This is a genomic window from Shewanella sp. 125m-7 (assembly GCF_052977045.1).
The window spans coordinates 1-57,671 of sequence record NZ_JBRILQ010000030.1 but is presented as its reverse complement, the minus strand read 5'-3'; the positions used below and the strand labels follow the sequence as shown (position 1 = coordinate 57,671).

The following is a 57,671-nucleotide window of genomic DNA, read 5'->3' as shown; positions in this document are numbered from 1 at the left end:
CAAACTGATGGCGATAGCGATGGCACCTACAGTAATTGCATCATCACTCCAAAGCCAAATTGAAACCGCTGCGATAGAGAAAGCAAGCATGTAATTGATTATTTGCACACTTACGTTAATCCAGGTAACTAAACGCATCTGTCTATATACGGTGTGGAGAAAAGTTTTCATGCTGCCTTTAGCATATTCAGCTTCTTTTTGGGTGTGTGCAAAAAGCTTTACTGTGGCGATGTTAGTGTAACTATCGACAATTCTTCCAGTCATTGTCGATCGAGCATCAGCTTGCTCTGTTGATACTTTCTTTAGTTTGGGCAAGAACTTAAATTGCAAAGCGATATAAACGGCAAGCCAGATAAGCATAGGTACCATTAAGCGCAGGTCGGCTTTGGCTATCATCACAACCATCGAGGTGAAATACACTAAGATGTAAACTAAAACGTCTAATAATTTAGTCACCGTCTCTCGAACGGCTAATGATGTCTGCATAACCTTGGTTGCGACCCGGCCTGCAAAATCATTTTGATAAAATGACACACTTTGCTTCAACAAGTATCGGTGGGCTAACCATCTAATAGACATGGGGTAATTACCTAGTAGCCCCTGATAAACAATCAACGCATGTAATAACACTAGAGTTGGAATAACAACTAATACAAGCAGTGTCATGCCAAGTAACTTCATACCTTCTTTTTCGAACAGCGTTTTTGGGTCGTTATTAATCAGTAGATCGACCAAGTCGCCCATAAAGCCAAATAGAGACACTTCTAAAATGGCAAGTAGGGCTGTCAAAATTGACATAATAACCAATGGCACTTCGAATCCGCGGGTGTAATGACGGCAAAAAGCATAGATGCCTTTTGGTGGTTGTTGCGGCTCTTCGCTAGGTAATGGATCAACCCAAGATTCAAATCGTTTGAACATGTTATTACTCAGTCTGTATCTATCGTGTTAGAAAATACTAATAAATAAATAGCATATAGGAATAACGCAACTAAGTATAAGTAAAACCCAGCTTAATATTCAGTTCCGTTTTCCGCTAGTGAAGCCATAACTTGTTGGGTAAGATTAGGATCAAACCTTTAGTTTAGGAACATAAATGCCAGAACATAACTGCCACCTAGAAAAAGAGGCCTGCCGTAACGCTCGGCTGTCTCGTGATGCTAGATTTGATGGTCAGTTTTTTATTGGCGTGCTGACAACAAAAATCTATTGCAGACCTATCTGCCCGGCAGTCAGCCCTAAAGAAGCTAATGTCAGATATTTTGATTCAGCTTTGCAAGCCGCAAATGCTGGCTTAAGGCCTTGCTTACGCTGTCGGCCTGATTCTGCGCCAATGTCATATGCATGGCAGGGGACGCAAACCACATTGGAACGAGCTAAATCTTTAATCGACGCTGGCGCGCTGTCAGGTATCGAAGGGGGGAGCGTTGAAGCGCTTGCTGAGCGCTTGGGTATTAGCAGTCGTTATTTACGTAAACTGTTTAGCGATAAAATGGGGAGTACCGTTAAAGCATATGAGCAGTATCGTCGCTTAATGTTTGCTAAGCAATTACTGCATCAAACAGATCTTAGTATTACTCAAGTTGCTTTTTCTGCTGGTTTTTCGAGTGTTAGACGTTTTAATGAAGCGTTTAAAAGCGGATTGAAACTCACGCCGTCAGCCTTAAGAAAGCAAGGCCTATCAAAGCTGATGCGGGCCAATGTAGACGGCGTGGTTGGCGCGGTTGCGCTGCGTTTACAAATGAGTTTTCGGCCGCCCTATCAATGGCAACCTATGCAAGATTTTTATCGCATTCGGGCGGTAACGGATATGGAGTGGTTTATCGATGAGTCCAGCTATGCTCGCAGCTTTACGCTTAACAATGTAAGTGGTTACTTTAATGCAAAGCTAGATAACAAAGCGAATGTGTTTAATGTTGAGATCCTATTAGAGAGCGAGTCCGGCTTACAGTACCTTGGGAGTGTGATTAGCAATATTCGCCGAGTACTGGATCTTAATGCCAATATTGACCAAGTGGATGAAGTGTTATCTTCGATACATCCGTTAGCAGGCAACCTAAGCCAAGGCCTTAGGTTGCCTGGCGTTTGGTCGGCATTTGAAGCGGGGTGTCGCGCTGTACTTGGTCAACAAGTGAGTATTGTGCAGGCATCTAAGCTGTTAAATCAGTTAGTACTCGCGTATGGCGAAAGGCGTGTAATTGCAGGCCAACAAGTCATGCTTTTTCCGGCGCCAGAGGCAATATCAAACGCAGAGTTGGACGAATTAAAAATGCCAGTGGCAAGAAAAAAAGCTCTGAATGCTTTGGCACAGTTTGTTTGCCTGCACCCAGAGGCAGAACTGGATTTATGGCTGGCAATTAAAGGCATTGGGCCGTGGACAGTGGCTTATGCAAAAATGCGCGGGCTGAGCGATCCCAACATATTATTGTGCGGTGATTTAGTGGTTAAAAAGCGCCTATTAAGATTATATGCTGAGCAGTCTTCGCCGCCATTAACAGATTACGGCCAAATCACTCAGCAGCTTATACAACAAAGTGCTCCTTGGGGCAGCTATTTAACTTTTCAGCTTTGGAACCTCTCATGACTAAAATAGGCTCAGCGATAGCGAAACTTAATTTTGACTGCAGCTTTGGTACTATTTCAATGTGTGCTAATGCAAAAGGCATTACGCATCTGAATTTTATTCCACAAATGGGCGATGACTGGCAATCACGAGAAATCACAGGACTCACGATTGCAAATAATCAGGCCAAGCTTAATGATCAATCAGAGCTGCAGTTGGCCAAGGAACATCTTATTCAGGCACAAAGCGAGTTGAATGCGTATTTTTCCGAAGGTTTACTTAAGTTCACGGTAGCACTTGCGCCACAGGGCACAACTTTCCAGCAGCAAGTTTGGCAAGCGTTAAGTGAACTTGATTATGGCCAAAGTTGTAGTTACGCCGAGATTGCGAATCGCATTAATCGACCTAAAGCGGTGAGGGCGGTAGGGACTGCCAATGGCGCAAACCCGATAGCGATAATAGTACCTTGCCATCGAGTTATTGGTAAAAATGGTACCTTAACGGGTTACGCTTATGGCATCGAACTTAAGAAGAAACTACTTAAACTTGAAGGCTTAGATAAGTTCTGAAGCCATTGGCAAAATAATTGACTGTTCTATGACGGCTTTGTGATTGCTAATTCAGATCAAAAATAAGCTTTTAAGCAGATATTAGCGTAGAATAGGCGCCTTATTTTTGATTAGGCGTTTACCCGTAAATTATGACTCAGCCAGTATCTTCAACCGACAAAGCAGCAACGCAAACTGTGGTTACCGCAAAGACTCACAGCGACTTTACTCAACTAGGGTTAATCCCTGAGTTGCTCGAAACGCTTAAACTGCTGAGTTATACAACGCCTACTGCAATTCAATCGCATATTATCCCTGCTGTATTGGGCGGCAGAGATGTGTTGGGCGGCGCAAAAACAGGCTCAGGCAAAACAGCGGCTTTTGCGTTACCGATTATTCAAAAGATTGCAAAAGCAGCTCCGCGAAAAGCGGATAGCAATTTCGTTTCTTGTTTAGTCTTAGTGCCAACTCGTGAATTAGCGCAGCAGGTGAGTGACAGCTTTATGCGCTACTCTCAGCTGATTAAACCACACTTAAAGACACTCGCGATTTATGGTGGTGTGTCGACTAATACCCAAATGCAAAGCCTGCGTGGTGGTGCAGATATTGTTGTGGCCACGCCTGGACGCTTGATCGATCTTATTTCCAGCAACGCGTTAAAGCTAGATAAAACGCATACCTTAGTGCTTGATGAAGCCGACCGTATGCTAAGCCTCGGTTTTACAGAAGAGCTTAACGAGCTGTTGGCAAAGCTGCCGAGCAACAAGCAAACCTTGATGTTCTCTGCGACCTTCCCTGAAGAAGTGCAAGAGTTAACGCAATCGTTATTAAACAATCCTGTAGAAATGCAGCTACAAAGTAGCGAAGAAAGCACATTAGTGCAGCGGGTCATCACCGTTAACCGTAATCGTAAAACGGCACTACTCGCTGAGTTGATTAAGCAAAACCAATGGCAGCAAGTATTGATTTTTGCCAGCGCAAAATACAGCTGTAATCGTTTAGCACAAAAGTTGGCGAATGCAGGTATTGTGGCTGAGGTTTTTCACAGTGACAAAGGTCAAGGCGCTCGAAACCGTCTGCTTGAAGAGTTTAAAGCGGGAGAAATCAGTGTGCTGATTGCTACTGATATTGCCGCCCGTGGTATTGATATTGAAAAGTTGCCTATTGTCATTAACTTTGAGCTACCAAGAAGCCCTGCTGATTATATGCATCGTATTGGCCGAAGTGGCCGAGCAGGCGAAGCTGGTCTAGCGATTAGCTTGATTTCACATGATGAATATCAACACTTTAAGTTGATTGAGAAGAAAAACAAGCTGAGATTAGAACGCGAGCAAATTCCAGGTTTTGAAGCCGATTTAGAGGCGCCTATTGACTGTCCTTCACGCGAAGAGAAGCCGATGGCAAAGCCAGCTGGTACAGGCAAGAAAAGTCGCAAGAAGTTACCAAAGGCTAATGCAGACCTTTGGTCAAAGAAGTCTTAAACATAGCAATATAGGTATCAAGTGGTTTCGCTAGCGGGATCATCACTAAAAGGACTCAAATTGAGTCCTTTTTTACGACTGAAAAGTTTGGTTTTGTGGCTTAACGCCATTTTTAAGCATGTATCACCGAGTTCAGCAATAAAGCGGTAGCGTAGCATTTCGGCTTTAGGTATTCTTTTGTCGATTTATGTCGCTTGAAACTCATAATTTATTTAGGAAATACTATGCAGCACCTATTTTGGTTAGTTGAGGGACAAATTGCAGGACGCAGTGGACCGAATAAAGATCCTTGGGAGCTTGCACAATTAAAGGCTTCTGGCGTTGATGCGGTTCTCTCTGTCAACAACGGTGAAGAGTGTGATGAAGCAGAGTTCAGGGCATTAGGCTTGGATTACCTTTGCGTGCCTTTTTCAAGCAATATTCCTCCTAAAGAGGAAGATCTTGCTTATAGTGTTGAGCAGGTGCCAAAAGCACTGGCCTTTATCCGTAAGTGTGAGGCACAAGAAAAAACGGTCCTTATTCATTGCCGTTCGGGTAAAGACAGAACAGGGCTTATTATGGCTTACTACCTTATGGATAATGGCGCTGCACCTTTGCATGCCGTTAGTCAGGTTCGAGCGGTGCGCGATATTGCATTTAGCTCTGAAGGATGGGATCAATTTGCATTTGATGTCCTTTATGCGTTACAAGATTAACTAAGGCCCAGTAATAGAATAACAAAATGAATGCAAATGGATTGCACACACCCACGTTTTTAAAGTTAATGTTACTTTTGGCTGCCATACTTTTCACTGGCTGCCAAACTTCTCCTGCCTACCCAGACAAAATATCAAGTGTAAAAATTAAGCCGAAAAGCGACTGGCCTTTAGTTCAGTATTTACAAAGTGATGTGCTATCTCACCCAGAGCAAACCGGCGTTATACCGCTGACAGACGGCGTTGATGCGTTTATCGCGCGCTTGGCCTTAGTCAGCTCCGCAACGGCGAGCATCGACCTACAATATTACATTTACCGTTCGGACGACAGCGGTCGGCTACTCATTTGGCACTTAATTGAAGCGGCGCAGCGTGGTGTCAGAGTGCGTATTTTACTCGATGATATGGCAATAAAAAATGCTGATGAAGCGTTAGTGATGCTGGCAGAACATGAAAACATCCAAGTACGGTTATATAACCCTTCATTTGAGCGAAGCTTCCGCAAAATTGCATTTGTAGCCGGATTTTCAAGACTCAATCACCGCATGCACAATAAGTCTCTGACGGTTGATAATACTATCAGCGTGGTCGGTGGGCGCAATATTGGTAACGAGTACTTTTCGAATGATACTGATGTTGAGTTTGGTGATTTTGATTTAATGACTATAGGCAGCGCTGTCGAGCAGGTGTCAGATCAATTTGATCTCTATTGGAATGCCCCCTTAACCGTTGAAATTAGTGCTCTTAGTTCTCACCGCGCATCCGAAAAAGAGATTGCTAACGCACTTAAGTTGGTCGAGTCAGAAAAAGCGGCCTATAGCACTAATCCCTATATTTCCCGGTTATTAAATAGTGATTTGATAACTAAGATGCAAAACCGAACACTGCCTTGGTATTGGGGGACGGCAAAGTTGGTTTATGACCAACCAGATAAGAAGTCTCACCAGCTAGATAGTGACAATATTCTCGCGGATTTAGGTGAGTTTTTATCTCAGGCTAAAGCAGAGGTGTTGATTGTTTCTCCCTACTTTGTGCCAACGAGAACAGGTACAAAAAGCATTATCGAATCCACCAAGAAAGGGATTGCTATTACTGTGTTAACTAATAGTTTAGCTGCAACTGATGTGTTAGCTGTTCATGCGGGTTACAGGCAGTACCGGCAACAGTTATTAGAAGCTGGAGTTCGAATATTTGAAGTGAAAGCTAACCCAGAGATAAAAAAAACGAGTAGCTGGAGTGGTAGTTCTAAAAGTAGCTTACATGCCAAAACATTTGTGACAGATAAGAGTTCTATTTTTGTTGGCTCATTTAATTTTGACCCGCGTTCAGCTTGGTTAAATACCGAAATGGGGCTGATTATCGACAATAAGTTGTTAGCGAGTGGCATAGTAGAAGGCATTGAAGCGAGTCTAGTTAAAAATACCTATCGGCTCGAAATAGAAGACCAACAAATTGTTTGGTTTGATGATTTTAATCAACGGAAAATTTATGCAGAACCCGATGCCGGGCTTTGGCGTATGTTTCTAGTGGATTGTATCGCATTATTACCGATTGAATCACAGCTTTAATTGTTTGCTTAGATTGATTGCGTTAGAGTTTATTCATGAGGTTCAATGTCAAAGGCTGTAATTTAGATGGAAGCGATAACTAAGAATATTAAAAACAAGAGTAAAGCGAGCCAATCTCAAGGATTGCTGTTATTTAAACTCTCACTGACTCAGTTATTTGCATTGGGTACCTTGAAAATAAGAGAGCTTGTGCCGTACTGCCCTTTAAGTGCAATCCCTCATTCTCACCCCACGATTTTAGGCGCTGCAACTATACGTGGTGCGACAATTCCGATCGTGGATATGGCTGCGGCTATTGGCTATCGACCAATTACCGAACAAGAGCTTAAAGATAGCTATATTATTATCACTGACTGTCAAAGGATGGTCATTGGTTTCCTCGTACGTTCAATCGATAAAATTATTGAATGTAACTGGCGCGATATTGAAAAGCCGCCAGCAAATTTAGGTAAAAATGCCTATTTAACGGGGGTGACTAAAATCGATGGAAAGCTGGTGCAGCTTTTAGATGTCGAGTTACTGCTATCAAAGGTATTTCCCGCTAGCCCTGAAACCACACGTGCTATCTTAACTGACGTTCAGCGAGAGTGCTTAAAGCCGCTAAATATATTACTTGTTGACGACTCAAAAGTTGCACGAAAGCAACTTAGTGACGCTTTAGATAGCATTAATATCCCCTATCAAGTGACGGCTGATGGTAAAGAGGCGTTACAAATAATGGAGCAGGCCGAGCGTGATAAGCATGCTATCGATATATTAGTTAGCGATATAGAAATGCCGGGATTAGATGGCTACGAATTGGCCTTTGAGGTCAAGAATAATCCTGCGATAGCGCCGGCATACATCATCTTGCATACCTCGCTATCGAGCGAAATCAGTGTTAGCCAAGCACATCAGGTTGGTGCTAATGAGGCATTAACTAAGTTTTGTGCACATGAGCTGATTGATGCAATGCTACGTGGAGCAGAACAAGCAACGGAGAATGCTAATCTTTAGGGGGTTATTAGCAATATGTTAATCGTGAGTAATATACCCGTCTAAATGTCTAGCAAAGGTGGACAATAGTTGCTGCATCCGATACAAACTGTGTAGAAGGAATATTAACTTTATTTTAGGCTTGCTGAAGAGCTAGTCTTAAATCGAATTACTACATACTATAAAAACGACAGGTTAAGTAATGAATCAAAAACCATCTTTGTTTGCCCGATTGGCAGACGGCAGTTTAGTGCTACAAATTCTCGTGGGTATTATAGCGGGTGTTATTTTAGCAACCGTATCAAAAAGTGGTGCTGAGAGTGTGGCTTTTTTAGGTGAGTTGTTTGTTGGCGCCTTAAAAGCAATTGCACCGATCTTAGTGTTTATCTTAGTGGCGGCATCGATTGCTAACCAAAAGAAAAATGCCAAAACCAATATGCGTCCAATTGTGATCTTATATCTATTTGGTACATTTTCGGCTGCCGTCACCGCAGTCTTAATGAGCTTCTTGTTTCCTACGACGCTGGCATTATCGTTAGATGCGGCGCAGGCTTCACCACCTGAAGGCATTGGTGAGGTTATCCATACGTTATTGTTTAAGCTTGTTGATAATCCAGTGAATGCGGTAATGACAGGTAACTATATTGGTATTCTTGCGTGGGGTGTGGGCTTAGGTTTAGCACTGCATCACGCAACAGATTCTACCAAGCAAGTATTTGCTGATGTGAGCCATGGTATATCTCAAATGGTTCGCTTCATCATTCGTTTAGCACCAATTGGTATCTTTGGCCTAGTGTCAGCTACATTTGCAACAACAGGTTTCGGTGCGATTGCAGGTTATATGCACCTACTTCTTGTTTTGCTTGGTGCGATGGCAATTATGGCGTTAATTATTAACCCTGCCATTGTGTACTTTAAAATTCGTCGTAACCCTTACCCATTGGTGTTTACTTGTCTGCGAGAAAGTGGCGTGACCGCATTCTTTACTCGCTCTAGTGCCGCAAATATTCCGGTAAACATGGCGTTGTGTGAAAAGCTTAAGCTGCATGAAGATACTTACTCTGTTTCTATTCCTTTAGGCGCGACCATTAATATGGGCGGCGCAGCGATCACGATTACTATTTTGACGCTTGCTGCTGCAAATACGATGGGAATTCAAGTGGACCTACTTACTGCAATTCTATTAAGTGTTGTGGCTGGCGTTTCAGCTTGTGGCGCATCGGGCGTAGCCGGTGGCTCACTGCTACTTATTCCATTGGCTTGTAGCTTGTTTGGTATTTCAAATGACGTAGCTATGCAAGTCGTTGCGGTCGGCTTTATCATTGGTGTTATTCAAGATTCTGCGGAAACAGGCCTAAACAGCTCGACTGACGTTATCTTTACTGCTGCGGCATGTGAAGCGGCAGAAAGGAAAGAAAACGCTTAGAACTTATTACAGCGCTGATAAAAAGCACTTGTAATACAATAGAAGCCCGCTCATGAATATGAGCGGGCTTCTTGTTAGTAAGCCACTCTTCTGGCTTGCCTCTCTACGCAAAATATTGCTAGGCTGAATAAAGCTTATTCGGAAAACTAGGCGCCGATAATCCCAAGCGGTCTACCCGTTTGCCAGGCGCCACGAGTAAAGTCAGGGAAGTTAACCGAATTACTGCGATTATTGACAGACTCTTCACTTAAAATATTCACCACTGACCAGCTTGCGCCATCATAAACATCTTGATCCAATGGCTCTGCATTTCTTAAGCAATACACCATGCGCCAAAGCATTAAAAAATCCATGCCACCGTGCCCACCATTACGCTCTGCTTCTTCTCCCATACGCAGCCATAATGGATGGTCATACTTGGCGTACCACTTTTGCATATCCATATCCCACTGGTGATAATTGCCTGAGCCACCTTGTTCAATCGCGATACGGTTAGGAAAGCCCGCAAACACCCCATTGGTTCCTTGTATAAGGTTATGGCGGCTATAAGGGCGCGGAGTCGTGGTGTCATGCTGTACCATTATGGTGCGGCCTTTAACCGTTTTGATAAGTGACGTATTGATGTCGCCATTAATGTAGTTAAGCTGGTTGCGCTCATGATCCGCTGGGAATTCACGTTTAGCGTACTGTGCACGACCCAGTGCGGGCGAGCTCATCGATGTCAGGTAATCAAATCTGTCACCGCGATTAATGTTCATATACTGAGAAACAGGCCCTAAGCCGTGAGTAGGGTAGAGGTTGCCATTACGTTTAGTGTGCCAATAGGTGCGCCATGAACCGGTCTTTTGGTCTATCTCTTTCATTTGCCAGCGTAATTCATGGATATAAGCCGCCTCTCCATGTAATAACTTACCAAACACTCCTTGGCGAACCATATTGAGGACCATAAGTTCATCTCTGCCATAGTTGACGTTTTCCATCATCATACAGTTCATTTGAGTACGCTCTGCGGTATCAACTATTTGCCAACATTGTTCTACAGTCAGCGCCAATGGCACCTCTACAAAGGCATGCTTTCCGCTTTCCATTGTGTTGATGGCCATAGGGGCATGCCATTCCCAAGGCGTTGAAATAATGATTATATCGATGTCATCGCGATTCAATAAATCTTGATAAGATTGATTACTACCTGTGTATCTAGCGGGTTTAGGCAAACCTTGAGCACCAACAAACGCAATTGACTCATCTAATACGGTCTCGTCAATGTCGCAAATCGCTTTGATCTCGACACCGTCTAAGTGACAAAAATGTTTTACATGGCCAGAACCCCGTTGACCCACACCAATAAAGCCGACTCTTACGGTATCCATCTGGGGGACAACTAAGCCCATTACTGATTGTGCATTATCGGGTTTCTTTTGTACCGCATACGCAGTTGATAGGGGGAGTTGGGAGGAGATGAGTCCTGCAGCGGTGAAGCCTGCAGTTTTTAAAAATAATCGGCGGTTAAATGTCATCTGAAATCCTGTAGTATTTTTATGCATTATTCAACAAGAGCGTAAAGTTATATCAGATTTGATTAAAAAATGGTTAAAAACAGATGAGAGGTTATCAGCGCTTGTCTTTTTATGCGTATTTACTAAAGTAATGCATAGAAAGTGATTTATATCGCGTTTTTAATTTTTTAGTACGATACACTTTCTGTTAAAAGGTAGCAGTAATCTTGTGATTGCTTTCTTTGTTTACACCTAATTCGGTAAACAAATATATTACAAATGCTTTTTAAGGGAGAAAACTAGCAGATGACTCTTGTACGCAATAAGACAGATGAAGTTATTCAAATTGAGAAAAAAGCAAAACTCAAAGAAATGGAAATGTCAGTAGTTGAAAAGCGTAGACGTTTATCCTGGCGAGAAAACGAGCTAGATTCTCGAGAGGTCGTTGGCCGTTGGATAGATGAAAGGCCTATGCTAGGAGATAATATAACCCTTTATAAGCAATCAGGAAGGTATTACCTAGAGACGTGGTATCTGGATGGCTGCCACAGTTTAGATGAAATGACCTCAGAACAAACTGAAGAGGGCATAAAGCTTGAAGATAAGGGCGGTAATATTTTTGGTGAATACTTCATGTTTACTGAAGGAAAAGATCTCAAGTTTTGCAATTCAAGCAACTGTTATTACACCGCTAAAGTTAATGTAGAAGTGGCATGAAATTGTAATCATTTAGCAGAACTACGATAATATTTGTCATTTACAAAAGAAAAGGGGCTAAAGCCCCTTTTTTATTTTTTATTTCAAACAACGAGAGAAAGGATGCACACTGCTAAACTGCATGGCCTTTCCTGAATATGGGTGGGTAAAGCTTAAGCTTTGAGCGTGTAGCTGTAGTCTTGTTGCTGCTTTGATGACGTGCTCATCGCCATAAAAATCATCCCCAAAAATTGGATGGCCAATTGCGAGCATATGTACCCGCAATTGATGCGTCCTACCTGTGACAGGCTTTAGCTCGACTAAACAACTGTTTGGCTTTTGATTAATCACCTTGTAATGAGTAATAGCCGTTTTACCTGACTCATTAACGATCTGTTTAGGCGGATTTAATCTGTCTGCAGCAATCGCAAGCTCAATAGTGCCATCTTGTTGTTTTAATACGCCATCGACTTCAGCAATATAAGTTTTTTGCGTCTGTCTATTTTGAAATTGGGTTTTCAGACTAGATTCCGCTTTTTTATTGCGAGCAAATACCATAATGCCAGATGTTGCACAGTCTAAACGATGCACCAATATGGGGTCTTTAAAACGCTGTTGCAGCCGTGTGAGTGCACAGTCATGAGTGTATTCAGCGATCCCTGGATTGGATAGTAAGCCTGATGGCTTATTGATAACAATAATATCTCGATCGATATATCGGATATCTAACCAAGGAATACTGGGGGGCTGATAGCTAAAAATTTGCATGAGTTCTCCTATTGCTGCGCAATTCTAACAAATTAGTTCTGTCGAAGCATCGGCTTAATTTATGTAAGCGAGAATAATTGGCCGAGCATATTGGGTAGCATCATAAGTTTGAGACCTAGCTTGAGATATGAGGGGCTGTATTGGGAGTTTTGAACTCGTCAGTAATGAGTTTTGACTAACGTTTTCAGGTTGACAAATAATAGATTATTCCAATGGAATCATTGAAGAGCTAAGAAACATCTTGTGAGCAAGGTTTAGGCATTTTACTCCATGGTTTCATCTTAACGGTGACTAACTAGCAGCTAAATTTACAACGATGTTTACATTCGAGTGCTAATGCACCCGTATGCGATGGTATTTACTTATTGCTCTAAACCGCTATTTTATAAATATTCAGGCGGAGTATTACGAGTCCACAATCGGCTATAAGCCATTAACTGTGGATAGAAAGTGCGAAAAGCTATTTCGATTTCAGTATCGAGTTTTTTAACACAATCTTGCGCGCCGTTAAAAATTTCAGGTTTAGACACTCGTTGCGCCACAGAGCTGATAGTTTGATTTAGGCCGTTACGAGTTTGATAGGCAACAAGCCAGTTTTCGTTACGGATCTTTGGCGCGATAGAAACAAGTTGCTCAGGTAAATCGCTACATTCATCGATAGCGTCGTACGCTTTAGTCGCGAACTCTTCAAGGCTTTGATGATGGTACTCGTCCCAGTATTTAGCCAGCATATGGTCAAAACTGAGGTCTATAAGGATTGGGGCTGCGCGGGTTAGCGATTTAGGAAATAGCGATACCAATTCTTTAGTGATTTCGTGGCTATCGGTTAGCTGATCGATTTGACGGTGTAACCATATTCCTTGTTGGAGGTGTTTAGGGAAATGCTCAATGGCGCCTTTAGCAAAGTCTCCAGCAATATTGGCAGCCAATGAGGTTTGGCTATTGTCTGCTAAGTGCAGGTGTGCAAGAAAGTTCATATTTTATACTTGGTAATACGCATACTTCACGTTATCATGCGAAGTGATGCTAAGGAAATCCTTTCTCGATAACTTTGTATATTAAAGTCGAATTAAGGTGCTCTTTAAGGATGCGCATCAATTTATTGCTATATACCCATCAATTAAACGGTTTGAGGATCAAGGATGATGTGGAACTGGTTAACCCAAAAGCTATCGAAGAATGATCAAGTTAGACGTAAAAAAGTCGAAATTGATATTCCTTATGAACAGCACCGCTATAGAATTGAAGATTTTGACGTAAAACCTTCGGCCGATATTACTAAAGAGCAGCCGAGTAAACTGAAGTCATTCAATTAGAAATCAAACTTTACTTCTGTAAACGCGTATATTGACGGTTTTTTAAGGCCGGATTGTTGATCTTCTCATGCTCTGGCCATAGACTAGCGGCCGATTTAGACACTGTAGAGACTTCCCATGCGCGTTGCAGATTATTCTTTTGAACTCCCTGACGAGTTAATTGCCCGTTATCCCACGGCTGAGCGGACAGCTTCCCGATTATTGTCGCTTGACGGTAATAGTGGCCAACTGGCCGATCTGCAATTTGTCGATATTTTAGAACAAGTCAATTCTGGCGACTTGATGGTCTTTAATAACACCCGCGTGATCCCTGCGCGTATGTTTGGTCAAAAGCAATCCGGTGGAAAACTCGAGATCTTGGTTGAGCGTATGCTTGATGACAAGCGAGTGTTAGCCCATGTTCGTTGCTCGAAGTCACCTAAAGTCGACTCGATTATCTGCCTAGATGGTGGCTACGAGATGGTGATGGTCGCCAGACATGACGCTTTATTTGAACTCGAGTTACAAAGCGACAAAACGATTTTAGAAGTGCTTGAAGAAGTCGGCCATATGCCATTACCGCCTTATATCGATAGACCGGATGAAGATGCTGATAAAGAGCGTTACCAAACAGTTTATAATCAAAATCCAGGCGCGGTAGCAGCCCCCACAGCGGGCTTGCATTTTGATGACGCCATGTTGGCGGCTTTAAAAGATAAAGGCGTTAAGACCGCATTTGTGACCTTGCATGTTGGTGCGGGTACTTTTCAGCCTGTTCGTGTTGATAATATCCTCGACCATAAAATGCATTCTGAGTGGGCTGAAGTATCGCAAGAGGTGGTTGACCTTATCGCAGCAACGAAAGCGCAAGGTCATCGGGTTATTGCGGTTGGCACAACATCGGTACGTTCGCTTGAAAGTGCAGCTAGAGCATCACAGGGGGAATTGCAGGCATTTAGTGGTGATACTGATATCTTTATCTACCCTGGATATCAGTTCCAAGTGGTCGATGCCATGGTGACAAACTTCCATTTGCCAGAATCGACTCTCATTATGTTACTGAGTGCCTTTGCTGGCTTCGATGAGGTAAAAAACGCCTATCAGCACGCGATTGCTCAAAAATACCGCTTCTTTAGCTATGGCGACGCCATGTTTGTGACCAAAAAAGCGAACTAATTATCCAAATTGCTTTAAAATACCCAGTTCATAATATGAAGTGGGTATTTTTTTATCTGCGGATTTAATGCATATTTTGGCATTTAGGGTTGATACTGAATTGTTTGACCTTATGTTTGTCATACTCTTAGACTCAAATACTTGAGTTAACTCAGGTCAGACTGTTTATCTGGCGAGGTGAAAAATGAAATTTGAATTAGATACAACTCAAGGCCGCGCGCGTCGTGGTCGCTTGATTTTTGAACGTGGTACGGTTGAAACGCCTGCATTTATGCCAGTTGGTACTTATGGCACAGTTAAAGGTATGACGCCTGAAGAAGTACGTGAGACGGGTGCCGATATCCTGCTTGGTAATACATTCCATCTTTGGTTGCGTCCAGGCGAAGAGATCATGCGTAAGCATGGTGACTTACACGACTTTATGAACTGGCAACGTCCTATTTTGACTGACTCTGGCGGATTCCAAGTATTTAGCTTGGGTGATATCCGTAAGATCACCGAAGAAGGCGTGCATTTCCGTTCACCAATTAATGGTGAAAAGGTTTTCTTAGATCCAGAAAAGTCGATCCAAATTCAAAATTCATTAGGCAGCGATGTAGTAATGATTTTTGACGAATGTACTCCGTACCCAGCAACAGAGGACGAAGCGCGTAAATCGATGCAGATGTCACTTCGTTGGGCGCAGCGTTCTCGTGATGAGTTCGACAGACTTGAAAACCCGAACTCGTTGTTCGGTATTATTCAAGGCGGCGTTTATGAAGACCTACGTGACGAAAGCTTAAACGGCTTAGTCGATATCGGTTTTGATGGATACGCTGTTGGTGGTTTAGCAGTTGGCGAGCCAAAGGAAGACATGCACCGCATTCTTGAGCATGTTTGTCCAAAAATCCCTGCTGATAAACCTCGCTATTTGATGGGTGTTGGTAAGCCAGAAGATTTAGTTGAAGGCGTACGTCGCGGTGTAGACATGTTTGATTGTGTTATGCCAACGCGAAATGCTCGAAATGGTCATCTATTTACTAGCGAAGGTGTGATTAAGATCCGTAATGCACGTCATCGCGATGACACTGCACCACTCGATGATAAGTGTGATTGTTATACCTGTAAGAATTATTCTCGGGCGTACCTTTACCACTTAGATCGTTGTAATGAAATTTTGGGTGCTCGATTAAACACCATGCATAACCTTCGTTATTACCAAAGATTGATGGAAGGTTTGCGTGGCGCTATCGAGACAGGTACATTAGACGCCTTTGTTACGGAATTCTATACCAGCCAAGGTCGAGAAGTACCTGAAGTTCCTGAATTATCCGATTAATTTTTACTCAGACAATAAGAAGAGAATACTATGTTTATTTCAAACGCACATGCAGCTGATGCACCTATTGGTGGCGCGGGTGGCACGATGGAATTGATTTTCATGTTGGTCATCTTTGGCCTAATTTTTTACTTCATGATTTTCCGTCCACAGTCAAAGCGTGTAAAAGAGCACAAGAATCTAATGGGCTCGTTGAGCAGAGGTGATGAAGTGCTAACCAGCGGTGGTATTTTAGGTAAGATCGCTAAAATCAGTGATGAAAACGACTACGTATTGTTGACTATCAACGAAACCAGCGAAATCACGATTAAGAAGGATTATATTGCGGCCGTATTGCCAAAAGGCTCTATTAAGTCACTTTAAGCCAAGAGGGCAATGGCGTGTTGAATAAATACCCGATGTGGAAAAACCTAATGGTGATAGTCATTATCGCCATAGGTGCATTCTATGCGATACCAAACCTTTTCGGTGAAGACCACGCAGTTCAAGTGGTTGCAACTCGAGGAGCAGAAGTCTCAGCGTCGACTATGTCGACAGTAAATGATGTATTAAAGAGCAAAGGTATCGCTGTTAAGCGTGCTGAGCTTGAAAATGGTCAGTTGTTAGTACGCTTAAATAATGGTGAAGAGCAATTAATTGCTAAAGAAGCCATTAGTGACGCGTTAGGCGACAAGTACACCGTAGCCTTAAACTTAGCTCCAGCTACTCCTGAGTGGTTAGAGGCTATGGGCGGTTCGCCTATGAAACTAGGTTTGGATCTGCGCGGTGGTGTTCACTTCTTAATGGAAGTAGACATGGGTGAAGCGATTCGTAAGATGACCGAAGCCAAAGTCGCAGACTTCAGAACTGATTTACGAGCTGAGAAAATTCGCTACGCGGGTATTCGTAATGGCGCCAAAGGCATCGAGATTAAGTTCCGCGATGCAGAGACTTTAGCTAAAGCAGAAAACTTTCTAAAGTCTCGCAGCAATGACATGGTTTTCCAAGACAAAACTGTCGACGATGACTATGTCCTTGTTGCAAATCCAAGTGAAGCTTATTTAAAGCAAGTTAAAGAAGAAGCACTGCAACAAAACATCACCACACTGCGTAACCGTGTAAACGAGTTAGGTGTAGCTGAGCCTGTTGTACAACGTCAAGGTGCTGAACGAATTATCGTTGAGTTACCCGGTGTTCAAGATACTGCGCGTGCAAAAGAGATTTTAAGCGCGACAGCATCAATTGAATTCCACATGGTTGACCAAAAAGCTGACGTTCAAGCTGCAATGAGTGGCCGAGTACCTGCAGGTTCTGAGCTTTATCAGCGCCGAAGCGGTGGTCCAGTGGTATTGAAGAAAGCGGTTATGTTGACCGGTGATCATATTCAAGGCGCACAGCCAAGTTTTGACGAATATAGCCGTCCACAAGTGGCCATTAACCTTGATGCTAAAGGTGGCTCAATCTTCTCAAACGTGACTAAAGACAACATCGGTAACCCGATGGCAACACTATTTATCGAGTATAAAGATACCGGTGAAAAGAATGCCGACGGTAGCGTTAAGATGAAGAAGATTGAGGAAGTGATTTCGGTTGCTACCATTCAAGCGCGTCTTGGTCGTAACTTTGTTATCACAGGTCTAGAGCATGCAGAAGCACAGAACCTAGCATTATTGCTACGTGCTGGTGCACTTATTGCCCCTGTTTATATTGTTGAAGAACGTACTATTGGTCCGAGCTTAGGTCAGGAAAATATCGAAAACGGTATGCAAGCCATGATCTGGGGTATGGCAGTCGTGCTTATCTTTATGCTGGTTTACTACCGTGGCTTTGGCTTAATTGCTAACTTAGCATTGACTGCTAACTTAGTAATGGTTGTGGGCGTGATGTCAATGATCCCAGGCGCCGTGTTAACCCTACCTGGTATTGCGGGTATGGTATTAACAGTAGGTATGGCGGTTGATGGTAACGTACTTATTTACGAGCGTATTCGTGAAGAATTGCGTAATGGTCGTAGCGTTCAGCAAGCGATCCATGAAGGATACGGTAACGCATTCTCTACCATTGCCGATGCGAACATCACCACCTTTATGACAGCGCTTATCTTATTCGCTGTTGGTACTGGTGCTGTGAAAGGCTTCGCGGTAACGCTAATGATCGGCATCGCCACTTCAATGTTTACTTCTATCGTGGGTACTCGCTCAATCGTTAACGCGATTTGGGGTGGTAAGCGCGTGAAGAAACTGTCTATTTAAGGGGACGTTGATTATGTTACAAATTTTAAATGTTAAAGGCACTGTCAACTTCCTGCGCCATGCACTACCTATCAGCATATTATCAGCTGTGTTAGTACTAGGTTCTCTTGTCACTTTAGCCACTAAAGGTATTAACTGGGGTCTTGATTTTACCGGTGGTACCGTGGTTGAGCTTGAGTTTTCTAAGCCTGCTAATTTAAGTGCAATTCGTACAGGCCTTTCTACTGAAGCCGTTGGTGGCGCTGTGGTACAGAACTTTGGTTCTAGCCGCGACGTACTTATTCGTCTTCCTGTAAAAGATGACTTTAAGAGCGAAGATCAAGTTAATGACGTAATGGACGCCGTGACTCAGCTTGACTCATCTGTAATTCAGAAACGAGTTGAGTTTGTCGGGCCTCAGGTAGGTAAAGAGCTTGCAGAGCAGGGCGGACTAGCCGTTTTAGTGGCGTTAATCTGTATTCTTATCTATGTGTCATTTCGATTTGAATGGCGTTTAGCACTGGGTTCTGTTGCGGCACTTGCGCACGACGTTATTGTAACGCTTGGTGTATTCTCTATACTCCAGTTAGAGTTTGACTTAACAGTATTAGCGGGCTTGCTTACCGTTGTCGGTTACTCACTTAACGATACGATCGTGGTATTTGACCGTATTCGTGAGAACTTCCTCAAGCTGCGTAAAAGTACGCCAGAAGAAGTGGTCAATATCTCCATCACTCAAACAATGAGTCGTACCATTATTACAACCGGTACAACCTTAGTTGTGGTTGTGGCCTTGTTCCTTAAGGGCGGCACTATGATCCACGGCTTTGCGACTGCATTGTTGATGGGTATTTTCGTCGGTACATTCTCGTCAATCTACGTGGCAAGTTTCTTAGCGATTAAGCTTGGGATCAATCGTGAACACATGATGCCTGTCGAAATCGAGAAAGAAGGTGCAGATCAAGAAACATTGATGCCTTAATCTTCAGCTCTGTGAAGAAGCCACCAGTTAGGTGGCTTTTTTTATGTCATATTTATTTTAATATCGATTAGACATTTGTAGCGTAAAAAACCACTCAGTAAGCATTAGCAAAGCATTTCCTACTGTTCGAAAAAGCAGCGCTCGACAGGGTTGATGATTTAGCGTTAGCATGTAAACCTATTTTTAAAATAGCGCTTATAGCGTCTTAACCTTAAATTTGCCAAATAGAGCAATAGTCGTAGGAAATAACATGGAAGAGCAAACACGTTTAGTTGCAGCAGGGAATCTGCTTGAGGCTCATACTTGGAAAGGTATGCTCGAATCGAGTGGTATACAAGTTGAGTTAAAAGGAGAAGCGCTGTTAGGTGGTGTAGGTGAATTACCGACAGGCATTCAAAATGTTGAACTTTGGGTCGCAGAGAGTCAATATGAGCTCGCTAAAACACAAATGGCCTCTCTTAATGCTCAGTGCCCACAATGGAAGTGTGTTAACTGTCATGAAATTAATGAATCAAGTTTCGAGCTCTGTTGGAATTGCAGCGCCGAACGTAGTGAGAAATATAGTTAATGAAACATAACCCCGCCTTCTTAGCGTTAGTTGAAACTGTTTTACCTTTAGTCACTGAAGTCACTGTCGAGCAATATCAAGCCATGAACGACTGGGCGTTACTCGATGTTCGAGAAGACTCTGAGTGGCTAAAAGGGCACTTGCCAAATGCGCAACATCTTGGGCGCGGCATTATAGAAAGAGATATTGAAACGCTATTTCCTAACAAAGATACGCCGTTAGTTTTATATTGCGGTGGTGGTTATCGCTCGGCGTTAGCCGCGAATAACCTTCAAGTTATGGGTTATTCGAAAGTGGTATCGTTAGCAGGTGGTTATAAGGCTTGGCTTGAGCGACAATTGCCGATAGTACAGGACTAACCCCGTCGTTACTTATCGCAAAGGTGCAACCATAAATGCAGTATTTTCCGCTATTTGTAGATACTCAATCACTTAACGTTCTTGTTGTTGGGGCGGGGGATGTTGCCAGTCGCAAGCTCGATCTGCTTGGCAGAACCGAAGCGGTAATTAATGTCATAGCAATCGATGCCTGCCAAGACACGCTGGTTTACGCACAGAATAAGCGAATTACTCTCGAACTGCGAGCAGTGAGTGACACAGACATTAATAGTTACGATCTCGTTTATCTTTGTACTGCCGATAGCCAGCTTAATGAACGACTTGCTGGCGTTGCTAAGAGGAACGGGATCTGGGCTAATGTCGTTGATAACCCTAAGCATTGTCGATTCATTACCCCATCTATTGTTGATAGAGGCCGGTTACAAATTGCCATCAGTACCGCTGGAGCGGCCCCCGTTTATGCCAGAGAACTACGGGCTCGTTTAGAATCTTGGTTACCGTTATCTATTACCCCACTTTTTGATTTTATTGCTGAGCGCCGTCAAGAAGTGCAGCAGCGTTTACCTGTCTTTAAGCAAAGAAGAGTCTTTTGGGAACGGTTTTTTAATCGCAATGCTTCTCGCTTTGACGCCGATACTGAAAGCCACTATCAATCCAGTTTTGAGTTCGAGTCAGCCCGAGGTGATTTATTGTTGATAGATACCAGTACTCTTGCTCACTTACTCCCTATTGGCGCGATGCCCTATTTGCAGAAAATTGAAATGACTTATTCAACGCAGCTTGTACCGTTTGAGCTCAATGAGTTACTGCGGCGTGATGCAAGTTTTAGTTCATCATTTGATGATGACACCATAGAGAAGCATCTGGCCGCTGGTGAGTCATGTTTGGTTTATGGTGACAGCGACGAGATTATGCATCTGACTCGGCATTTTGCAGATGCAAAGCATTTACAACCAGGTAGTTTTTAACTGGGTTGCGATTGCCTATGCCTAAATTGTTTTAAGATGCGGGTTAAAGCGGAGGACATTTCAAGCTCTAAGCTTCGTTGTCGCCACTATGGTCATTGGTTTTAAACTCCAGGGTATCTCTTCTAAGTATTGTCTAAGCAATGGCAGTGATAGAAGTACATCACTGCATGCCGCTTTGGTTTTCTTATCATGTGCTCATGAGTTAAATTGAGGTAAACTTGGCACAAATCCTTTTGTGAAACACTCCCAATGGCTAAAAAAGCTACCGTATATAAAATTGCAATCCAAATCGCTGATATGGATCGTGGCTACTATCAAGATCACCAACTGACAGTTGCCCAACACCCATCAGAAACCGATGAGCGTATGATGGTCAGATTGCTTGCTTTTGCCATGAATGCCAGTGACTCTCTTTCATTCAGTAAAGGTTTATGCGTCGATGATGAGCCAGAGCTTTGGGATAAGTCTTTGTCCGATGAGATTAATCTTTGGGTTGAGTTTGGTCAAAGCGATGAGAAGTGGCTGCGTAAGGCCTGTGGACGCGCGAAACAGGTACAGCTAATCACTTATGGTGGTCGTAGTGTTCCAATTTGGTGGAAGCAGAACGAAGCGGCATTTGAGCGTTACGATAACTTAACGGTGTGGAATATACCTGAAGACGCTGTAAAAGCGATGGGGCAGTTAGTTGGTCGTAATATGTCTTTGCAGTTTAATATTTGTGAAGGCCAAATCTGGATCTCTGATAATGATAATAGCGTCTTAGTTGAACCTGAATTGTTGAAAGGCGATCAATAAATCCAAGAACAACCCGCTAGGATCTTAAATTAAAACAGTAAGTCGGTGAGCTAGCTGCTGCTAATTTGATTAGTTAAGCTTGCCTACGCTGTTCTTGCTTTATCGCACATAAACACGCTTTACCACGAAGCGCAGGGCAGCTCTTACAGGGTTTACTCTTATGAGGGCGATACAAGTAAGCCTGAGCGATGGCATGGTGAGCCTGAGTGATGGCATGGTGAGCCTGAGTGATGGCATGGTGAGTCAATATTGGCGCATAGACCTGCTCATCGTTTGCACTTGTGAGCTTGGTATAAACGGCAAATTGGGTAATATTGGTCTCAACTCGCTTAAGTTTTAGTTGATACTTGATGATTTTGAGTCTGGCTTTACACAGTTTTGCTGCGCGCTTTTTGAGTGAGATGTCGTTATCTTTAAGACTTGAGTAGTCGCTTAGTGTTTGCTGATATTTAGCCAACTTTCGACGATATTTCTGCTGTTTTTTAATTAAATCATCACTCATGACCACCGCCTAAACTATTTGATTTACGCTATTTGCTATATGACGACTTAAACCGACATGGGGAGTGTAAATTAAATTGCACTAAATGCAAATCATTATCGTTACAGTATTCGACTTAGCTTTGGTGTTAACGGTAACGTTGAGGTGATGAACTAGGTTTACTGGCTGATACCACCGAAAGTCATTTTTACCGGTTAATGGGTGTTAGCGCTTAGCAAAGGCTCAACAATGAGCGATTATGCAAAACGCTATTTAGCTTTAGAGGGCGAGGGTTAAGAATAGGGGTTCTGATCTGCGTCAACCAAGGTGAGTAATAATCTTAGCTCAAACTCAAGTTGGTGGTAATCGCCGTCCATGTGGCAGCAAAGCTGATAAAAAGACTTGTTATGGTCTTTTTCTTTTAAATGAGCAAGCTCATGCACCACAACCATCCTCAGCAGTCCTTCAGACACTCTTTTAAGCCGAGAAGAGATACGGATTTCATTCTTAGCTTTGATCTTCGCTCCTTGTTTACGAGCAACGTAGGAGTGTAGGCCTAGCGCTTGATGGCTAAGGGAGATCTTATCATCGAAGATCACTTTAGACAGTGGCTGTGATTTTCTAAGATATTGGTTTTTGATCGCAATAGTATAGTCGTACAGTGCTTTATCAGTGCGGACTGAATGGATTTGTGGATGACGCTTAAGAAGGAATTGTTCAAGTTTACCTTGGTCTAGTAAGGTTTGAACTTGTTCTTGGATTTGGTCTGAGTAACCTGTTAGGTAAGTTAGTTTTTGCATATTTTATCAGTATAATGATATAAAAAGGGCGCACTGAGTGCGCCCGATAGCCGTTATTCTTCGTCTGTCTTGTAAATTGTCATGTTGTGGAATGCATAAGCAGCTTCAAATGCATTCTTTTGGAAACGTTTAAGACCTAGACCGTCGAAATCCACCTGAGGAGGATTACGCTTTAACTGCTCTTTGATCGCAACAGGCGATACCAAAGATACATTTACAGGTACGATTTGAATCAGCGCTTCTAATTTAAAGCTGGTAACGCTACCAGCGCCTTTGCCTTTTTGTTCACGTTCGATAATCACGATTTCGTCGACTCTGTAGTCTTCAATCAGCTTGCTAAAGGCAAAGTGAAAATCACGCATGGTTTCGGCGTTTTCTGAGTTTGAAATCACGAATGACTTTTGACGGCAATCCGGAACGTTATACGTTTCGCCTTCAGAACTTAATAAACTAATGATGGCTTCGCCACCTTTTAACTCTACGCCACAAATTCTCATGATAAACCTTAAAAAAACAATATTGCAGATATTGTAGCGCTATTTCTCGAAACGGTCAGCGTTTTAATGTGGTTTATGGTGTTATTCAAATAACTTTTGTTCACTGTAGTAAGTTAAATAATCCTGTAGCAATAATTTCATGAGTATGGGGCCGTATTTGGCCTGCTTCTAACGGATAGCTGAAGGGAAAAGATCAGGGGAAACACTATGGGATGTACAACAAAAAGGCCGCAATGAGAGAACTCATTGCGGCCTTTAGTGTTAGAGGGGGGAATGATTAACAGTCCTAACCCTAGACATGCACTTTTTAAGATTAATCTTCAGGTGTGTCTTGTAGTTTAGCCTTAGGCTTTCTAAGCATTGGCGCATCGCCAACATCAACGCCGGTCGCAAAACGTTTATCGCGATTGGCTGCAGCTTTTGCAGCGGTTCTTTTCTTAGCGGTAACCGCTTTCTTTTTAGCAGCAACAGCAGGCTTAACTTTGCGCGGTGTTTGCGCTTGGGCTTTAACGCCGCTGAATTTTGCTTTAAGGCCCTCAAGCTCGCTAAAGCTGAACGTCTTATTTAAGAACGTCTGTACTTGAGTAAAGTTAATCCAGTCTTTAGGGCCCACAAGTGAAATGGCATCGCCTTTGGCACCCGCACGACCTGTACGGCCAATACGGTGAACATACTCTTCGGCAAATTTTGGCATATCAAAGTTGATCACCAAAGATACGTTAAGTAAGTCGAGGCCACGAGAGGCTACGTCAGTTGTCACCAAAATTTGCTGCAAACCACGACTAAACTCGTCCATGATTTGGTTACGCGCATTTTGCTTAAGCTCACCGCTTAATGATGCCGTTTTAAAACCATCACCCGCCAGCTTTTTAGCCAAACGATCAGTATCTTGTCGTGTTGCAGTAAAGATGATGATCTGCTTTTGCTGTTCTTCTTTTAGAATACGCGTTAACAGCGCTTCTTTATGATCTAAGTGATCACACAAGAAGATGCGTTGAGTAATATCTTTGTGTTCTAAATTACCCGCACCAATTGCTACATGTTCAGGGAACTTTAATAGCTCGTTGGCTATATCATTAACATCGCCGTGATCTAAGGTTGCAGAAAACATTAAGGTTTGACGGCGTTTATGATCTGCTGCGCTGTTAATCTGCTTTAGCTGCTCGGCAAAGCCAAGGTCCAGCATACGGTCAGCTTCATCTAAAATAAGTAATTCTAGACCATTAAGGTGTAAATGATGCTGTTTAAGGTGGTCAGCTAGACGGCCTGGTGTTGCCACAACAAAATGTGGATCTCGGGCTAAGGCTTTAGCTTGATCATTAAAGTTCTCACCGCCCAAAATTTTAGTTGCCTTAAACTGAGTATTGGCAACTAACAATCTAAGTTGGCTGTACACTTGAGTCGCAAGTTCACGGGTCGGTAACAAGATAACCACGCGAGGATCGCGTTTACTCAATGCTTTACACGAAATCAGTCTTTGCATCGCCGGCAATAAAAAGGCTAATGTTTTACCTGAGCCTGTTTTAGAAGACGCCATTAGGTCTTTGCCCGCAAGGGCTACAGGAATGGCTTGCTCCTGGATCTCTGTTGGGGTGTCAATGCCCATGTGCTTAAGACTCTGTAACAGACGTTGATCCAGTGCGAAATCGGTAAATTGCAAAGGTGTACTCCATAAATGATACGACCGCGTATTATAACCTACAGATTTACTAATGCGCTACGAATACCCATCAACTTTGTTCTTCAAATAAAGATATATCTGCTAAAATGCTTAGCTTTGTAGGGAGAAGTGTCTTTTTGCTTGACTAATTAAGCTTGGAACTGACGTTCTCTATACGATTTGATTTATACCTGCCGGTTGAATAGATGCTTAACTGGGGGGATTGAAAAATTGAGAAAAGATACTTTGGCACAGAGTGTAAAAGTGTCTATTTTAACGCTGACCTATGGAGTTATTTTACGTGTCAACAAACAAACAATCGGTACGAATAGGTCTAGCGCTCGGCAGCGGTGCTGCGAAAGGTTGGGCACATATTGGTGTGTTAAATGGCTTGGCAAAAATGGGGATCTATCCAGACAAAATTGCGGGTTGCTCCATTGGTGCATTAGTCGGTGCCGCCTACGCCAATGACCACTTAGAAGAGCTTGAGAGTTGGGTGCGAAGTTTTAGCAGTTGGGACGTACTCGGGCTGATGGATATCAGTTGGGGACGAGGCGGTCTTATTGGTGGTGAGCGCGTGTTTGATGTGCTGCAACAGCATATTGGTGATCTACAGATTGAAGATTTAAAAAAGCCATTTGCCGCGGTTGCGACCGACCTTTACTCTGGTCAAGAAATTTGGTTTAAAGAGGGAGACTTACGGCATGCCGTACGAGCATCTTGTTCTATGCCGGGGATTTTGCCTCCAGTTAAAGTCGGTGAACGTTGGTTAGTCGATGGTGCGGTGGTTAACCCTGTTCCTGTATCTGTTAGCCGTGCTATGGGCGTAGATATTGTGATTGCGGTCGATCTGCATGGGCTTCGCCGTAGCCGAATGCAAGTTTTGCCGGTTAAGATGAAAAGTAATAAGCCAACTGTGGAAGAAGCACAAGCGGCCGAAATACACCAAGATAAAGGTTTTACCGATCTGTTAGCACGAGGGCGTGGCTACATTTCAGGTTTAACGGATAAGTTTTCGCTCGGTGGTAAAGGGGGCGCGCCGCATAATCCTAATCCCGGTATGCTAGCGGTTATGCAGCAATCGATGGAAATTTTAGAAGGACGTCATAAGCGAGCGCGCTTGATGGGCGATCCGCCTGATATCTGTATCGTGCCTGATATGGGGGATATAGGAACAATGGAGTTTCATCGTGCTGAAGAAGCGATTGCGGCAGGTGAAGCGGCAGTTGAGAAAGTGGCGCACTTGATTGAAGCCGCTTTGATACAGCATAAAGCCTAGTCTAGTTTAGGCTAAGTGATACTGATGAGTTGTGCCCTCCTTAAATTGTCACAATAAAAAAGGCGCTGTTAGCGCCTTTTTTCTGCTGCAATTACGCTCTATTTTGTAACAGAGCGCCTATACGGTTGTTACTTATACTGATTGCTACTCAGCGAGTTTTACCACCATCTTACCGCGGTTTTTGCCTTCAAACAGGCCGATAAAGGCATCCGGTGCGTTATTTAGCCCTTCATATATAGTCTGCTCTGCATGTACTTTCCCCTCAGCTAGCCATTGACCCATTTGCGTAGCAAATTCACCATAGTGGTCCCAGTGCTCAAATACGATAAAACCTTCAATTTTAAGTTTCTTGATGATGATTTGCGCTAGGTTACTTGGCCCTGGAGTCGGCGCGGTATCATTGTATTGGGCAATCATACCGCATACCGCAATACGGCCATGGTCTTTCATATGGTTAAGTGCTGCAAATAGGTGCTCACCGCCCACATTTTCAAAATAGACGTCAATTCCTTCAGGTGCAGCCAGACCAAGAGCGGCATTTAAATCAGCACACGTTTTGTAGTTTATAACGGCGTCAACACCTAAGCTTTTTAGGTAGTCGGCTTTTTCATCTGAGCCGACAGAGGCAACAACGCGAGCGCCCATTAGCTTACCGATTTGAACAACAACACTACCAACTGCACCCGATGCGGCTGATACAAACAAGGTTTCACCTTTTTTTAGTGCTGCAATGCGATTAAGGCCTGTCCAAGCCGTCATGCCTGGCATGCCGAGCACGCCAAGAAAGTGAGATTCACAAATCGGTGTATTAGGTAAGCGAGTGATCTCGGTGCCATCGGTAACAAAGTGACTGCGCCAGCCAAACATACTATTTACTTTGCAACCAACAGGGAAGTCAGGGTGTAATGATTCAATCACTTCGCCAATGGCACCTCCTTCGAGCGCTTTACCTAACTCGAACGGAGCAATATAGCTTTTTCTATCCATCATGCGGCCACGCATATAAGGATCGACAGACATCCAAAGGTTTTTTACCAGGAACTCACCTTGCTTGATGTCGGGGAGTGAGGTTTGTGTAAGACTAAAGTTGTCTGCGGTTGGCATACCTTCAGGGCGTGAGTTCAATTGAATTTCTTGGATATTCATATTCTTCCTTAACTTGTTTTGCGCGCAAAGTAATTGTGTGCATCATAGTAAAGCTAATTTTATATTGCAAATACTTTGCGCGCAAAATAATTGCTCGCAAATAAAAGTTGTGTAAACTAGTTTTGGCACTAGATGTGAGTTAACATTATTGTAATTTCGACTTATCTAAGCTTAGCAACTGTGACTAATAACGACTTAAACGACACACCTAATGTTTGCCTCTCTGACAATGTTTGCTTTGCGCTTTATACCGCAGCAAATGCCTTGATGAGGGCTTATCGACCGTTATTGGATCAGTATGAGCTTACGTATCCACAGTATCTTGTGATGCAGTCTTTGTGGCTGCAAGATAGAGTTAGCTTGACGCTACTTTCACAGTCGACTCGACTCGATATGGGCACGTTGACGCCGATAGTTAAGCGACTCGAAGCGAAAGGTTTTTTACAGCGACTGGCAGATGAAACCGATGAACGTAAAAAGATGATTGTGCTAACAGGTGCTGGCTACAGCCTCAAGCTTGAAGCGGTAGCACTCAAACAAACCTTGCTCGAAAAGGTCAATATGAATGCCGAGCAAGTAGAGCAACTTAGGACATTATGTTTATCGTTAACCCAAGAGTTGACTGAAAAGTAATCAATCGATTTTCTAGTTAAAAAGTCGGCACGTTAAATGCTTTGAAGAGGGTTATATTTAATTAATGCCGGCTTTTTGACGATGAATCCACTGAGTAGTATCAGCAATACCATCAACAGTAATGCGCTTGTATCAGACGCTTATGGCGTCAATAGTGGCCAGTCAAATGTTGGCGGTGCAGGGGCGGTTGCTGAGTTAGGGGCAAAAACGCCTCAAGCTGAAACGACTCAGCTGTCAAAAAATGATAATACCTTGGTACTATCAGGCCGGGCTGAGCGAGCACAAAAAATTGAAGCTATGGCCAATGACTTCTTTAAAGGAGGTCAGTTTAGCTCGGCGCAATTACCTTCGCTTATTCAACGTCTATATCAAGATGGCATCCTGTCTGAAGGTCAACTCAATCGATTATCTAATAGCGGCTTCGATATCCCGCCTGCAGAAGCGCAGCCTTTATCTGACTTTATCGATGAGCAGCGCAGTACATTAACCAATAGCGAACAAGATAAAGAGCTTGCCGAGCTGCTGGATAATGCCAAGTGGGTCATGGCAGCGATGGACATATCTCAGTCCCCGGTGGTGGCTCAAAAAGCGAATCAAGTCTCTAGTCAAATTACCGAGTTGCTGCAATCTGAAAGAGCGCTAACTGAAGCACAGCAAAACCAGTATCAAGGACTTAAATCATTAATGCAGTTAGCGTCAATGACGGGCGAGCATCAACAAGAAAATGGTCAACTTAATAGTTATCTTGCTTTAGCTAAAAAGCATTAAGAGTGATTCTCTTTTGTAGTTGAATTTGTTCACTTGAAAAGCCTCAATTTTTGGTCAAAATTGACTGCGATAAACTCGCCTTCTAGTGCTTATCACTGCGCCTTTATTAACGAAGCCAATAAGTTGCCTTTATTCCAATTAGACAAGATTATTCATCGATAATTTTTATCCACAATTTATACCTCAATTATCCTGCTTCTAGCCCTCTTCTACGCCTCCGTCAAGGGCATAATTTGAGATCAGTGGCTTTGTAGACAGAACTGTTTTCTTATTGTCTTCCTCCTTTAAAAGTATGATCTGGATCAATGTGCTTGTTCTTATTTTATAGCTTAATGCGCCACATATTGTGATGTATTGAAAAAGTGCCACTATATATAGTGTTACTTAGTTGAGCGAGCTGAAGAGGATTTATACAATGCCAGTGGTTATTAAACGGGATGGTTACCGTACGCCTTTTGACGAAACAAGGATTAAAGACGCCGTGATAGCAGCTGCTAACTCGGCAGGTATTGAGTGCGCTGAATACGCACAACAGATTGCGGAAAATGTGAGAGAAAGTGTTTCGCAGTTAGCAGAAGTTAATATCCATGATCTGCAAGACACCGTTGAAAACTTGCTCATGGAAGGGCCGTATAAATCTTTGGCGCGAGTGTACATCGAATACCGTCACGATAGAGACATTAATCGTGAAGTTAGCAGCCGTTTGAACAAAGAGATCCGTGGTTTGGTTGAGCAAAGCAATGCGGCTTTGTTGAATGAAAACGCCAATAAAGACTCTAAAGTGATCCCAACTCAGCGCGACTTGCTTGCGGGTATTGTGGCTAAGCATTATGCCAAATGCCACATTTTACCTAAAGACGTCGTCGCGGCACATGAATCTGGTGAGATCCATTATCATGATTTAGATTATGCGCCATTCTTCCCGATGTTTAACTGTATGCTTATTGATTTGAGCGGCATGTTAACTCATGGCTTTAAGATGGGTAACGCTGAAATTGAAACACCTAAGTCAATTTCTACTGCGACGGCAGTAACGGCACAAATTATTGCGCAAGTGGCAAGCCACATCTATGGCGGTACAACGATTAACCGTATCGATGAAGTATTGGCACCCTTTGTCGCTAAGAGTTACGACAAGCACTACCAAGTTGCACTTAATTGGGGCATTACTGACGCAAAAGCGTTTGCAACAGCGCAAACTGAAAAAGAGTGTCACGATGCATTCCAGTCACTCGAGTATGAAGTGAACACACTACATACTGCCAATGGGCAAACCCCATTTGTGACTTTCGGTTTTGGTTTAGGCACTTCTTGGGAATCACGCTTAATTCAGCAGTCGATGATGACAGTGCGTATTGCAGGTTTAGGTAAGAATCGTAAAACAGCGGTATTCCCGAAGCTTGTTTTCGCTATTCGCGATGGTATCAACCATAAAACGGGCGATTGTAACTACGACATCAAGCAGTTGGCATTAAAATGCGCTACCACGCGTATGTATCCAGATATTCTTAACTACGAACAAGTTGAGAAAGTGACGGGTTCATTTAAAACGCCAATGGGCTGCCGTAGCTTCTTAGGTACTTTCGAGCAAGATGGCGAGCTTGTGCATGAAGGTCGCAACAACTTAGGTGTTGTGAGCTTGAACCTGCCACGTATTGCGCTGGAAGCAAAAGGTGACGAAGCTGAGTTTTATCGTATTCTTGACGCACGTTTAATCATGGCTCGTAAGGCCTTGGATACTCGTATCTCTCGTCTTGAAGGTGTTAAGGCGCGTGTTGCTCCTATCCTCTATATGGAAGGCGCATGTGGCGTACGTTTACGTGCAGATGATGATGTTTCAGAGATCTTTAAGAATGGTCGCGCTTCAATCTCGCTAGGCTACATTGGTCTGCATGAAACCATAAATGCACTTTATGGCACTGCTGAGCATGTTTACGACAGTGAAATGCTACGTGAAAAAGCCATTGCCGTTATTAAGTATATGAAACAAGCAACAGACAGCTGGAAAGCTGAGTCTGGTTACGCATTTAGCCTGTACAGCACACCAAGTGAGAACTTGTGCAGTCGTTTCTGTGCCCTCGATACTAAAGTATTTGGTGTGGTTGATGGCGTTACCGCTAAGGGTTATTACACTAACAGCTTCCATTTGGACGTTGAAAAGCAAGTTAACCCATATGACAAGATAGATTTTGAACAGCCATACCCAGAGATAGCTAATGGTGGTTTCATCTGTTACGGCGAATTCCCGAACATGCAAAATAACGTCGAAGCGTTAGAGAACGTGTGGGATTACAGTTATAGCAGAGTGCCATATTACGGTACTAACACCCCTATTGATGAGTGTTACGACTGTGGCTATACCGGTGAGTTTAGCTGCACTAGTAAAGGTTTCACTTGCCCTAAGTGTGGCAATCATGAGCCAAGCCGTGTGTCAGTGACGCGCCGTGTATGTGGTTATTTAGGTAGCCCAGATGCAAGACCGTTTAACTATGGTAAGCAAGAAGAAGTTAAGCGCCGCGTGAAGCATCTGTAGTAAAAATACTAGGGGCTTAGCATGCAAATGGCTAAGCCTGTAGATATTGGGTTTTTATACATAAAAGGTGCTGTGTTCAGCACCTTTTTGTTTTCTAGTTAAAGCAAAATTCTAACTGAAACGAGTTTAATATGAATTATCATCAATACTATCAAACCGATGTGATTAATGGGCCCGGCACTCGCGCTACACTTTTCGTATCGGGGTGTGAGCATCAATGTCGTGGCTGTTATAATCAGTCCACTTGGAATCCTTGTTCAGGTTATCTATTTGATGAACAGATGCAACAGCGCATTATTGATGACTTAAATGATCAACGTATTAAACGCCGAGGCTTGTCATTATCCGGTGGTGACCCGCTATATCCTGCCAACCTCACTGCAATTTTGTCGCTAGTTAAACAGGTGAGGGGGCAATGTCCTGGTAAAGATATTTGGTTGTGGACTGGCTACACCTTAGCTGACTTATCGGCTCAGCAGCAGGAAATTGTCGACTTAGTGAATGTCGTGGTTGATGGTAAGTTTGAGCAATCACTTGCCGACCCAAGCTTAGTTTTCAAGGGCAGTAGCAACCAAGAGATCCATTACCTCAGGTAGAATGAGCATATTACTAACGTAACTTGTCACTTGTTTAGCTATAAACCTAGGTAAAATTGACTTATATACTGTTATAATGTGGCAATAACGACAAAACAACGTCAGTTGACTGAGGTTGTTTTTGTTTCTAAACGTGTTATTTAGATTTGAATTTAAGGTTTGTAAATGAATTTAAAGCAGGAGCTGCAAACGCTCAACGATAAGTTAGACAAATTTCGTCGTAAGCTAGCAGCAGCTGAAAAGCGTACCGATCCGACGGTAATTATTCAGTTTAAGAAAGAAATTGCCGCAATCACCAAACGGATTAGCAGTGTTAAAGGCCAACAGACACGTGAACTAAGCAAAGAAGGCGGCACCGTTGTAGGCCTTAAGTTTAGCCGCGTATTGACTAAAGCCGAGCAAGCAGACATGGGTAAGTTGAAAAAGTCTGTTAAAGGGTTAGTTGTCGTTCACCCAATGACGGCTTTAGGTCGTGAAATGGGTATTAAGCAAGTTACAGGCTTTGCACCAAAAGAGTTTTAACTGCTTTTAGTTATTGATTTAGTGAGCCGCTTCAAGGTTATCTTTAAGCACTGGGCTTATGCTTGCTCAAATTAGGTCTATGGCAAATTAGAGACCACTTTAAGCCATAGACTGACTGAACCAGCAAGAGTATCGTCTCAAGCATTTATTTTCTTTATCAGGACGTTTGCAGTCTCATGGAATGAGAGTTGTCGTTAAGGTTTTTTCATGTCGATTAAATACATCGCGTCTTCAAAATTACCCACCCCTTGGGGTGTTTTCGAAATGCATGGTTTTGAAGATAGTGAGACAGGTAAAGAGCACGTCGCGCTTACCTTTGGTACATTTTCTCCAGACGCAGCAATCCTCGGGCGTATTCATTCAGAATGTTTAACCGGTGATGCGCTATTTAGCTTGCGTTGCGATTGTGGTTTTCAGCTACAAACGGCAATGCAAAACGTGGCTGAAGAAGGTCAAGGTTTTATTCTTTATCTACGTCAAGAAGGTCGTGGTATCGGTTTACTGAATAAAATTCGAGCTTATGAGCTACAAGATCAAGGTGCGAATACGGTCGAAGCAAACGAGCGTCTAGGGTTTGAAGCCGATATGCGTAAATACGACATGATCATTCCTATGATGGAAAAGATTGGTGTCGCAAAAGTACGTTTAATGACCAACAACCCTCGTAAAGTGAAAGCAATGCAAAGCTTTGGCTTAGAGGTTGTTGAGCGAGTGCCACTGCAAGTGGGTAAAAATCGCTATAATGAAGGTTATCTCAAGACAAAGTCGACCGAGTTGGGGCACATGATGTCTGAGTATCACTTCACTGAAACGGATACTGAAGCTAAAGAAGATTAATCCCTTTCAGTAAAAGCCTTAATTTCCTTGGCTTTTACTCTGTTATACCGCTATATTCGGGCTATCAATTAGAGTTTAAGTAAGTTTAAAATCAATTTATGGCCCGTTTGCGTTACCTATCAACTTTACCTCTTTTGATTATAGTGCCTGCTCAGGCAGAGACCGATTACAGCCATTACGCATTCGCTAATTATCTGGGAAGTGGTCTTTACCGAACGTCGGGCCAAAATGCTACTGTCGCTAACATTCCACTTAGTTTTGATCTACAGCGCTCAGAGACTGAGTCCTTAGTTCTTAGAACGCCAATCTCCATGGGTTTTTTTAACTTTACTTGGACTGATTTGCCTGATGGAGACTTGCCATCAAGTGTGGGGACACTGACCGTGACTCCAGGTCTAGAGTACCGGGCTAAGACGTCTGAAACTCATGAATTCCAGACCTATGGCGATCTCGGTTTTGGCACTAACTTTACCAATGGTAATGATGTGGTAATCTATTCGGCTGGGATGTCGAGTCTGCTTGATTTTGAGCTGGGCAATACCCATCCACAATGGGTTAATCGCATATTCTTCGCCGGTTATAACACCTTGCATGATGGCGCGAGTGAGTCATACTCTGCGGTGCAGTCAGGCATTGATATTGGCACTAACTACTACTTTCAAGTCAAAGGTGTTGAGGTTGAACCGCGGTTCTTTGTTGCTGGCTATTGGTACTTTGATAAATTGAAGTTTACCACCCCGTTTGAAGAAGACGTGCTGGTGGCGAATAGTTTTGAAGTTGGAGCTACTCTGGCTTTTTCAAAACCGATAGGTTGGGATCTGATTAATATTAAACGCTTTGGCTTGAGTTATCGTAAGGGCGATGGTGTAGAGGTTTGGCGCTTAATCTTTGAGTTCCCCATCTAGAAATGAGCTAGAGGTGGCAGGTTCCTAAGGTGATTATAATAGATTGGCTTAACGAGTGTATTAAACCAACCTATTATCTCGAAACGGATAATCCCGAGACAAATTATCCCGAAACGGATTATTTACCCCAGATTTTAGCGTTAGCAGCGGGTAGCGACTCTCTAGGTTTAGCTGGCTTTGCAGCTGCGCGTTCACCGTCGTAATCTCTAGGTGCTGGCAATGGCAGTTTATTCATCTTTAGATAAAGGTATTCTACTTTATCTCGTGCCCATTGCGTTTTACGTAAAAACTTTAAACTCGACTTGATGCTCGGGTCATGGTTAAAGCTGCGGATATCAATACGGCTACCTAGCTCTTCCCAACCATAATGATCGACAAGATCGGTTAATATATCTTCGAGTTTAATACCGTGTAGTGGATTGTTTACTTGAGTCATAGTCTTGTTGCTGTCGTCTTGTTCGTGCTACTAGAATAGCTTAATTATATCAGCTTATTTGTGGTAGATCTTTAGGGATTGAATTGACAATATCCTTAAGCAATAAAAAGAGAGCCATAAGGCTCTCTTTAACGGTTATGTTCGATTTATTAGAAACTAATGCTGTTTGCTCATAAGCATCTGGTAACCGCCGCCATTGTAGACGTTAGTGTACCCTTCACTTATAAGCATCTTGTTGGCGATGCCACTACGATTTCCGCTACGGCAATAGACAACCACTGAGCGATCCTTTGCGATCTGTTGTTTTGCAAATGTGCTATCGATTTGCTGATAAGGAATATTGATGGCGTTTGGTAGGTGGCCTTGAGCAAACTCTTCAGGGGTACGAACGTCCACCACTAAGGCACCGGCTTCAATTTTTTGCCAAGTGGCCTTAGGGTCTTGATCTGCGGCCATAGTTAACGTGCTAAACATGATTAGCAGTAAGCTTAGGCCTAGCAACCATGTTATTGTTTTTGGCTGTTTGTGCTGTAAATTAAAAGCGTTACTCATCAATATACCTTTATTTATCATTATTTAATCTTGATTGGCAGTCGCTAGCTCTGCTTCTGATTTGAAGCCAAACTTACGCAATATCATCGCTGCCGGACAAAATCCAGTATAGGCGCTTTGAAATAAATTAGCTCCTACAAAAACCGTGAGCCAGATAAAATTATCGTTAATCCAAACAGTTAGGGCAATAGATACTAAAACCATAAACCCTGCAAATGCCATGATGGCGCGTTCAATAGACATAGAAACTCCTTGTTAAATCCAGCTAAGTTGTTATCGGTTTTGTACCTGTACTAGCGCTATTTTAGCGTTAGTACAGGAAGTAGAATTACAGATATCGTTTTTTCATTACCGCGTAATAGAGCACAGGGATCACAACCAATGTTAATAGGGTTGAGATTAAAATGCCGAAGATAAGACTGATTGCAAGGCCATTAAATATAGGATCATCGATAATAAACAGTGCACCTATCATGGCCGCTAGTGCCGTTAGCATGATGGGTTTTGCTCTAACAGCACCAGAATGGATCACTGCTTGCTGGAACGGTACGCCAGCAGCGGTTTCTTGATGAATGAAATCAACCAGTAATATCGAGTTACGTACAATAATTCCTGCCAGAGCAATCATGCCTATCATTGACGTTGCGGTAAATTGTGCACCTAACAGTGCATGACCAGGCATGACTCCGATAATGGTCAATGGAATAGGCGCCATTATAATTAACGGCACAATGTATGATTTAAATTGGGCGACCACCAAGAAATAGATAGCGATCATTCCAACGGCATAGGCGATCCCCATGTCTCTGAATGTTTCATAAGTCACTTTCCACTCTCCATCCCAAAGAATCGCTACGCTATCGAGTCCATTTGGCTGGGTTACGTAGTGCTGATCAAACCCTAGACCTTGCTTATCGTTGATTTGGCCCACCATATCAAACATACCGTACAAAGGACTGTCGAGTGGCCCCGCCATATCAGCGACGACCATGATCATTGGGATCATATTTTTATGGATAATGGGGCTATCAATATTACCTTTGTCGATGTGGACCAGTTCTGATAACGCGATGGCTTGATTGTTATGGCCGCGCAACGTTAAATTAAGGACTTGGTCTAAATCAACTTTGGTACCTTCTTGTAGCTGGATGTTGATTGGGACGGGGCGTTTTTGATTCGCTTTATGCAAATAGCTAATATCTTTACCACCAACAGCTGTCGCAACTAAATCAACAATGTGGCTATAAGGTACGCCGAGTAAACTCGCTTTTGTTCTGTCGATGATAACTTGCCATTTAGCGGCGGATTCTGGTAAATAAATATCGATATCGACCACATCTTTGGTCTGTTTAAATACGCCGAGCAGCTCGTTTGCAGCTTGCTCACGTATCGCTTCACTAGGACCATAAACTTCAGCAAGAATAGGCGACCATACCGGTGGCCCGGGTGGCACTTCAACCACTTTAATATTGGCGTTATATTTTTTGCCAATGGCTTGCAGTGGCTCACGCACCGATAAGGCAATGCTGTGGCTATCACGGTCGCGGTGTTTCTTATCGACCAAATTCACCTGGATATCGCCTAACTCTTGGGTTTGACGCAGGAAGTAGTGACGTACAAGTCCGTTAAAGTTCATGGGTGCACTTGTACCTGCATAGAGCTGATAACTATCTACCTCTTCAACTTGATTGAGATAGCGGCCGAATTCCTTCAAGGCTTTTTGGGTTTGTTCAACGGGGGTGCCCTCCGGTAGGTCGACCATGACTTGAAATTCTGACTTATTGTCAAACGGTAGCATTTTTAACACCACGAGTTTGCCAATGGGGAGCGCAATAGCCGCCCCGATAAGCACAAATATGGCCGCGGCTAAGCCAAAGCGGGCTTTGCGGGCATTGTTACCTAGCACAAATGGGCCAATAAGGCGGTTAAACAGGGTAAACATCGCACCGCTGTTTTCACTTGGCTGTGGCATATTGGGGTCGGTATGCTTGTGTTTAAGCAGTTTTTTACTGAGCCAAGGGGTGATCATGAATGCGACGGCAAGAGAGATAAGCATGCCCATACTGGCATTGATGGGGATAGGGCTCATATAGGGCCCCATTAATCCAGATACAAAAGCCATTGGCAGTAGCGCTGCAATAACAGTAAATGTGGCCAAGATGGTGGGGCCTCCGACCTCATCAACGGCAACAGGGATAAGCTCAGCAAAAGAACGTTTACCCATTGCCATATGCCGATGAATATTTTCAACCACCACGATAGCGTCATCGACTAAAATCCCGATAGAGAAAATCAACGCGAATAGCGATATGCGATTGAGGGTAAACCCCCAGGCCCAAGAAGCAAACAAGGTCAGTGCTAGCGTGATGATAATGGCAATGCCGACCACCATCGCTTCTCTGACGCCCATGGTTATCAACACTAGGATGACGACAGCCGCTGTGGCAAAAAGTAGCTTTAAAATGAGGGTATTAGCTTTGTCGCCTGCGGTTTCACCATAATTGCGCGATACGCTGATCTCTACGCCATCAGGGATCAGGACATTTTCAACTTGATTGACGCGATCTAAAACTGCGTTGGCAACATCTACGGCATTTTTACCCGGCTGTTTACCTATGGCGATGGTCACCGCGGGGTAAATATCTTGCTTATCGCCATGCCAGGCACTTTTTAGCGGAATGTTTGATTTAAGGGTGATATCCGCCAGATCGGCAAGATAAACAGGAGCCGCTTGACTGTCGGTATCTTGTTTTACCGCAATGACTAGCTGTTTTACATCTTCAATATTTTGTAAGAATTGGCCTGCCTGTACCTTAATTTCTTGGTTACCTTGTACAAGAGAGGCGGGCATCGAAATGTGGTTGTTGCTACTCAGGCTTTGGCTTATTTCATCAAAAGAGACACCGTAATAGTTCATCTTCACTGGGTCGATTCTGACGTTTAGTGTCAGCTGATGCTCGCCTACCGAGTTAATCTCTCTGGTGCCTGCAATGCGTTTAATTTCAGTTTCTAAACCGTTGGCAACCTGAGTGAGTTGCTCTGCAGAGACTTGAGGCTGTTTGGACCATAGGGTGAGGCTGACAATGGGCACATCATCAATTCCACGAGGCTTAATTTGTGGCTCGCCGACACCCGCCTTTAGGGGGAATTTGTCGAGGTTAGAGTGGAGTTGATTGTACAGTTTCACAATGGCGTCATTACGCTCAATTCCGACTTCAAATACCACAATAAACAGTGCGCCGTCGGGCTGTGAAAACGAATAGAGGGTATCGATACCTTTAATTTCTGAGATCACCTGCTCGATTGGTAAAGTGACCAGGCTCTCGACTTCGCGCGGTGTTGCGCCGGGGAAAGGCACAAACACATCAGCAAAGGTCACATCGATTTGGGGTTCTTCCTCTTTGGGCGTGACTAAGACTGCAAAAAGTCCGAACAATAAGCCCAGCAGCGCTAATAATGGCGTGATAGCACTGGATTGAAAAGCGCTAGCAATGCGTCCAGAAATACCTAATTTAGTTTGAGTTTGCATGACAGGTCTTCCTTAAAGCTCTACGGCTAGATTCGATTAGGTTTTATGGTTTATGACTTTGCTTAAGCATTAGCAGTGCCTGATAGGCATCTTTTGCGACAATATCGCCATCGGATAAGCCCGCAAGGATCTCAACCATTGCATTATCGGTCTGGCCCAATCTCACTTGATTGAGTACCCAGGTGTCATTTTGCTGAATATAAACGGCACTGAGCTCATTCATGGTCAGTAATGCCGATTGAGGGATAAAAATAGCCTGTCGACTGCCACTAATAAACTGCGCTTTGATAAGGCTTCCTGGGAATGCGCCCCGAGTGTTTTGAGGCAGTGGTATACGCACTTTGTAACTGCGACTTTGAGGGTCAACAAAACTGAACAGAGTTGGGGTATCTACGTCGAACTGTTGGCCGTTATCTAAGGTTAACTTGAACACGGGCTGCAGTTTTAGTGCTTCGATATAACGTTGAGGAACTTGGGTGACGGCGCGCATTTGTTTGACTGAGTAGCCAGAGTAGAGTGGCTGCCCAGGACTGACGGTTTCACCTTGCTCTACATGTCTTTGGGTTACAACGCCTGAAAAAGGTGCGCTAACAACCGTGTATTTTAACGACTCTGTTGCTTGAGTTATTTGTGCATTAGCCGCGCTAACCGCCTGTTTGGTTGATTTGGCATTGGCTTCTGCTTCATCCATTTCCCCTTTTGAAATTGCGCCTTTGGGAAATAGCTGTTGATAGCGTTCAAGTTGAAGTTGAGCTTCGGTGTTAAGTGCATTGGCTTTGGCGTAATCAGCTTCGGCAGCAGCAAGTTGTGCACCTTGCTCTTTATTGGTGATTTCGAGTAAAGCAGCGCCTTCAGGAACGATATCGTTAATATCATAATTAAGGTTGATAATTCGACCAGAAGTTTGGGCTGAGACCGTCGCGGATTGAGTTGGCTCCACAATTGCGTCAAGAGATACCCAATTAGCATAGCTCTTTGCAGCCACCGTTATAGACTCGAGCTGCTTACCTTCTGCTGCAGCAGCAGGGATGCTGATGAAGGGGATAGAGCCTAATAAGAGATAACCCAATAGTGTTTTTTTCATAATTATTATACGTCAAAATCAATCCATGCAATAATTCTAATGGAAGAGATGGCTAACTGCAATCACTATTCATTAGAAAAATGCGATGGATGTTTTTCAGCTTGCTAACTTAATCGTTAAGGTAGTAGGTCAATGTAGAAACGATACGGATTTTTTTGATGTAGGGAGTGTTGCTGTCTCTGTCGTTAATACTAAATTGTCCTTGCGTCGCTTTTTTAATTTTACCTAGCTTGGAATCAGAGTCCTTGGCAAATTTTTCTGCGACTTGGCGTGCATTTTGAGTGGCAGATTGAATCATTTCTGGTTTGACTCTGTTTAGCTCTGTAAACAAAAACTGCGCTTTACTATTGTAGTCTTGATCGGAAATGGCAATGCCGTCTTTAACTAGGCTTAACATATTAGTGCGGGTTTTAAGCAGTAAATCGACTCTGTCAGTATATAAAGAAATAGAGATTTTTGCGGCGTAACGGTATTTAACATTTGGATCGACATAACCTTGGGCTTGTCTGTCTTCAATTGCAGGTAGCGCAACGGTTATTTCACTGTCACTAAAGCCTTGCTGCTGTAAAAATTCGACGACCTTGTTCGTTTTGCTCTGCACTGTCTGGTAAAGGTTATTGAGATTGTTATCGACCTCACTGAATCGAATTGGCCAAATAGCAATGTTTGCTCGCACCTCTTTTTCGGCTAAGCCTTTTACGGTGACCGTTCGATCCATCGCTTTCATCTTAATCAGTTTATCGCCAACGGTACTCGCTGACATTATCAGGCCAAAGCAGAGTAAACCACCAAGAATAAGGGCGGGTAGGGCATTGTGCTTAGACATAAAGTACTCAGAGTTACTGCAAGTACTGTTAAGTTAGCAGGGAATAGCAGATTAAGACAATGAATAAGCTTTCATCAGTATATCGGATTTATTAGAACTCAGGGCGATAGACTAAAGGCAATAAAAAAGCCGCATTAATATGCGGCTTTTAAAACACAAACAGTTTTACTGTTAAGCGCTTAGCTTAGAACTTGTAGTTGTATTGAATAGAGTAGTACGTAGCATTTGACGTAGTAGTCGCATGTACAGTACCTAAATCAGGGCCAAGCTCAGGGTTTAACATGCCAACCATACCTAAGACTGAGCTTTGTTCTGTAAGATGTGTTTCTTCGCCGCGAACAAATGCGATACCAAAATCTAAACTAGTGTTTTTAGATAGGTTGTAAGTCGCACCCATGGTATACCACTGACGGTCTGAATCTGGAATAGAGATAGAGCTGACTTCGCCCACTACGCCTTGGTCAAACATGTAACCTGCACGCAGTGTCCATGTGTCAGTTAGGGTATATGTTCCACCAACACTGAATAACCAAGAGTCATCCCAAGCGTATTTCTTTAGTTGAGCTTCAGAAGGATCGGTAACCGTGATCTCGTGGAAATCTCCCCAAGTAGTCAACTGGGCAGTGTAATGCAATGCAAACTTTTCTGTTAGCTGGTGGAAACCGGCAACTTGGAAGATATCTGGAAGAGGAATGTTGATCTCTTCGTAGTGCTTGCCTGTGAAAATTACTGTACCGTCGGCGCTGAACTCTGGGCTGAAGCGGTAGCTGATACCAAAACGGTTGTCTGCATTGATTTCATATACAGCGCCGACAATACCACCAAAAGCGATACCTTCAGCATCTACATCAACGAGCTCTACATGTTGTGGTCCTTCAGGTGTTGGCATTGCACCACCACGTGTTAACGTGCCAGAGCCATAGATCACATCAAGACCTGCACCCACACTGAAGTTATCGTTGATGCGGTATGATGCACTTAGATTGAAGTTGATAGTTGTCACTTCAGTCTTACCAAGCAGATCAATAGGAGCGGGTATTGCACCTGCAACGATGTTGTTTGATAAATCGGTAGTATCGGTACCTGTGCCGAAATTACTGAACATAGCAACACCGTAAGCGAACTTGTCGTTTACTGGGCTCACATAATAAAAGTTAGGGATAATTTTGGCTTCAGCGCCATCATCAACACTACCGTAATGGAGTTCACCTAGGTTTGAGTTAACAAATACATCTTGAACTTCAACTTGTACGTCAGCATAAGTTAAGCCCATTGAAAGTTGTTTCTCATCAAACAACGCCATAGCTGCTGGGTTACGTGAAAGTACTGATGCATTATCAGCAATCACTGCGTCACCGGCGAATGCACGGCCAACACCTGTTGCCGATTGGCTGTTTATTTGAAAGCCAGCAGCCATTGTTTGAGTGCTTGCTAGAGCTACTGATACAGCAATAAGAGTCTTGTTGAAATTCTTCATTATTATCATCTCTATTATATTTTGGTCTTGCTTATATGGGCTAATTCATGATTAGCGGCAAGATCCACTTGTTAGACCAGTGCATAGTAGGGAGATGTGAGCTAGCTAACAACTCCGACCAGAATCGTTTTGTTGTTAGTTATTGGTTAATTGTTGTTTGGTTTTGTGGTTATAAATGCAGCAAGTAATTGAAATGTGTAAAAGAAACTATAGCCAGCATGGACTTGCAAGCGTGTACAGGTTTGATTCTTGGTTAATGGGATGTAACTTCAAGAAAAATAAAGAAGTTATCTTTAAAAGCAAAAAAGCGTACAAGTGTACGCTTTTTACCTGTTTTCGCTCGCTATTGCAGCTATAGCTTAGCTTCGAAGCTATCGAACTGCTGTTTGATTGCCTCAGGAGGACTTTGCAGTTTACTGACGAGCACACCAGCAAGTGTTGCTAAAATAAATCCGGGTAGAATTTCATAGATGTCGAAAATGCTGCCAGTGAGTTGTTTCCAAATCACAACGGTAAGCGCGCCAACAATGATGGTAGCGATAGCGCCATTGCGGCTATAGTTACGCCAAAATAGTGAAAGCAACACCACAGGACCAAATGCGGCACCAAAACCGGCCCATGCATAACTCACAAGACCAAGCACGCTACTGTCTGGATTAAGGGCAACAATACCCGCAATAACAGCAATGGCCAATACACCAATACGACCGACTAATATAAGCTCTTTGCTTTGCGCTTGAGGGCGTAACCATTTCTTATAGAAATCTTCGGTGACAACACTTGAGCACACTAGAAGCTGCGAGTCGATAGTACTCATAATCGCTGACAAGATAGCGGCAATAAGTAAACCACCAATCCATGGGTTAAAGGCGGCGTGCGCAAGGTGAATGAATACCGTTTCAGGGTTTGATAACGGCTCTGCCGCAAAATAAAGACTACCAGCAATACCTGTTGCTAATGCACCTAATAAGGCTAGTAGCATCCAGCTCATTGCGATGCGGCGTGATACAGGAATATCATCAGGCGACGCGATAGCCATAAAGCGCGAAAGAATATGTGGTTGACCAAAATAGCCAAGTCCCCATGCTATTAGCGATATAAAGCCAATAAAAGTGGTATTTTCATTAAACAAAGACAACATCGCGGGATCAATGTTCTCTAGACCAACTTGTGTTTCAGGAAGGCTGAAAATGGCCACCGGAACGATTAGGAGTGCAACCAGCATTAAGCAGCCCTGGGCAAAGTCAGTCCAGCTAACGGCTAAAAAGCCACCAATGAAGGTGTAACTTACGATAATGGTAGAGCCGATCAGTAGGGCTAAGGTGTAATCTAGGCCAAATACTTTCTCAAATAAAATGGCGCCGCCAACCATGCCTGATGAAGCATAGAAGGTGAAAAAGACTAAGATAGTAACCGCAGAAACCAGCTTTAAGGTGCCTTGTTTATCTTCGAAACGTTTTTCAAAAAAGTCAGGTAGCGTGAGTGCGTTATCAGTAAATTGCGTATAAACACGCAAACGTCTCGCGACAAATAGCCAATTGAGCCAAGCACCAAAAACTAAGCCGATGCCAATCCAGGCCTCTCCTAATCCCCCTAGGTAGACGGCGCCAGGTAAGCCAAGAAGTAGCCATCCAGACATATCGGATGCACCCACGCTGAGTGCTGTTACAGCAGGGCCCATTCCGCGGCCACCTAAAATATAATCGTCTACAGAATCTGTTGCTTTATAAGCCCATAAACCTATGCCCATCATCAAGGCGAGATAGGCGATAAAAGTAATTAAAACGGGTAATTCAATTGTCATGTGTGGTTCACGCTTCTTTTCTTTTCTATTTATGTGAGCGCTATGCTAGCAGATTTATGAGCAAAGGCTCAATAAAGGAGGGAGATGTGATGAAGATCTAATCAATGATGCTCTTTGAACATCATTGATTGTGAAATATTTTAGATAAATGTGTGCTTAATTTCGTTTTTAACGTAATTAAGGTCTTGGCTTTGTTCACTGACGAGTAACATATAGGCGTTATCAGTTGTAAAGCCCATCCCTTGGTATTTATTATCAGCAAAAGCGTCTTCAAGTACCATACGATCTTCTAGCGGTACGATAAATAAGGTCACTTTCCCCTGTTCGCCTTGCATAACTAAATGTAGGCTTTGCACACCTTGAAAGTCACAGTAAGTACTGTAAAAGACTTTACCCGGTTGCTGGGTAAACCTCATATCACCTTGGCCACCAAGAGAGGCAAGTTGAAAGTTTACCTCTTGAAATGGTACATCTTGATCGATGCGCAGGGCTTTATCTTCATGGTGCACATGCGCTAAGGCGTGTTGACTAAGATCTACGGGTCCCATTCTCATTAATGTAAACGTCATACCCGCTAAAAATGCGACCGAAGCCACCAGTGCAAAGGCAAAACCTGTCTTGCGGCGCTGTGAGTGATGATGTTGTAGCTGTTGTCTTAACAGTAACTTTGCTGCTAGATCATCGGGAACATCGATGCTCAATGCCCGCTCGATTTTATTGTCTAACCCTTTTAAATCGTTTAAAAAGGCCTCCCTTTCTACTGACTCCATCGCAGCATCGAGAAAGTCTGGATCTTGGTTATTGGGTTCACTGTAGGCCTGGCGGCGAAACGTAAGCTCATCCATTGGATTGACCCCTGTGTTTTGGTTGTTCAAGTACATCTTTAAGCTGATTTCTCGCTCTAAATAAACGTGTCATAACGGTATTTCGATTCAAATCGAGGATTTTTGCGATCTCCTCACCACTAAAGCCACCAATAACTTGCAGTAGTAGTGGCTCTCGGTATTCAAGTTCTAACTTGGAAATTTGTCGCTGTATTAAATGTTGTTCCACATGTTCTTCGGTACTGCCCGAAAAAGTATCTTCAATAAACTCTTGCTCTACATCGGAGTAATTAAGTTGCTTACGCTCAAATCTGCGAGCGTTTTCTCGGCGTAAAATAGTGATTAACCAAGCTTTAGCCGCTTTCTCATCTTTTAAAGAGTCGAGTGAGCGCCAAGCACGGAGAAAGGTTTCTTGAGTGATATCTTCTGCAATATGTTTGTCGCCGCATAGCCAATAGGCGAAACGGTAAATATCGGCATGAAGTGCCCTGACAAGGCTATCGTATCGTCGTTGTTTGCTAACCATGTCTGAAGAGACCGTGGAGTTCGACTTTTTATTTCGCCAACTTTCAAACATTTAATTTTTTCTAACTGGATGTGTAAAATACAGCTTAACCTCGTTGAAGTTGGAATACCAATTGTGAACTTTGACGGTGTAAAAGTAGCCAAGCTGGGCTACGTAAGCAATTTATCGTTTAGCTTTGGGCTTTGAGCTGAAAACAAAAAGACGCTTACATAGAAGCGTCTTTGCTTGAGTCTGTATGTTAATCGATTCAAAAGGCGTTAAGCTTGCCTTCGTCTAACTCTACTTTTTTTGGGCTGGAGTTTGGCCGGAGCTTAGCTGGGGTTGAGCCTTACAAGAGCCGACGCTTTAGCTTGAGCGTTACCCGCTTTTGCTGTTTTTACAGCGGATAAAAGCTGGGCATAATCGATATCCTCTGCAGCTTGACTTGGGCTGTATGCTACACGCTGTAATTGCTCAATAGCGTTAGCTAACACTTTATCAGTCATTGCAATTTGATTCAGTGACATAGGTTGTTGATAAAGCTCGTTGTAATAACGCGTTAGACTATTTAGCGTTCGAGTAGCATCTTTTGCACTACAGGCAGCTTTTAGCGCTGACAAAGTATCGCCCGATTTTACTGCAATAGGCATTGAGTCACTCTGGGTGATCGTTGTTGGCTTTTTGCGGGCATTGAGCCAGAGCGCGAGAGTGATTAGCCAAAGCAGTCCAAGGACTAAAGATAACCAAGGCCAAAAGCCTGCAGTCGTCGTTGATGCTGTTTGAGTTATCTGTTGTTGAACAGGTTCTATTGCCGCAGCACCTTTAACAACAATAGTGCGTGCGGGTAGAGTGGCAAACTCTTGTTTATTTAGATGCGGGTTCCACCAAGGCACTTTAATCTCTGGCAGAGTGTAAGTGCCGGCACTGGTTGCAACAATAGCGGTGGTTTGGGTGAGCTGAGATACCATTTGGTTGTCGCGAAGAAATGTATTGCGCTGGGCTTTTTCCGGGTAGCTTTTCAATGATACGGGCGTCGACATGACTATTTCAGGTAAACTCGTCTCATCGGTATTTGAAGCCAATAAAGTGATGGTGCGAGTAATTGGATCGCCTACATCATACTCTGTTGCTGTTGTTGGCCAATCCTCTTTTAATACAACGAGATCAGATACTAGCCATTGACCATGATAGTCTGCTGGTATCGGATTAATCTGTACTGTCATTTTTGGGGCTTGAGTCTGTGTTGGTCGGCTTTCATTAAATGAGAACATGGCACCGTTACGTCTCGATTGCACCACTACATCACCGGAAAAGCTAGCTCCTGTGATAGTCAGCTCGCCAGGTTGGTCGGCGATAATGGCATAATTGCGCTCAATGACACGGTAACGGCGCCCATTGACGATGTCGGTGCTATCTTTATCTTCTCCAAGCTGCTTTATTTGTGCCCCTTCAAGGTCGGGAGCATTAAGTACTCCACGCTGTAGTTCCAAGGCTAAAAAGAGCTTAACTTTATAGGTCAGCATTTGGCCGACGTACGCCTCTTCGCTAGAGAGATTTGCACGCATAAAGATATCTTGCATCTGCTGGGGCTGAGAGCCTGCTTTCAGTACAGATAAGGAGATGGGACTAGAGCTAATACCCTCGATGTTAAATGCGGGAATGACTAGATTGCCGCTGGTTCTCGGTGATAGAAGAACTTGCCATCGCGTTTCGTTGCTGGCATCAAAATTCATGATTTTCTTACTGCGACTGATACTGGTTCGGCCGACAATAAAGTCTTTCAGTAATGAAGATGTATCAAGCTTACCGCTGTTGAGATCGTCATCAGCTGTCACCGTCAGTACCAAGGTTTCACCCTCCATAACCGGGTTACGGTCAACAGAGGCTTGAAGTGTCTGGATCGCGCTCGCTGGAAAAGCGGCTGAAAGGGCGATAGTCGCTAACAGAAAAATATACCGTATTACCACTGTTGGTTTTCCTTAGAATTGATGCCTTGTTGGCGACGTTTCTGGTATTCAAGTTGCATTTTATTACGTAACAAGACTTGGGGGTCATCGGATATAGCCCGCAGAGCCCGCTCCATTTCTGGCGGTAAAGGCTCATCAGTTGGCAATGTGCTTGCGGCGACCTGTTGCGTTCCAGCCCCTGTTTCACTGGTTTGAGCTTCTCTCGGCTCGCGCAGTTTATCAGCTTGAGCTTGCTGCTCTTGTTCTAGTGCTTTGTCTGCAGCACTTTGCGACATAGACTCTTGTGCAGCTAGATCCTCTGGCTTTGCCTGCATCTTCGCGTCATTATTCGGCTCATTTGCTGCTTGCGGATCTGAATCCTGTGGACTTTGTTGCTCGCTATTATCACCACTTTGTTCAGCATCAGTCTTCTGAGGCTGTTGTTCATTAGCCTCTGACTGGCTTTGTTGACTATTTTGCTCAGACTCACCTTGTTGATGGTCTTGTGGTTGTTCGCCTTGTGACTGGCCATCTTTAGATTGCCCATTTTTAGATGGGTTATCTTGGGCCTGCTGTTCTTGAGATTGATCATCCTTATTTTGTTGATTTGATTGTTGATTATCTTGCTGCTTTTGCTGCTCTTGGAGTTGCTTTGCAAGCGCTAAATTATGTTTAGCGGCTTCAAGCTGTGGATCTTGCTCCAGTGCTGATTGATAACGCTTTTGTGCCTGTTGGTATTCACCTTGCTGCATTAAGGTATTAGCTTGGTTATACAGGCCATTTGCAGATTTATCTTTTTCAAACGCACTGAGCGCTTGCTCATAGTCGCCCGCTTTATAAAGTGCGCTAGCCTGCCATTGAGGGTCAACAAATTGCTCCGCGGCGGCTTGATAGTCATCGGCTTTATACACTTTCATAGCTTGCTGGTCTTGAGTTTGCCAAAGATTGTCCCAAGTGCTTGCGTAGGCCGGCTCACTGGGTTGAAGTAGTACAAACAATGCAAAAGTTGCAAGCATGCCGTTTCTAAAGCTAAATAGTGCTGGCAATAGCAGAAATAGGGCGACGTAAGGCCCTAAGTCCTGCCAGGTTTCACCTTCAAGATCGCTAACTTTTGTATCTTGGGTGCTGGCAAGCCATTGGGTTATTTGAGTGATATCAGAGCCATCTGCTCGGCTAGGCACTAATATGCCGTTAGCGTCATTCGCCAGTTCTTTTAATAAGCCGTAATCTGTTTTAGCGACAACAACTTGATTGGCGTTGTCGCGTAATAGTTGACCATCTGGCAACTTTATTGGTGAGCCTTGCTGGCTGCCAAAGGCCATAATGGCAAGGCGATAAGCACTGTCTTTTAGTACCGATTCCGCTCGCTTAAACTGCGTGGCAGAAATGCCATCGGTAAATAAAATAATATCACCTCGAATGTGTCCTCCTTGACTTAATAAGGATTGCGCTTGAGTCATCGCCGCTTCAAGGTTTGAGCCCTTAACAGGCATTATGCTTGGTGTAAGAGTCGGTAGTAAGTTTAATAATGTGGACTTATCTCGCGTTAGTGGGCTAATAGTGAATGCATCACCTGCATAAGCCACAAGCCCCGTTTCACCCTCAGACAGTTCACCAATAAGATCGGTTGCTCTAAATTTTGCTTGGGTTAAACGATTAGGTGCTAAGTCATTGGCATACATCGACAGAGACATATCCATAACGATGACTCGCCCTTGTGCTGACTCATATACAGGCAGGGATTTTTTCTCAAAAGCAGGCCCCGATAAGGCAAACACGGCGATGAACCAAGTTATGGCTAGGTAACCTATATTGTTGTGCTTCTTTTTAACTGAGCCACCGACTAACACTCTTGCTAAGTGAGGCGCAATATAATGCTTCCAGTTAGAGCTAGCGGTTTTGCTTTTAAATAAAACAAACAAAAGTAAGGCGAGTGGCAATAGTGCAATTAGCCATTCAGGACGAAGAAAATGCATGTTTAACGTCCTCCTTTAAGGTGATGTTTAACTTTTTTTATTGGACTGCTGCCAAGAAACGGGACTTGGCTCAGTGATATAAGAATTGACACTAATAGTCCGATTCCAAGCGGCCAGTAAAATAACTCTGCTTGTGGTCGATAACTGATTTGATCGCGAGCAACAGGCTCAAGAGTGTCAATAGCTTGATAGATCTGTTCAAGCTCTTCGGTATTGCGAGCTCTGAAATATTGCCCCCCTGTTATTTGCGCGATGTCTTGCAACTGAGATTCATCCAAATCCATAGATGGATTAACGCGTTCTTTACCAAATAAGGTTCTACGCTCCATGACATCGGCGCCGACTCCTATTGTGTAAATGGTGATCCCTCTTTTCGCCGCAATTTTTGTCGCTTGTTCAGGTGAAATTGCTCCCGCATTATTTGAGCCATCAGTTAGCAAGATTAATACGCGATTACTCTGCTGGACTTTGTCAAAGCGTTTAACGGCAAGTGCAATGGCTTCACCAATAGCGGTTTGCTTACCGACTAAACCGATTTGTGCTTCTTTCAAATATTGTGCAACGGTGCGTCTATCTTGAGTGAGTGGAGATTGTAAATAAGCATGGTCAGCAAAGAGGATAAGCCCTATACGGTCGCCTTTTCTACGCTCGATAAAGTCACTGATGACATGTTGAATAAGGCTAAAGCGATCAACCACTTTACCGTCTAGCACCATGTCTTCTATTTGCATACTGCCTGACAAATCAACCGATAACATTAGGTCTCGGCCTTTACTCGGTAGCTCAATAGGCTCGCCAACCCATAGAGGACGGGCGCACGCTAGCACCAGCAAACACCAAACTAGCCAATAACGTTTTTGGCTTTTTCGGATCTCCTCTGTGGCGGTCACCTGGTTAGGCAAACTCGCACCAGGTAGTAACAGGTGCCCACCAAGCTGTTGTTTCTGTTGTTTGCTTCGAAAAATTAGCGGTAGTGGTAATAGCAATAATAAAAAGGGCCAGGCAAGCGTTAACATGGGCTTAGCTCCTTTGCTGATTTACATGTTGCTTTTGCAAGTGGCAGGGCCGTTTTTAACCAGTGCTGTGCATGTCGCTTAAGTGATTGTTTGTCATCAATACTGAGTTGATTAGGTTGAAAGCGGGTAGCTAATAATCGGCACAGTTCATCTTGAGACGTCGTCATTTGCGCGTTAAGCCACTGGTACCAATCATTACCACTGAGCTGTGCGACTTGACTGCGATCCGAATAGCTCATCGCAGCACGCTTAAGTAAGCTGCTAACGTCAGTGGCATATTGTTCACTGTCTATATTTAATGCGGCTAACTCGGATAATGCCGCTCGTTTGGCTGCATGGATTTGCTGACGTTGTTTTAGCCAGATAAAGCCAAGGGTGACAAGTACTAGGATGACAAACAGCGCAATCCAATATCCGAACGCTAATGGCCACAAGCCTATCTCGCTAGGTGTTTGAATATCTAGCATCGAGGCAAGTGCGGGGTTAACAGTATTGGTCATTTATCTAAGCGCCCCTAATTGCTGATTAAGGCGTTGCCCTGCATCAAGAAGACGGGTTTCAACATTGAGCTTTTGCATCATTTCAATAAATTGGCTTTGTAGATGTTGTTGGTTCGTAAGCCATTGCTCGTAGCTATTTCGGTCAATAGTGAGCTCTTTTGCACCTTCTTTCACGGGAAGCTGAAAGTGCTTAGGCAATGGTAATTGCCCTTGGCGCAATGGGTCGGTGATTAAAAAAGCGCCCATATCACAGTGTCGCTTCAAGTCAGATAGGGCGGCTAAGCATCCAGGTGTGAAATGACTGCCATCGGAGATGATCCATATTAATGAACCAGGTTTGGCAAGCCGTCGTAATCGTTGGCAGGCTTTGGTTAAATGATCGGGCTCTGGCTCTTGCTGTGCAATATTTTGCAGTTGATTCTCATGCAGTTTTTTTATGGCAGAGATCACTTGCAATATACCCTGTTGGCGGCTTCTTGGTTTAAGCTCGATATGCTCTTGCTCAGTCGCAATGAGCGCACCTAAGCGATCTCCATGTTGGATAGCGCTCCAGCCAAGAGTTGTTGCTAGGTGCGCCGCTTGTACCGATTGCAACATTAAGCTCGATCCAAAATATAAGCTGTGGCTAAGATCGAGTAGCAATAAGACAGGGCGTTCGCGTTCTTCAACAAAAAGTTTGGTATGCGCTTTTCCCGTTCGCGCAGTGACTCGCCAGTCGATGGTACGAACATCATCGCCACTTTGATAATGGCGCACCTCGGCAAATTCCATGCCTCGGCCTTTAATCGAACTGGCACGATGCCCGGCAAGATTCGCCTTGGCTTTAGCTCGTTTTTCTGGCAAAGCTCGCGCCAAGCTTTGGCAAGCGAGTAACTCTTTTTCAGTGATATTAATGCCGTCGCTAAACAACGGCAGTTCAGACTTGACCATTAAGGGACCGCAACTTGAGAAAGAATATAATTGATCACATCGTCAGCGGTAATACCATCGGCTTGTGCTTGATAGCTTAATAACAAGCGGTGGCGCAGCACGTTGGGTGCAACGGCTTGGATATCCTCTGGCGACACAAAATCACGCTCGTGCAGATAAGCGCGCGCACGGGCGCAGCGTTCAAGTGATAAGGTTGCACGTGGACTAACACCATACTCTAGCCAACTTGCAAGCTCTTGGCTGTAAGCTTCAGGCTTACGGGTTGCCATAATGATATCAACGATGTACTTCTCTAGCGGTTCAGCTAGGTAAATTTGCAGTGCGTTTTCTCTGGCGGCAAAAATATCGCCTTGGATAATGGGTTCTACTCGAGGGGCGTCTTTCTTTAATGCTTCATTGCGAGACATTCTCATGATCTCGAATTCAGTTTCAGCACTAGGGTAATCCAAATTCAAGTGCATTAAGAATCGGTCTAATTGCGCTTCAGGTAACGGGTACGTACCTTCGTTTTCGAGTGGGTTTTGTGTTGCCATCACCAAAAACAGCTCTGGGAGTTGATAGCTATGCTTGCCCACTGTGACTTGGCCTTCGGCCATGGCCTCCAACAAAGCAGATTGGACCTTGGCTGGGGCGCGATTAATTTCGTCGGCCAAAATTAGGTTATGAAAAATCGGACCCGCTTCAAATTCAAAGGTTGCCGTTTGGGCGCGATAAATATCGGTACCCGTTAAGTCGGCTGGTAATAAATCGGGGGTAAATTGAATGCGATGAAAATCGCCTTCTACGCCATCACATAAGGCTTTGACTGCGCGAGTCTTAGCAAGACCGGGTGGGCCTTCAACTAATAGATGTCCGTCGGCAATTAACGCAATTAGTAGATTCTCGGTGAGAATAGGTTGTCCTAAAATGACAGTATTTAAGTATTCGCGTAACGCGTGAAATCGACTCAAAGGCATGATGCTACTCGGTTTATTTAAAGTTAGTTAGATATAGACCCACGACATAATAAAAACTCCCTCAAGGTTTGGCTAGTGCCAATTTACCTTTAGGCAAGTTTACGTGCCTCTATAAAATGCTCTCAAATATTTATTCATATCGATACATTATTCGTTCATCAATAAATGCATAGACAGTGGCAATCTAAAAAAAGTTCATTAACTGATGTTAATCAACATTTTATTCATATATTTAAGACAAAGAAACAAACAAGTGTTTAAAACTTTTCAGTAAGAAGTTAGAATCAGATCACACTTTAATGGTCAGACCTGTTTACTCGAATGTAAACGGGTTTCTCAAGGATATAAGAAAGCGCGCAATTATCGATTCGCGGGCAGAATAAGAGGGCGAAAAATGAGTGATAGACAACAGGTGAAGAATGCGAGGGGCGAGCGCATTGCGATTGTCTCAGGATTACGTACACCATTTGCTAAACAAGCCACTGCCTTTCACGGGGTATCGGCATTAGATATGGGTAAGATGGTCGTCAATGAGTTGCTGTCTCGCTCAGAGCTGGATCCTAAAGAGATTGAACAGCTTGTTTATGGTCAAGTGGTACTGATGCCCGCTGCGCCTAATATTGCTCGTGAAATTGTGTTGGGCACGGGGATGAATGTCAGTACAGATGCTTACAGTGTAACGCGTGCTTGTGCGACCAGCTTTCAGTCAACGGTAAATGTCGCGGAGTCTATCATGACTGGCAATATGGATATTGGCATTGCTGGTGGCGCCGACTCTTCCTCTGTCGTGCCTATCGGTGTGTCTAAGAAGCTCGCCCATGCCTTAGTTGACCTTAATAAAGCTCGCAGTTTCGGCCAAAGACTGGCTATCTTCCGCCGTTTAGGGTTGAAAGACTTGCTGCCTGTTCCACCTGCTGTTGCCGAGTATTCAACGGGCTTGTCTATGGGACAAACTGCCGAGCAGATGGCTAAGACTTATAATATTAGCCGCGCCGATCAAGATGCCTTAGCTCATCGCTCACATACTTTAGCGACAGAAACATGGAATGCGGGCAAACTCAAAGAAGAAGTGATGGCCGCACACGTCCCACCTTATAAGTCCTTTATTGATCGCGATAACAATATTCGTGAAAACTCAACACTAGAGTCTTACGCCAAATTACGTCCGGCATTTGATCGTAAACATGGTTCTGTCACAGCCGCCAACAGCACACCGTTAACGGATGGTGCATCAGCAGTGTTATTGATGAGTGAAGGCCGCGCTAAAGCCTTAGGTTACACTCCGATTGGTTATATCAAAAGTTACGCCTTTACTGCCATTGACGTATGGCAAGACATGCTGATGGGGCCGTCATACGCAACGCCACTTGCACTTAAACGCGCAGGAATGGAACTTGAAGATCTGACCTTGATTGAGATGCATGAAGCATTTGCGGCACAAACATTGGCCAATATGCAGATGTTTGGCTCGAAAAAGTTCGCACAGGAAAAGCTCGGGCGTAATCGTGCAATTGGCGAAATCGATATGAGTAAGTTTAACGTACTAGGTGGCTCGCTTGCTTATGGTCACCCATTTGCAGCAACTGGCACACGTTTGGTGACTCAGGTGTGTCATGAGTTGAAACGCCGTGGTGGCGGTACAGGTCTCGCAACAGCATGTGCTGCGGGTGGTTTAGGTGCAGCAATGATTGTTGAAGTGGAGTAATCACATGGAAAAGACATTTAATTTAACTCGCCGCGATGATGGTATTGCCGTATTAACCATGGACGTGCCGGGCGAGACCATGAATACCCTACGAAGCGAGTTCGGCCCTGAGATAAGCGATGTACTTGCTGAGATCAAAGCCGATAGCAGCATAAAAGGGCTGGTTTTAATTTCGGGTAAAAAAGATTCGTTTGTTGCCGGCGCCGATATTTCGATGCTGGATGCGTGTGAAACGGCAGAAGATGCGAAATTACTTTCGCAGCAGGGACATGTGGTATTTAACGAACTCGAAAGCTTATCTATTCCCGTGGTTGCAGCGATAAATGGTGCTTGTCTAGGCGGTGGTTTAGAACTGGCTCTTGCTTGTCATCAGCGCGTGTGTTCATTAAGTCCAAAAACCATGATGGGGGTGCCTGAAGTTCAGTTAGGTCTACTTCCTGGCGGAGGGGGGACACAGCGCCTTCCGCGTTTAGTTGGCGTGACAACCGCGCTGGATATGATGCTGACAGGTAAACAGTTGCGTCCTAAGCAAGCACTAAAAATGGGCTTAGTTGATGATGCGGTGCCTGAGTCAATTTTGCTACGAACGGCAGTCGAAATGGCTTTGGCCGGTAAACGTCCTGCGAAGAAAAAGAAGCTATCTTTAATTAATAAAGTGCTTGAAGGGACGAGTGCAGGCCGTAATATTATTTTCGATCAAGCGGCTAAACAGGTTGCTAAAAAGACCCAAGGTAATTATCCAGCACCGGCTAAGATTATTGATTGTGTTCGCCAAGGTATGACGAAAGGCATGGCTAAAGGACTTGAAGTCGAAGCGAGTCATTTTGCCGAGCTTGTTATGTCTAAAGAGTCTGACGCACTGCGCAGTATTTTCTTTGCGACCACAGAGATGAAAAAAGAGACGGGTGCCGGTGATGTCGAACCTCGGAAAGTGAATAAGGTTATGGTGCTTGGTGGTGGGCTAATGGGTGGCGGTATCGCCTCCGTTACCACGACTAAGGCTAAGATCCCTGCACGAGTTAAAGACATCAGCGAAACAGGACTGAGTAACGCGTTAGCGTATGCTTATAAACTTCTCGACAAAGGTGTAAAGCGTCGCCATATGACGCCAGCTGTGCGTGACAATTTAATGGCGTTGATGACAACCACGACAGAATATAAAGGCATTAAAGATGCGGATATTGTTGTCGAGGCTGTTTTTGAAGATTTAGCCCTTAAGCATCAAATGGTGAAAGATGTAGAGCGTGAATGTGGTGAACATACTATTTTTGCTTCAAATACCTCCTCTTTGCCAATTGGACAAATTGCTGAAGCGGCTAGCCGTCCTGAGAATGTTATCGGTCTACACTATTTCTCCCCGGTTGAAAAAATGCCACTAGTTGAAGTTATCGCTCATGAGAAAACGTCGGCTGAAACGATTGCAACAACCGTTGCATTTGCCAAGAAACAAGGTAAGACACCGATAGTTGTGCAAGATGGCGCCGGGTTTTATGTAAACCGTATCTTAGCGCTTTATATGAATGAAGCGGCTCAGCTCTTACTCGAAGGGCAGAGCGTTGAACATCTTGATAAAGCGTTAGTAAAGTTTGGCTTCCCCGTTGGACCAATGACACTATTGGATGAAGTGGGTATTGATGTTGGTGCTAAAATTTCACCGATCCTTGAAAAAGAATTAGGTGAGCGGTTTAAAGCGCCTGCAGCATTCGATAAGCTATTAGCTGATGATAGAAAGGGCCGTAAGAACGGTAAAGGTTTCTATCTATACGGCACTAAGAAGAAGGCTAAACAAGTCGATGAAACTGTCTATACGGTTTTAGGATTAAAGCCTGGGGTTGATACTGAGGCCTCAGAAGTTGCTCAGCGCTGTGTTGTGCAGATGCTAAATGAAGCGGTACGATGCTTAGAAGAGAACATTATCGCAAGCCCAAGAGATGGTGATATTGGTGCGATATTTGGTATAGGCTTCCCACCGTTCTTGGGCGGCCCTTTCCATTATATTGACACGCTAGGCGCTGCAAATTTAGTTAAGATCTTAGAAAACTATCAATCTAGGTATGGTAGTCGTTTTGAGCCAGCAGCTAAACTGAAACAGATGGCGGAAGAGGGAACACGCTTCTTCAGTTAGGTAAAAGGGCTAAACCTAACAAGCTAGGTTTAACAGAGTGAAGTTAACAAAGCGGCAGCATAATGCCGCTTTTTTATTTGTTCTAGGTTATTGCTATCAATCTAGTACTCTTAAGTAAATGCTCTGGAGTTAATGCTCTTGAATTCATTACCTCAACTTTGTGTGCCTAAAGAATACTCTCATTTATCTGGTTTTATCTATATAATGCGCTACAAGTTGTCAGCCTTTTAAGGCTAGCTTATTGGTTGTGGGGTGAAAATAAGTGCTAATCTCAATTGTATTGATATTAATCTGTTCGGGCTATTCGTTAGGTCATTCAGCATTTAAGGCGGGGCTTCCTGTTAAACGATGGGCATTTGCTGGTACATTATTAGGGCCTGTAGCCTATCCGCTATTTAATTCTCATAAACAGTTGGCATACCGCGAAGCGATGGGCAGGCAGGGCGTTTTAATTACTTTTTAAGCTTTTAGTGTGTGAATGTTCCGCCACACGAGTTTAAGTAACAAAAAAGGAGCCGAGGCTCCTTTTTTATTATTTGAACTCAGGCTTAAGCCTAGCTCCACCAACCTCTGGCGGGAATAACTTCTAAGTGGTTCAACCCATCTGGAAGTTGAACTTTCTTACGAGCAGGCTTTGCTAATCCAAACATTTTCATCAGTGAATCAAACATAATCATACTCCTTACAATTTTTATCGTCTTACTTAGTTCCACCAACCTTTAGCTGGGATCACTTCTAAATGGTTCAAGCCTTCAGGAAGCTGCACTTTTTTACGAGTCGGCTTATCAAGACCAAGTGCTTTTTTAATTGAATCAAACATAGTCATGTCCTTAATTAAGCCGTTGCTTGGTTGGCGTACTTAATGTTTGGGATACCAGCCGTGTACTTAATGTTTGGAATGCCAGCCGTGTACTTAATGTTTGGAATGCCAGCCGTGTACTTAATGTTTGGAATACC

General features: G+C 43.7%; 53 protein-coding genes (1 of these 53 running past the window's edge). 28 read left to right on the top strand and 25 right to left on the bottom strand.

Annotation, left to right across the window (positions count from 1 at the left end; all coding sequences use genetic code 11):
• A protein-coding gene (locus ACVBIL_RS14180) for an ABC transporter ATP-binding protein (RefSeq protein WP_447167621.1) crosses the window boundary here: on the bottom strand, positions 1 to 921 show its 5' portion. 909 nt of this gene lie to the left of the window's left edge; only the first 921 of its 1,830 coding nucleotides appear in the window; the start codon lies at positions 919 to 921; its stop codon lies beyond the left edge, outside the window.
• Positions 922 to 1,096: 175 nt separating this feature from the next.
• Between ACVBIL_RS14180 and ACVBIL_RS14175 the strand changes: the two genes are divergently transcribed.
• The 7 genes from ACVBIL_RS14175 (at position 1,097) to sstT (ending at position 9,256) form a co-directional block, all read left to right on the top strand.
• Positions 1,097 to 2,584: a DNA-3-methyladenine glycosylase 2 family protein gene (locus ACVBIL_RS14175; RefSeq protein ID WP_447167620.1), complete on the top strand. Its 1,488-nt coding sequence runs from the start codon at positions 1,097 to 1,099 to the stop codon at positions 2,582 to 2,584.
• A gap of 59 nt (positions 2,585 to 2,643) precedes the next feature.
• Entirely contained in the window at positions 2,644 to 3,132 is a 489-nt protein-coding gene (locus tag ACVBIL_RS14170; RefSeq protein WP_447167624.1) for a methylated-DNA--[protein]-cysteine S-methyltransferase, read from the top strand.
• A 131-nt stretch (positions 3,133 to 3,263) separates the two neighbouring features.
• On the top strand, positions 3,264 to 4,592 hold the full coding sequence (locus ACVBIL_RS14165; protein WP_447167619.1) for a DEAD/DEAH box helicase: 1,329 nt from the start codon (positions 3,264 to 3,266) through the stop codon (positions 4,590 to 4,592).
• Between the two features lie 224 nt (positions 4,593 to 4,816).
• A complete protein-coding gene (locus ACVBIL_RS14160; RefSeq protein WP_447167618.1) occupies positions 4,817 to 5,287 on the top strand; it encodes a phosphatase domain-containing protein in 471 nt (156 codons plus the stop codon).
• Between the two features lie 26 nt (positions 5,288 to 5,313).
• On the top strand, positions 5,314 to 6,855 hold the full coding sequence (locus tag ACVBIL_RS14155; protein ID WP_447167617.1) for a phospholipase D family protein: 1,542 nt from the start codon (positions 5,314 to 5,316) through the stop codon (positions 6,853 to 6,855).
• A 66-nt stretch (positions 6,856 to 6,921) separates the two neighbouring features.
• Positions 6,922 to 7,851, top strand: coding sequence for a chemotaxis protein CheV (locus ACVBIL_RS14150; protein ID WP_447167616.1), 930 nt, complete (start codon positions 6,922 to 6,924; stop codon positions 7,849 to 7,851).
• A 181-nt stretch (positions 7,852 to 8,032) separates the two neighbouring features.
• Positions 8,033 to 9,256, top strand: coding sequence for a serine/threonine transporter SstT (gene sstT, locus ACVBIL_RS14145; protein WP_447167615.1), 1,224 nt, complete (start codon positions 8,033 to 8,035; stop codon positions 9,254 to 9,256).
• A 146-nt stretch (positions 9,257 to 9,402) separates the two neighbouring features.
• On the opposite strand, the gene ACVBIL_RS14140 is transcribed toward sstT, so the two are convergent.
• Positions 9,403 to 10,773 (bottom strand): Gfo/Idh/MocA family protein, encoded by a 1,371-nt coding sequence (locus ACVBIL_RS14140; protein ID WP_447167614.1) that lies wholly within the window; start codon positions 10,771 to 10,773, stop codon positions 9,403 to 9,405.
• Between the two features lie 285 nt (positions 10,774 to 11,058).
• Here ACVBIL_RS14140 and ACVBIL_RS14135 point away from each other — a divergent pair, with 285 nt between their 5' ends.
• Positions 11,059 to 11,469, top strand: a complete 411-nt coding sequence (locus ACVBIL_RS14135; protein ID WP_447167613.1) for a hypothetical protein — start codon at positions 11,059 to 11,061, stop codon at positions 11,467 to 11,469.
• Positions 11,470 to 11,547: 78 nt separating this feature from the next.
• On the opposite strand, the gene ACVBIL_RS14130 is transcribed toward ACVBIL_RS14135, so the two are convergent.
• Positions 11,548 to 12,216 (bottom strand): RluA family pseudouridine synthase, encoded by a 669-nt coding sequence (locus tag ACVBIL_RS14130; protein WP_447167612.1) that lies wholly within the window; start codon positions 12,214 to 12,216, stop codon positions 11,548 to 11,550.
• Positions 12,217 to 12,599: 383 nt separating this feature from the next.
• Positions 12,600 to 13,193: an acyl carrier protein phosphodiesterase gene (locus ACVBIL_RS14125; protein ID WP_447167611.1), complete on the bottom strand. Its 594-nt coding sequence runs from the start codon at positions 13,191 to 13,193 to the stop codon at positions 12,600 to 12,602.
• A gap of 165 nt (positions 13,194 to 13,358) precedes the next feature.
• Between ACVBIL_RS14125 and ACVBIL_RS14120 the strand changes: the two genes are divergently transcribed.
• The 10 genes from ACVBIL_RS14120 (at position 13,359) to ACVBIL_RS14075 (ending at position 21,866) form a co-directional block, all read left to right on the top strand.
• Positions 13,359 to 13,532 carry a hypothetical protein gene (locus tag ACVBIL_RS14120; RefSeq protein ID WP_447167610.1) on the top strand — a complete coding sequence of 58 codons (174 nt, stop codon included), beginning with the start codon at positions 13,359 to 13,361 and terminating at the stop codon, positions 13,530 to 13,532.
• A gap of 117 nt (positions 13,533 to 13,649) precedes the next feature.
• Positions 13,650 to 14,687, top strand: a complete 1,038-nt coding sequence (queA, locus tag ACVBIL_RS14115; RefSeq protein WP_447167609.1) for a tRNA preQ1(34) S-adenosylmethionine ribosyltransferase-isomerase QueA — start codon at positions 13,650 to 13,652, stop codon at positions 14,685 to 14,687.
• A gap of 184 nt (positions 14,688 to 14,871) precedes the next feature.
• Positions 14,872 to 16,005, top strand: coding sequence for a tRNA guanosine(34) transglycosylase Tgt (gene tgt, locus ACVBIL_RS14110; RefSeq protein ID WP_447167608.1), 1,134 nt, complete (start codon positions 14,872 to 14,874; stop codon positions 16,003 to 16,005).
• 30 nt (positions 16,006 to 16,035) lie between these two features.
• Positions 16,036 to 16,368, top strand: a complete 333-nt coding sequence (gene yajC, locus ACVBIL_RS14105; protein WP_447167607.1) for a preprotein translocase subunit YajC — start codon at positions 16,036 to 16,038, stop codon at positions 16,366 to 16,368.
• 17 nt (positions 16,369 to 16,385) lie between these two features.
• Positions 16,386 to 18,236, top strand: coding sequence for a protein translocase subunit SecD (secD, locus tag ACVBIL_RS14100; RefSeq protein WP_447167606.1), 1,851 nt, complete (start codon positions 16,386 to 16,388; stop codon positions 18,234 to 18,236).
• Positions 18,237 to 18,249: 13 nt separating this feature from the next.
• Positions 18,250 to 19,197 carry a protein translocase subunit SecF gene (secF, locus tag ACVBIL_RS14095; protein WP_447167605.1) on the top strand — a complete coding sequence of 316 codons (948 nt, stop codon included), beginning with the start codon at positions 18,250 to 18,252 and terminating at the stop codon, positions 19,195 to 19,197.
• 250 nt (positions 19,198 to 19,447) lie between these two features.
• A complete protein-coding gene (locus ACVBIL_RS14090; protein ID WP_447167604.1) occupies positions 19,448 to 19,765 on the top strand; it encodes a putative signal transducing protein in 318 nt (105 codons plus the stop codon).
• Positions 19,765 to 20,124, top strand: coding sequence for a rhodanese-like domain-containing protein (locus ACVBIL_RS14085; protein ID WP_447167603.1), 360 nt, complete (start codon positions 19,765 to 19,767; stop codon positions 20,122 to 20,124). The genes ACVBIL_RS14090 and ACVBIL_RS14085 overlap by 1 nt, the downstream gene beginning before the upstream one ends.
• 35 nt (positions 20,125 to 20,159) lie before the next feature.
• On the top strand, positions 20,160 to 21,071 hold the full coding sequence (locus tag ACVBIL_RS14080) for a precorrin-2 dehydrogenase/sirohydrochlorin ferrochelatase family protein (RefSeq protein WP_447167602.1): 912 nt from the start codon (positions 20,160 to 20,162) through the stop codon (positions 21,069 to 21,071).
• Positions 21,072 to 21,320: 249 nt separating this feature from the next.
• Positions 21,321 to 21,866, top strand: a complete 546-nt coding sequence (locus ACVBIL_RS14075; RefSeq protein WP_447167601.1) for a YaeQ family protein — start codon at positions 21,321 to 21,323, stop codon at positions 21,864 to 21,866.
• Positions 21,867 to 21,939: 73 nt separating this feature from the next.
• Here ACVBIL_RS14075 and ACVBIL_RS14070 read toward each other — a convergent pair whose 3' ends face one another.
• From ACVBIL_RS14070 to ACVBIL_RS14055, 4 genes are all read right to left on the bottom strand, one after another.
• On the bottom strand, positions 21,940 to 22,368 hold the full coding sequence (locus tag ACVBIL_RS14070; protein ID WP_447167600.1) for a hypothetical protein: 429 nt from the start codon (positions 22,366 to 22,368) through the stop codon (positions 21,940 to 21,942).
• Between the two features lie 272 nt (positions 22,369 to 22,640).
• Entirely contained in the window at positions 22,641 to 23,147 is a 507-nt protein-coding gene (locus tag ACVBIL_RS14065) for a M48 metallopeptidase family protein (protein WP_447167599.1), read from the bottom strand.
• Between the two features lie 53 nt (positions 23,148 to 23,200).
• Entirely contained in the window at positions 23,201 to 23,644 is a 444-nt protein-coding gene (locus ACVBIL_RS14060) for a DUF3010 family protein (protein ID WP_447167598.1), read from the bottom strand.
• A 313-nt stretch (positions 23,645 to 23,957) separates the two neighbouring features.
• Complete coding sequence (locus tag ACVBIL_RS14055) at positions 23,958 to 25,304, bottom strand: DEAD/DEAH box helicase (protein ID WP_447167597.1); 1,347 nt, start codon at positions 25,302 to 25,304, stop codon at positions 23,958 to 23,960.
• A 286-nt stretch (positions 25,305 to 25,590) separates the two neighbouring features.
• Here ACVBIL_RS14055 and rssA point away from each other — a divergent pair, with 286 nt between their 5' ends.
• Positions 25,591 to 26,583 carry a patatin-like phospholipase RssA gene (gene rssA / locus ACVBIL_RS14050; RefSeq protein WP_447167596.1) on the top strand — a complete coding sequence of 331 codons (993 nt, stop codon included), beginning with the start codon at positions 25,591 to 25,593 and terminating at the stop codon, positions 26,581 to 26,583.
• Between the two features lie 144 nt (positions 26,584 to 26,727).
• Here rssA and ACVBIL_RS14045 read toward each other — a convergent pair whose 3' ends face one another.
• Positions 26,728 to 27,729 (bottom strand): NADP-dependent oxidoreductase, encoded by a 1,002-nt coding sequence (locus ACVBIL_RS14045; RefSeq protein WP_447167595.1) that lies wholly within the window; start codon positions 27,727 to 27,729, stop codon positions 26,728 to 26,730.
• Between the two features lie 180 nt (positions 27,730 to 27,909).
• On the opposite strand from ACVBIL_RS14045, the gene ACVBIL_RS14040 reads away from it, so the two are divergent.
• The 7 genes from ACVBIL_RS14040 (at position 27,910) to ACVBIL_RS14010 (ending at position 34,523) form a co-directional block, all read left to right on the top strand.
• The gene (locus ACVBIL_RS14040) at positions 27,910 to 28,362 is read left to right on the top strand and encodes a MarR family winged helix-turn-helix transcriptional regulator (protein WP_447167594.1); all 453 of its coding nucleotides are present in this window, start codon (positions 27,910 to 27,912) and stop codon (positions 28,360 to 28,362) included.
• Between the two features lie 81 nt (positions 28,363 to 28,443).
• Positions 28,444 to 29,130 (top strand): hypothetical protein, encoded by a 687-nt coding sequence (locus tag ACVBIL_RS14035; RefSeq protein ID WP_447167593.1) that lies wholly within the window; start codon positions 28,444 to 28,446, stop codon positions 29,128 to 29,130.
• 415 nt (positions 29,131 to 29,545) lie between these two features.
• Complete coding sequence (gene nrdD, locus ACVBIL_RS14030) at positions 29,546 to 31,663, top strand: anaerobic ribonucleoside-triphosphate reductase (RefSeq protein ID WP_447167592.1); 2,118 nt, start codon at positions 29,546 to 29,548, stop codon at positions 31,661 to 31,663.
• Between the two features lie 131 nt (positions 31,664 to 31,794).
• Complete coding sequence (nrdG, locus tag ACVBIL_RS14025; protein ID WP_447167591.1) at positions 31,795 to 32,259, top strand: anaerobic ribonucleoside-triphosphate reductase-activating protein; 465 nt, start codon at positions 31,795 to 31,797, stop codon at positions 32,257 to 32,259.
• A gap of 165 nt (positions 32,260 to 32,424) precedes the next feature.
• Positions 32,425 to 32,781 carry a YibL family ribosome-associated protein gene (locus tag ACVBIL_RS14020; protein WP_447167590.1) on the top strand — a complete coding sequence of 119 codons (357 nt, stop codon included), beginning with the start codon at positions 32,425 to 32,427 and terminating at the stop codon, positions 32,779 to 32,781.
• A gap of 207 nt (positions 32,782 to 32,988) precedes the next feature.
• A complete protein-coding gene (ribA, locus tag ACVBIL_RS14015) occupies positions 32,989 to 33,618 on the top strand; it encodes a GTP cyclohydrolase II (RefSeq protein ID WP_447167589.1) in 630 nt (209 codons plus the stop codon).
• A gap of 98 nt (positions 33,619 to 33,716) precedes the next feature.
• Positions 33,717 to 34,523 (top strand): hypothetical protein, encoded by an 807-nt coding sequence (locus ACVBIL_RS14010; RefSeq protein WP_447167588.1) that lies wholly within the window; start codon positions 33,717 to 33,719, stop codon positions 34,521 to 34,523.
• Between the two features lie 118 nt (positions 34,524 to 34,641).
• Here the strand turns inward: ACVBIL_RS14010 and ACVBIL_RS14005 are convergent, their stop codons facing one another.
• The 16 genes from ACVBIL_RS14005 to ACVBIL_RS13930 form a co-directional block, all read right to left on the bottom strand.
• Positions 34,642 to 34,959: a VF530 family protein gene (locus ACVBIL_RS14005; RefSeq protein ID WP_447167587.1), complete on the bottom strand. Its 318-nt coding sequence runs from the start codon at positions 34,957 to 34,959 to the stop codon at positions 34,642 to 34,644.
• Between the two features lie 156 nt (positions 34,960 to 35,115).
• Positions 35,116 to 35,511 (bottom strand): rhodanese-like domain-containing protein, encoded by a 396-nt coding sequence (locus tag ACVBIL_RS14000; RefSeq protein ID WP_447167586.1) that lies wholly within the window; start codon positions 35,509 to 35,511, stop codon positions 35,116 to 35,118.
• Positions 35,512 to 35,535: 24 nt separating this feature from the next.
• The gene (locus tag ACVBIL_RS13995) at positions 35,536 to 35,754 is read right to left on the bottom strand and encodes a YgaP family membrane protein (protein WP_447167585.1); all 219 of its coding nucleotides are present in this window, start codon (positions 35,752 to 35,754) and stop codon (positions 35,536 to 35,538) included.
• Positions 35,755 to 35,839: 85 nt separating this feature from the next.
• Positions 35,840 to 39,040 carry an efflux RND transporter permease subunit gene (locus ACVBIL_RS13990; protein WP_447167584.1) on the bottom strand — a complete coding sequence of 1,067 codons (3,201 nt, stop codon included), beginning with the start codon at positions 39,038 to 39,040 and terminating at the stop codon, positions 35,840 to 35,842.
• A gap of 43 nt (positions 39,041 to 39,083) precedes the next feature.
• Positions 39,084 to 40,124: an efflux RND transporter periplasmic adaptor subunit gene (locus ACVBIL_RS13985; protein WP_447167583.1), complete on the bottom strand. Its 1,041-nt coding sequence runs from the start codon at positions 40,122 to 40,124 to the stop codon at positions 39,084 to 39,086.
• A gap of 109 nt (positions 40,125 to 40,233) precedes the next feature.
• Positions 40,234 to 40,950, bottom strand: a complete 717-nt coding sequence (locus ACVBIL_RS13980) for an SIMPL domain-containing protein (protein ID WP_447167582.1) — start codon at positions 40,948 to 40,950, stop codon at positions 40,234 to 40,236.
• Between the two features lie 184 nt (positions 40,951 to 41,134).
• Positions 41,135 to 42,427 carry an OmpP1/FadL family transporter gene (locus ACVBIL_RS13975; RefSeq protein WP_447167581.1) on the bottom strand — a complete coding sequence of 431 codons (1,293 nt, stop codon included), beginning with the start codon at positions 42,425 to 42,427 and terminating at the stop codon, positions 41,135 to 41,137.
• Positions 42,428 to 42,779: 352 nt separating this feature from the next.
• A complete protein-coding gene (gene putP / locus ACVBIL_RS13970) occupies positions 42,780 to 44,231 on the bottom strand; it encodes a sodium/proline symporter PutP (protein ID WP_447167580.1) in 1,452 nt (483 codons plus the stop codon).
• Between the two features lie 140 nt (positions 44,232 to 44,371).
• Positions 44,372 to 45,076 (bottom strand): DUF3379 domain-containing protein, encoded by a 705-nt coding sequence (locus tag ACVBIL_RS13965; protein WP_447167623.1) that lies wholly within the window; start codon positions 45,074 to 45,076, stop codon positions 44,372 to 44,374.
• Positions 45,069 to 45,632 carry a sigma-70 family RNA polymerase sigma factor gene (locus ACVBIL_RS13960; RefSeq protein WP_447167579.1) on the bottom strand — a complete coding sequence of 188 codons (564 nt, stop codon included), beginning with the start codon at positions 45,630 to 45,632 and terminating at the stop codon, positions 45,069 to 45,071. Before ACVBIL_RS13960 ends, ACVBIL_RS13965 begins: the two co-directional genes overlap by 8 nt.
• Before the next feature lie 260 nt (positions 45,633 to 45,892).
• Complete coding sequence (locus ACVBIL_RS13955) at positions 45,893 to 47,527, bottom strand: BatD family protein (RefSeq protein ID WP_447167578.1); 1,635 nt, start codon at positions 47,525 to 47,527, stop codon at positions 45,893 to 45,895.
• Positions 47,521 to 49,482: a VWA domain-containing protein gene (locus ACVBIL_RS13950; RefSeq protein ID WP_447167577.1), complete on the bottom strand. Its 1,962-nt coding sequence runs from the start codon at positions 49,480 to 49,482 to the stop codon at positions 47,521 to 47,523. Before ACVBIL_RS13950 ends, ACVBIL_RS13955 begins: the two co-directional genes overlap by 7 nt.
• Positions 49,483 to 49,484: 2 nt before the next feature.
• Complete coding sequence (locus ACVBIL_RS13945) at positions 49,485 to 50,498, bottom strand: vWA domain-containing protein (protein ID WP_447167576.1); 1,014 nt, start codon at positions 50,496 to 50,498, stop codon at positions 49,485 to 49,487.
• Positions 50,492 to 50,998, bottom strand: coding sequence for a DUF4381 domain-containing protein (locus tag ACVBIL_RS13940; RefSeq protein ID WP_447167575.1), 507 nt, complete (start codon positions 50,996 to 50,998; stop codon positions 50,492 to 50,494). Before ACVBIL_RS13940 ends, ACVBIL_RS13945 begins: the two co-directional genes overlap by 7 nt.
• Positions 50,999 to 51,928 (bottom strand): DUF58 domain-containing protein, encoded by a 930-nt coding sequence (locus ACVBIL_RS13935; protein ID WP_447167574.1) that lies wholly within the window; start codon positions 51,926 to 51,928, stop codon positions 50,999 to 51,001. It lies immediately after the preceding gene.
• On the bottom strand, positions 51,928 to 52,884 hold the full coding sequence (locus ACVBIL_RS13930; RefSeq protein ID WP_447167573.1) for an AAA family ATPase: 957 nt from the start codon (positions 52,882 to 52,884) through the stop codon (positions 51,928 to 51,930). The genes ACVBIL_RS13935 and ACVBIL_RS13930 overlap by 1 nt, the downstream gene beginning before the upstream one ends.
• A 394-nt stretch (positions 52,885 to 53,278) precedes the next feature.
• On the opposite strand from ACVBIL_RS13930, the gene fadI reads away from it, so the two are divergent.
• Positions 53,279 to 54,589, top strand: a complete 1,311-nt coding sequence (gene fadI / locus ACVBIL_RS13925; protein WP_447167572.1) for an acetyl-CoA C-acyltransferase FadI — start codon at positions 53,279 to 53,281, stop codon at positions 54,587 to 54,589.
• A 4-nt stretch (positions 54,590 to 54,593) separates the two neighbouring features.
• On the top strand, positions 54,594 to 56,714 hold the full coding sequence (fadJ, locus tag ACVBIL_RS13920; RefSeq protein ID WP_447167571.1) for a fatty acid oxidation complex subunit alpha FadJ: 2,121 nt from the start codon (positions 54,594 to 54,596) through the stop codon (positions 56,712 to 56,714).
• Positions 56,715 to 57,671 lie beyond the last annotated feature (957 nt).

Coding starts and splice junctions, on each gene's coding strand:
- ACVBIL_RS14175 (WP_447167620.1), top strand. CDS start 1,097: ATGCCAGAACATAACTGCCACCTAGAAAAAGAGGCCTGCCGTAACGCT.
- ACVBIL_RS14170 (WP_447167624.1), top strand. CDS start 2,644: ATGTGTGCTAATGCAAAAGGCATTACGCATCTGAATTTTATTCCACAA.
- ACVBIL_RS14165 (WP_447167619.1), top strand. CDS start 3,264: ATGACTCAGCCAGTATCTTCAACCGACAAAGCAGCAACGCAAACTGTG.
- ACVBIL_RS14160 (WP_447167618.1), top strand. CDS start 4,817: ATGCAGCACCTATTTTGGTTAGTTGAGGGACAAATTGCAGGACGCAGT.
- ACVBIL_RS14155 (WP_447167617.1), top strand. CDS start 5,314: ATGAATGCAAATGGATTGCACACACCCACGTTTTTAAAGTTAATGTTA.
- ACVBIL_RS14150 (WP_447167616.1), top strand. CDS start 6,922: ATGGAAGCGATAACTAAGAATATTAAAAACAAGAGTAAAGCGAGCCAA.
- sstT (WP_447167615.1), top strand. CDS start 8,033: ATGAATCAAAAACCATCTTTGTTTGCCCGATTGGCAGACGGCAGTTTA.
- ACVBIL_RS14140 (WP_447167614.1), bottom strand. CDS start 10,773: ATGACATTTAACCGCCGATTATTTTTAAAAACTGCAGGCTTCACCGCT.
- ACVBIL_RS14135 (WP_447167613.1), top strand. CDS start 11,059: ATGACTCTTGTACGCAATAAGACAGATGAAGTTATTCAAATTGAGAAA.
- ACVBIL_RS14130 (WP_447167612.1), bottom strand. CDS start 12,216: ATGCAAATTTTTAGCTATCAGCCCCCCAGTATTCCTTGGTTAGATATC.
- ACVBIL_RS14125 (WP_447167611.1), bottom strand. CDS start 13,193: ATGAACTTTCTTGCACACCTGCACTTAGCAGACAATAGCCAAACCTCA.
- ACVBIL_RS14120 (WP_447167610.1), top strand. CDS start 13,359: ATGATGTGGAACTGGTTAACCCAAAAGCTATCGAAGAATGATCAAGTT.
- queA (WP_447167609.1), top strand. CDS start 13,650: ATGCGCGTTGCAGATTATTCTTTTGAACTCCCTGACGAGTTAATTGCC.
- tgt (WP_447167608.1), top strand. CDS start 14,872: ATGAAATTTGAATTAGATACAACTCAAGGCCGCGCGCGTCGTGGTCGC.
- yajC (WP_447167607.1), top strand. CDS start 16,036: ATGTTTATTTCAAACGCACATGCAGCTGATGCACCTATTGGTGGCGCG.
- secF (WP_447167605.1), top strand. CDS start 18,250: ATGTTACAAATTTTAAATGTTAAAGGCACTGTCAACTTCCTGCGCCAT.
- ACVBIL_RS14090 (WP_447167604.1), top strand. CDS start 19,448: ATGGAAGAGCAAACACGTTTAGTTGCAGCAGGGAATCTGCTTGAGGCT.
- ACVBIL_RS14085 (WP_447167603.1), top strand. CDS start 19,765: ATGAAACATAACCCCGCCTTCTTAGCGTTAGTTGAAACTGTTTTACCT.
- ACVBIL_RS14080 (WP_447167602.1), top strand. CDS start 20,160: ATGCAGTATTTTCCGCTATTTGTAGATACTCAATCACTTAACGTTCTT.
- ACVBIL_RS14075 (WP_447167601.1), top strand. CDS start 21,321: ATGGCTAAAAAAGCTACCGTATATAAAATTGCAATCCAAATCGCTGAT.
- ACVBIL_RS14070 (WP_447167600.1), bottom strand. CDS start 22,368: ATGAGTGATGATTTAATTAAAAAACAGCAGAAATATCGTCGAAAGTTG.
- ACVBIL_RS14065 (WP_447167599.1), bottom strand. CDS start 23,147: ATGCAAAAACTAACTTACCTAACAGGTTACTCAGACCAAATCCAAGAA.
- ACVBIL_RS14060 (WP_447167598.1), bottom strand. CDS start 23,644: ATGAGAATTTGTGGCGTAGAGTTAAAAGGTGGCGAAGCCATCATTAGT.
- rssA (WP_447167596.1), top strand. CDS start 25,591: ATGGAGTTATTTTACGTGTCAACAAACAAACAATCGGTACGAATAGGT.
- ACVBIL_RS14045 (WP_447167595.1), bottom strand. CDS start 27,729: ATGAATATCCAAGAAATTCAATTGAACTCACGCCCTGAAGGTATGCCA.
- ACVBIL_RS14035 (WP_447167593.1), top strand. CDS start 28,444: ATGAATCCACTGAGTAGTATCAGCAATACCATCAACAGTAATGCGCTT.
- nrdD (WP_447167592.1), top strand. CDS start 29,546: ATGCCAGTGGTTATTAAACGGGATGGTTACCGTACGCCTTTTGACGAA.
- nrdG (WP_447167591.1), top strand. CDS start 31,795: ATGAATTATCATCAATACTATCAAACCGATGTGATTAATGGGCCCGGC.
- ACVBIL_RS14020 (WP_447167590.1), top strand. CDS start 32,425: ATGAATTTAAAGCAGGAGCTGCAAACGCTCAACGATAAGTTAGACAAA.
- ribA (WP_447167589.1), top strand. CDS start 32,989: ATGTCGATTAAATACATCGCGTCTTCAAAATTACCCACCCCTTGGGGT.
- ACVBIL_RS14010 (WP_447167588.1), top strand. CDS start 33,717: ATGGCCCGTTTGCGTTACCTATCAACTTTACCTCTTTTGATTATAGTG.
- ACVBIL_RS14005 (WP_447167587.1), bottom strand. CDS start 34,959: ATGACTCAAGTAAACAATCCACTACACGGTATTAAACTCGAAGATATA.
- ACVBIL_RS14000 (WP_447167586.1), bottom strand. CDS start 35,511: ATGAGTAACGCTTTTAATTTACAGCACAAACAGCCAAAAACAATAACA.
- ACVBIL_RS13995 (WP_447167585.1), bottom strand. CDS start 35,754: ATGTCTATTGAACGCGCCATCATGGCATTTGCAGGGTTTATGGTTTTA.
- ACVBIL_RS13990 (WP_447167584.1), bottom strand. CDS start 39,040: ATGCAAACTCAAACTAAATTAGGTATTTCTGGACGCATTGCTAGCGCT.
- ACVBIL_RS13985 (WP_447167583.1), bottom strand. CDS start 40,124: ATGAAAAAAACACTATTGGGTTATCTCTTATTAGGCTCTATCCCCTTC.
- ACVBIL_RS13980 (WP_447167582.1), bottom strand. CDS start 40,950: ATGTCTAAGCACAATGCCCTACCCGCCCTTATTCTTGGTGGTTTACTC.
- ACVBIL_RS13975 (WP_447167581.1), bottom strand. CDS start 42,427: ATGAAGAATTTCAACAAGACTCTTATTGCTGTATCAGTAGCTCTAGCA.
- putP (WP_447167580.1), bottom strand. CDS start 44,231: ATGACAATTGAATTACCCGTTTTAATTACTTTTATCGCCTATCTCGCC.
- ACVBIL_RS13965 (WP_447167623.1), bottom strand. CDS start 45,076: ATGGATGAGCTTACGTTTCGCCGCCAGGCCTACAGTGAACCCAATAAC.
- ACVBIL_RS13960 (WP_447167579.1), bottom strand. CDS start 45,632: ATGTTTGAAAGTTGGCGAAATAAAAAGTCGAACTCCACGGTCTCTTCA.
- ACVBIL_RS13950 (WP_447167577.1), bottom strand. CDS start 49,482: ATGCATTTTCTTCGTCCTGAATGGCTAATTGCACTATTGCCACTCGCC.
- ACVBIL_RS13945 (WP_447167576.1), bottom strand. CDS start 50,498: ATGTTAACGCTTGCCTGGCCCTTTTTATTATTGCTATTACCACTACCG.
- ACVBIL_RS13940 (WP_447167575.1), bottom strand. CDS start 50,998: ATGACCAATACTGTTAACCCCGCACTTGCCTCGATGCTAGATATTCAA.
- ACVBIL_RS13935 (WP_447167574.1), bottom strand. CDS start 51,928: ATGGTCAAGTCTGAACTGCCGTTGTTTAGCGACGGCATTAATATCACT.
- ACVBIL_RS13930 (WP_447167573.1), bottom strand. CDS start 52,884: ATGCCTTTGAGTCGATTTCACGCGTTACGCGAATACTTAAATACTGTC.
- fadI (WP_447167572.1), top strand. CDS start 53,279: ATGAGTGATAGACAACAGGTGAAGAATGCGAGGGGCGAGCGCATTGCG.
- fadJ (WP_447167571.1), top strand. CDS start 54,594: ATGGAAAAGACATTTAATTTAACTCGCCGCGATGATGGTATTGCCGTA.